The following is a 57,671-nucleotide window of genomic DNA, read 5'->3' as shown; positions in this document are numbered from 1 at the left end:
TCGAGACCTGGCGGACCTTGCCGCCGCCGCCCAAGGATGCCGCGGCTGTGACCTCTACCTTAATGCCGAGCAGGCGGTGTTCGGCGCCGGTTCGCCGTCCGCTCAGGTCATGCTCGTCGGTGAGCAGCCCGGCGACCAGGAGGACCGCGCGGGCCTGCCGTTCGTCGGGCCCGCGGGCAAGCTGCTCGACAAAGCGTTGATCGCTGCTGGCATCGACCGCCAGCGCGTGTACGTCACCAACGCCGTCAAGCACTTCAAATTCACCCAGGCCGAGCGGGGCAAGCGGCGTATCCACAAGACGCCCAGCCGCACAGAAGTCGTCGCGTGCCGCCCATGGCTGATTGCCGAGATGACAGCTGTGCGGCCTGACCTGGTGGTGTTGCTGGGCGCCACAGCCGCAAAAGCTCTGCTAGGCAATGACTTCCGGTTGACAGCCCACCGCAGTGAGGTGCTACGCCTGCCCACAGATGACACCGCCATCCATCTGGACCTCGATCCGCACGTGGTCGCGACGGTGCACCCGTCGTCGGTGCTGCGCGGACCCCCCGAAGATCGTGACAAGGCGTTCGACGCGCTGGTCGCCGACCTTCGGTTCGCGGCGGCCCTGCTTTCCTGAGCCCAACGGCGAAACGGTGCCGTCGGGCGAACCGAGGCATTGCGAGCGAGTGGCGGGATTCGAACCCGCGTAAACGGCTTTGCAGGCCGGTGCCTAGCCACTCAGCCACACCCGCAACGCGACGTGACGATGCCAGCCAACCCGGCACCTTTTCCAGCGTTTCCCTCACACTGATTCAGATGTGCGGGCGTAAGCGGTGTTCGCCTAGCCCTAGTCCAGCCGGCCGGCACATGACCTGTACGACGCCAGCACACCGACCACCACCAGCACCGCAAAGACACCGAAAAGCCAACGCGCAGTGGCAACTTCGCCGCCTGTCGCGGTGTTGACCACTACCCCGGCAAGGCCCGCTCCGAAGGCGCCGGAAATCAACTGCACGGTGTTGATCGCGGCCGCGGCCGCACCGCCGTCGACCGGGTCGTCCACCGCGCCCATGATCCACGCCGACAGGTGAGGCCACGCGATGCCGACGCCTGTGCCCGTGAGGAACAGCGCCGCGACCCAGACGGCCAGCCGCGGCCAGGCGGGCTCGTCGTCGACACAACATGCCGCGAGCGCAAGGCCTGTGGCCATGACGACGGGCGCTAGCGCCACCATGCGCACGACAGCCCGTGTCCGGTTCACCGACGCGCTGGCGATCTCGGAGAAGGTCCAGCCGATCGCCAGGACCGCACCGAGGAATCCGGCGACCACCGGCGCCATGCCGGCAAGGTGCTGCCCGAACAGCGGCACATACATGTCGACCATCGTCGCCGCCATCAGCACGCCGACACTGACGTACATCCACTTCAACGGTCCGGGACCAAATGCGGCGCGCGGCAACACCGCCGCTCGCCCCCTGCTGTCGACAACCAGGAAGGCGGCGACCAAAGCGACACCCAGCCCGAGCAGTCCCGCAGTGGCGGCAATGTTGTGCGGCACACCGGCAAGGCTGATCGCCAGCGCCGCCGCACCAAGCATCAGCAGCGACCACACCGGCATCCGCGCGAGCTCCGCCGGCGCCGGTGCGCTTCGCTCCTGAGCCGGCAGGGCGCCCGGCACCAGCGCCGCCATTGCGACCGTCGCGATCGCCAATGCGCCGAACGCCCAACGCCAGACACCGAATTGGGCGAACACCCCGCCCATCGCAGGACCGACGACCACGCTGACCCCCCACATGGCCGATACCAGCGCCGACGCGCGGGTCCACAGGTGCTGCGGCAGGGCGGCGTTGATCACGGCGTACCCGAGGCCGGCCAGAATTCCGCCGGCCGCGCCCTGTGCGGTGCGCGCGACGAGCAACAGTTCCATGCTCGGGGCGACTGCGCAGCCCACGGTGCCAACGGCGAAGAGCACGAGGGTCAGCAGGTATGACATCCGCGGCCCGCACCGCACGAGCAGCGGGTTGACCGCCGTCGCCGCCATCACCGAGCCGACCAGATACACCGTGACCACCCACGCGTAGAACCGCTGGCCGCCGATGTCGGCGACCGTGCTGGGCAGCAGGCTGATCGTGAGGAACTCGTTGGTCGCATACAGGGCCACGCCGCCGGCCAGCAGCGCAGACGTCCGGAATCGCTCCCGGCCCAGCAGCTGCCGCCACGTACCCGTTGCGACGGTCACTTCGCTCACTCGAGCCACGCTAAGGCCTCAACCGCGGTTCAGATCAAGCAGTGCCATGGCGGCCACCGAGCGTGACGTTTCGCAGGCAGTCACTCGAGGTTCTTCTGCGAAACGTTGCTGTCGGTGCCTATTTCAGCCCGGCGGCGTCCATCCCCCGCAGTTCCTTTTTCAGGTCTGCGATCTCGTCGCGGATCCGGGCCGCCAGCTCGAACTGGAGGTCACGCGCTGCGGCCATCATCTGCGCGGTGAGGTCTTTGATGAGATCGGCTAGCTCGGCGCGCGGCATGTTCGACGTGTCGCGGCCCTCGACGATCCCGGCGCTAACGGCGCGTCCCGGCTCGCCTTGCGCTCTGCGGCCTCGCGACATGGCCCGGCCGGAGCCGATCTCCACGGTGTCGGTGTCGTCGGCCTCGCGGTACACCTGGTCGAGGATGTCGGCGATCTTCTTGCGCAGGGGCTTTGGGTCGATGCCGTGTTCCTTGTTGTAGGCGATCTGCTTGGCCCGGCGCCGCTCGGTCTCGTCGATGGCTTCCTTCATCGACTCGGTGATGTTGTCGGCGTACATATGGACTTCGCCGGACACGTTGCGAGCGGCGCGGCCGATGGTCTGGATCAGGCTTCGGGTCGAGCGCAGGAAGCCTTCCTTGTCGGCGTCGAGGATCGACACCAGTGACACTTCCGGCAGGTCGAGGCCTTCGCGCAGCAGGTTGATGCCGACGAGCACGTCGTACTCCCCCAGCCGCAGCTGCCGAAGCAACTCCACGCGGCGCAGGGTGTCGACCTCCGAGTGCAGGTAGCGAACGCGAATCCCCATCTCGAGCAGGTAGTCGGTGAGGTCTTCGGCCATCTTCTTGGTCAACGTCGTCACCAGAACCCGCTCGTCGGCGTCGGCACGCTTGCGAATTTCGCCGATCAGGTCGTCGATCTGGCCCTTGGTGGGCTTGACCACCACCTTGGGGTCGACCAGCCCGGTCGGGCGGATCACCTGCTCGACGAATTCGCCGCCTGTCTGGCTGAGTTCGTATGGGCCCGGCGTCGCCGACAGGTAGACCGTCTGCCCGATCCGCTCGGCGAACTCCTCCCAGGTGAGGGGTCGGTTGTCGATAGCGGACGGCAACCGGAACCCGTACTCGACGAGGTTGCGTTTACGCGAGATGTCGCCCTCGTACATCCCGCCGATTTGCGGAACAGTGACATGCGACTCGTCGATGACCAGCAGGAAGTCCTCGGGGAAGTAGTCGAGCAGCGTGGCCGGCGCCGAACCGGGTGGCCGGCCGTCGATGTGCCGCGAGTAGTTCTCGATACCCGAGCAAAAGCCGACCTGCCGCATCATTTCGATGTCGTAGTTGGTACGCATCCGCAGCCGCTGTGCTTCCAGCAGCTTGCCCTGGCGTTCGAGTTCGGCCAGCCGCTCCGCCAGCTCCTCCTCGATGGTCGAGATCGCCTGCGCCATCCGTTCCGGGCCGGCCACGTAGTGCGTGGCGGGGAAGATCCGCAGCGAATCGACCTGTCGGATCACGTCGCCGGTGAGCGGGTGCAGGTAGTACAGCGCTTCGACCTCGCCGCCGAAGAACTCGATGCGCACAGCGAGCTCCTCATACGACGGAATGATTTCGACGGTGTCGCCGCGCACCCGGAACGAACCGCGGGTGAAGGCCAGGTCGTTGCGGGTGTACTGGACGTCGACCAGCAGCCGCAGCAGCGCGTCGCGCGGAACCTCCATGCCGACCTGCACCTCGACGGACCGGTCGAGGTAGGACTGCGGGGTGCCGAGGCCGTAGATGCAAGAGACCGACGCCACGACGACGACGTCCCGCCGCGACAGCAGACTGGAGGTGGCCGAGTGCCGCAGCCGCTCGACGTCGTCGTTGATCGAGCTGTCTTTTTCGATGTAGGTGTCGGTCTGCGCGATGTACGCCTCAGGCTGGTAGTAGTCGTAGTACGACACGAAGTACTCGACGGCGTTGTGCGGCAACATCTCTCGCAGCTCGTTGGCCATCTGAGCAGCCAGCGTCTTGTTCGGTTCCATCACCAGGGTGGGCCGTTGCAAGCGTTCGATCAGCCACGCGGTGGTAGCTGACTTCCCGGTGCCCGTCGCCCCGAGCAGCACCACGTCACGCTCGCCGGCCTTGATCCGGCGTTCGAGCTCGTCGATCGCTGCGGGCTGGTCTCCTGCCGGCTCATACGGACTGACCACCTCGAAGCGACGGCCGGTGCGCACCAGCCCCTTGACGGCCTCTGCGGCTGGGCGGTACTCCGAGTGGGCAAGCACAGGGTGCTCGGTCGCGAATGCCATGCAGTCTCCCCTTCACGCGGCACTCAGCCGCGTTCACCAGCGTAGAACCAGCCACCGACAGGTTCTCTTCCCGCACGTAAGCTGGGCCCATTCATCCGCCGAAACGTGAAACGTTCGACCTCGTCGCGCGCACCAACACCGACCCGAAAGGCATCGTGCGCGCCGTCGACGTCTACACCGTCACGCCGTGGGGTTTGTACATGGCCCGGCCGACGCCCGGCCGCGTCCAGTTCCATTACCTGCAATCCTGGCTGTTGCCTGCGCTAGGGTTGCGGGTCAACGTCTTCCACTTCAATCCCGGCCACGAACGCGAGCAGGACTTCTACCTCGACATCGGCGACATCGTTGCGGGCGACTCGGTCTGGCGCACCGAGGACCACTACCTCGATTTGGTCACCCACGCCGGTCGCTGCACTGAGCTGCTCGATGTCGACGAACTCTTGGCCGCCCACCACCATGGGCTCGTGACATCCCGGAAAGCCGAGCAGGCCCTCCATCGAGCCGTCCGGGCGATCACAGGCCTCGCTCAGCACGGACATGACCTGAACCGGTGGCTGTCCACCGAAGGCATCGAGCTGACGTGGCGCAGGTAATCTCCTCTTCATGATTACCGCCATCCGCATTGCCGTGGGCGTCGCCTGCGTGGTTGCCGCGGCGGCCGGCGGTCAAGTGATCGCGCCCCACGCCGCAGCTGACAATGTCGACTTGCACAACGTCACCTATCGCGTCCGGATCGATGGTGCGTCGCGTGGCGCGTTGATCAGCTACGCCGCCCAGAACAACCAGACCGAAACCGCGACCCCGACGATGCTTCCCGGACGGGTATTCGAAGCCAACACCGTGCTGCCCGCGACCCAAGAGGCCAAGCTTCGGGTTTCCATCGAATGGCCGTACTCCGCGAATCTGCATTGCGAGATCTTGGTCGACGACGCGGTGGCCGCCCAAGCCGACGATTTCATCGCCCCACGGGCGCTGCCGGTCCGAGACGACCCAGATTACTGGGCCTTGACATGTCAAGCACCGGTGACCGGCGCTCCGATCAACGGTTCTGCCGACACGCCCCCCGCATCGGCGGATGCCGGCTTGTCACCGGCCGGCTGAGGTGGTCAGGGCCGCCAGCCCGTCGCGTCAGCCCACTCCCATGCCCGTCGGTAGGCGTCGAGCAACCATGGCTCTTTCGCATCGGCGCATTCCGGTGCACCCTGCGCAGCACGCTTGGCGGCGAGGTAATCGGCCTGCACGTCTGGATGTGCCCGCAGCCACTCGGTGAACAGCAGCGCGAACTGCTGGTTCGGCCAGCCGTTCACACGCACATGCACGTGCGTGGGCCGCCCCGGATCCGCCGAGGCGTGAAACCGCTTCTCCCACAAGGCCGGATCGTCGGCGTGGTCGAATTCGCCCACGGTACTGCGAGCGTCGGGCTTGGCGACGTCTGCGGTGATCGCGTCGATGCGGGGGTACCCGGCCTGAGCGAGCGCGTCGGCGATCTCGTCGGCGACCGCCAGCGACGCGACGGTCACTTGCACGTCGATCACGTCCTTGGCGTCCATCCCGGGTACGGCTGTCGACCCGATGTGGTCGATGCGGACGGCGTTGTGCCCGCACGCGGTCTTCAGCCGCTCGACGATCCGGCGAGCCTGCGCAGGCCATGTCGGATCGGCGGGCACCAACACCGCGGGCGCCGCGGCGACCCGGCCCGTCCGAAGGTTGTGCGCGAACGGCACGATGCGCTGGTGCCACAGCTGCCGAGCGCGCTGCACGAGGTCGTCCTCGGATCCGGAATTGTCCAACCACACGTCGGCGACGGCCCGCCGTTGCTCCTCGGTGGCCTGCGCGGCGATGCGGGCGCGCGCGTCGTCCTCGGCCATGCCGCGTTTGATCAGCCGCCTCACGCGCTCTTCGACCTCGGCGTGCACGATGACAACGAGCGGGAACAACGGCGCCATGCCGCTTTCCACCAGCAGCGGGATGTCCTCGACCACCACGTCGTCGTCTGAGACCGCGGCAATGATCTCGGCGCGCCGTCGCCCCACCAGCGGATGCACGATCCCGTTCAGCGTTGCGCGCGCTTTCTCGTCGCGAAAAGCCTTTGCTGCCAACGCTGGACGATCCAGTGCGCCGTCGGGAAGCAGGATGTCGTCACCGAACGCCTCGACGAGTTTGGCCAACCCTTCGGTGCGGGGTTCGACGACTTCCCGCGCGATCACGTCGCCGTCGACGATGATGCCGCCGCATTCTGCGAAAACCGCTGAAACCGTGGACTTTCCGGCGCCGATGCCGCCGGTCAGCCCGATCCGAAGCATTGAGCGCTAGGCGTTGCCGGCGAGTTTCTCCCGCAGCGCGGCCAACTGCTCGTCGCTGGCCAGCGAACCGCCGGACTGCGACTCGTCGGACCGCCCGGAACCGTTGCCGGCCGGCCTTTCGGCAGCGGCCGCCTCGGCAGCGGCGAACTTCTCCATCTGCGCGGTGTGCATCTTGTGCCGGCGCTCCGCCTCGGCGTAGCGGGCCTCCCACTCGGCGCGCTGCTTCTCGAAGCCTTCGAGCCATTCGTTGGTCTCGGGGTCGAAGCCCTCGGGGAAGATGTAGTTGCCCTGCTCGTCGTAGCTGTCGGCCATCCCGTACTTGCTCGGGTCGAACTCTTCGGTGTAGTCCTCGTTGGCCTGCTTGAGGGAAAGCGAGATGCGGCGGCGCTCCAGGTCGATGTCGATGACCTTCACCATCGCGTCGTCGCCGACCTGAACCACCTGGTCGGGCACCTCGACGTGACGCTCGGCCAGCTCGGAGATGTGCACCAGGCCCTCGATGCCCTCTTCGACGCGGACGAACGCACCGAACGGCACCAGCTTGGTGACCTTGCCGGGGACGATCTGGCCGATCGCGTGGGTACGGGCGAAGTGACGCCACGGGTCTTCTTGAGTTGCCTTGAGCGACAACGAAACCCGCTCGCGATCCATATCGACGTCGAGGACCTCGACGGTCACCTCGTCGCCCACCTGAACCACCTCGGACGGGTGGTCGATGTGCTTCCAGGACAGCTCGGAGACGTGCACCAGACCGTCGACGCCGCCAAGGTCGACGAACGCGCCGAAGTTGACGATCGAGCTGACGACGCCCTTGCGGATCGCGCCCTTCTGAAGCTGGTTGAGGAACTCGCTGCGCACCTCGGACTGGGTCTGCTCCAGCCAGGCGCGGCGGGAGAGCACCACGTTGTTGCGGTTCTTGTCCAGCTCGATGATCTTGGCCTCGAGCTCCTTGCCGATGTAGGGCTGCAGGTCACGGACGCGCCGCATCTCGACCAGTGAAGCGGGCAGGAAGCCGCGCAATCCGATGTCGAGGATCAGGCCACCTTTGACCACCTCGATGACGGTGCCCTTGACGGCCTCGTCCTTCTCCTTGAGCGCTTCGATCGTGCCCCAGGCGCGCTCGTACTGTGCGCGCTTCTTGGACAGGATGAGCCGGCCTTCCTTGTCCTCCTTGGTGAGAACAAGAGCCTCGACCTTGTCGCCGACCTTGACGACCTCATTGGGGTCGACGTCGTGCTTGATGGACAGCTCGCGGGACGGGATGACACCTTCGGTCTTGTAGCCGATGTCGAGCAGGACTTCGTCACGGTCAACCTTGACGATCGTCCCTTCCACGATGTCGCCATCGTTGAAGTATTTGATTGTTTTGTCGATGGCGGCGAGAAAGTCCTCGCTCGAGCCGATGTCGTTGACGGCTACTTGGGGCGAGGCGACGGAGGGACTTGGCATGTTGTTGGGTTGCTCCGGACAGGTTCGGTCGTAGGGACAGTTCGATGACCCGGCGCGCGCCGGTGTCGTTATGCGCTCGCGAACAGGCCGCGAGCCATCTGCCGAGGTTACTCGACTGTGCACATCCTGGACAAACTGCAATGAGCGCTCGCGCTCAAGAGCCGACAGACTTCGTCGGCCGTGGCCGCTACCCTGCTGTCGTGTCGCAACCCGAGATGCCGCACCGGCCGCCGACCGTGGGTCCGCCCCCGGCTCCACCGTTTCAGCGGCGCATCCGCAAGGTCGGCGCGCCGCTCGGGCTGCTCATCGCGCTGGGCACCGTCGCCGGGTTGATCGTCATTCTGCTGACTGCGCTCAATCCTGCCGGGACCGCGATCGGCTTTGTGCTCTCCACGCTGGCCATGGCCGGCGTCGTGCTCGCCTACCTGTGGCTGGACCGGTGGGAGCCGGAGCCGCCGAGGCTGCTCGTGTTCGCCTTCGTCTGGGGCGCGTCGATCGCCGTCGTCTTGTCGGTCGTGCTGGAGCTGTACTTCGACTCCCTGGTCCATCGCGGTGAAGATGTCAGCGCCGCATCCGTCGCAATTGGCGGCCCGCTGATCGAGGAGGCGGCGAAGGGCCTGTTTCTACTGCTGATGATGACCGGCGTGCGGCGCAACGAGCTCAACTCGTTGACCGATTGCCTGGTGTACGCGGGGCTCACCGCGGCCGGTTTCGCGTGGCTCGAGGACATCCTCTATATCGCGAACGGTGAATCGCTTGCCGGCACACTGACGACGGCAGCGATGCGCTTGGTCATGGGCCCGTTCGCCCATCCGCTGTTCACGTCGTTCTTAGCGCTCGGGCTGTATTTCGCGCTCCAGCAGCGCAGCGCAGCAGCCAAGGCCGGGTCGCTGCTGCTCGGCTACATCGGTGCCGTGGTCATGCACGGCATGTGGAACGGGTCCGCGCTGCTGAGCGCGCAGGCGTACTTCGGCGTCTACCTCTTGTGGATGATGCCCATCTTCGTGTTCGCGGTGGCGCTGGCAGTTGCCAGCCGGCGCCGCGAGCAGCGTGTGGTAGCCGCCAAGCTGCCCGGGATGGTGTCGGCGGGTCTGGTGACGCCGAACGAGGCCACCTGGCTGGGTTCGATTCGCAGTCGCAAATTGGCGATCGCGGAGGCGACCCGGCTGGGCGGACCGAACGCCGGAAAAGCGGTCAAGAACTTCGCGGCACAAGTGGTCGAGCTGGCGTTCGTCCGAGACCGCATCGAGCGAGGCTACGGCGACCCGAGGGTGTTCGCGCTGCAGACCGAAGAGGCGTACGGCGTCTACGCGGCCCGGGCCGCCGCGCCGATCCTGCAGCGGCTGGCCGGCTACCGGGTGCCGACCGGTTAGCCCGGCATCGCGCCGAGCGTCGCCGTTTCCGGCGCCGAGCGTGCGGTAAGCGCGAAGAAATGGCCGCCGAATTTCCGCCGTAGTTTCACGCTCGGCACGCAAAAGACACGATTTCGATCGTCCGGCGAGGCTACGCTCAGCACCGTGCCGGAAACGGCCTACGCACAATGCGGCGATCTCAGCCTGGCGTATCAGGTGTTCGGCGACGGGCCTGCCGAACTGGTGTACGCCGGGTCGTTCGTGAGTCACGTCGAGCTGTTCTGGACGATGCCCGAATTCGAATCGTTCATGGAGCGGCTCTCCACGTTCTGCCGCATTGTCTTGTTCGACAAGGCAGGCGTTGGCCTTTCGGACCCCGTCCCGCGAGTCCGCACGCTCGATGACCGAGCCGCCGAGATCGAGGCCGTGATGGACGCTGCCGGCTTCGAGAAGGCGATCCTCTTCGGCATCAGCGAGGGTGGCCCGGCGAGCATCTTGTTTGCGGCCACGCGACCCGAACGCACGCAAGCGTTGATCCTCACTGGCACAACGTCATTCATCGGTTTCTTCGACGAGTGGAACGACGTCGAACGCGACCCAGCCGAGATACGGCCCCGCTTGGTTCGCGAACTGGGCGAAAAGTACACGCCGTCGACAGACCAGATAGCGAAGTGGCTTGATTTCGCCCGTGCCGCACGCTCACAGTGGGGTACAGGCGCGGCCCTGCAGGTTCTGGTTCCGTCGGTCGCCTCGCAGCGTCAACTCGCAATGCTGGAACGGATGAGCGCGAGCCCGGGAATGGCGCGCGCGACGGTGGAAGCGGTATGCCGGATGGACGTGCGATCGATTCTGCCCACGATCAGCGCACCGACGCTCGTGATTCATGCCACCGGCGATTTCGTCCCGGTTCAGGGCGGCCGCTATATCGCCGACCACATTCCTGGTGCACGATTACTCGAGGTGGACGGCACGGATCACGTGCCATGGCTGAGCCACCCCGACCTGATCGCAACCGAGATCGAAGAATTCGTCACCGGTACCCATGCGGCGCCCCCGCAATCCCAACGGGCGCTGCGCACCGTGCTCTTCACCGACATCGTCGCATCGACGCAGCACGCCGCGGCCACCGGTGACGAACGGTGGCGCGCGGTGCTGCACCGCTTCGGCGAGATCACTGCCCAACTGACGCAACGGTTCAACGGAATGGTGGTGAAGAGTACCGGCGACGGTCACCTAGCCACCTTCGACGGCCCCACGCAAGCCATCCGCTGTGCCGAGGCATTGCGGGCCGACGCCGAAACTTTGGGCATCCAGATCCGCGCCGGCATTCATACCGGTGAATGCGAACTTCTCGACGGTGACATCGGCGGGATCGCAGTCCACATCGCAGCGCGGATTCTCGGGCACGCCGGCGCCGGCGAAGTACTCGTGTCCCGAACCGTACGTGACCTGGTTGTTGGCTCGGGCACGAGTTTCCAGGAGCGTGGCAGTGTCGAACTCCGTGGGGTGCCCGGCATCTGGGAGCTTCTTGCGGTGAACAAGGAAGGCTCGCACGCGGGATCCGTCGAGGCGAAACTTGCTTCGACACCAACTCCCGGGCCACGAACCACCATGCGTCGGTCAGACCGCGCCCTGGAACTGATGGCGAGGCGGACGCCGTGGATCATGCGCGGGATGGCCCGCCTCCGGCAGCGGGCGGGCGTGAACAGTTAGTGCGCCGCCGCGTCCCAGCTGCGGCCATATCCCACGGACACTTCCAGCGGCACATCGAGCGGATAAGCACTGCCCATCTTCTCGCGCACCAACTTCTCGAGCGCCTCACGCTCCCCGGGCGCGACCTCGAGCAGCAGTTCGTCGTGCACCTGCAACAGCATTCTCGACTTGAGGCCGGCGTCTTTGAGGGCCGTATCGACGTTGATCATGGCGACCTTGATGATGTCGGCGGCGCTGCCCTGGATCGGGGCGTTCAGCGCCGCCCGCTCCGCCGCCTCCCGGACCTGGCGATTGCTGCTGTCCAGTTCGGGTAGATAGCGACGACGACCCAGCACCGTCGAGGTGTAACCGTCCTTCCGAGCCTGATCGACCACCTCGTGCAGGTAGTCGCGCACGCCGCCGAAGCGAGCGAAGTACTGCTCCATCTGCTCCTTGGCTTCTTCGGTGGAGATCTTGAGCTGCTGTGCGAGCCCGTAGGCACTCAACCCGTACGCCAGCCCGTACGACATCGCCTTCACGCGGCGCCGTAAGTCGGCGGTGACCTCGTCGATCGGCACGCCGAACGCGCGCGAGGCCACGAACGAGTGCAGGTCTTCACCCGTTCGGAACGCCTCGATCAGGCCCTCATCGTGCGACAGGTGCGCCATGATCCGCATTTCGATCTGGCTGTAGTCGGCCGTCATCAGCTCGTCATAGCCTCGGCCGACCACGAATGCGTCGCGGATCTGCCGGCCCGCGTCGGTGCGGATGGGGATGTTCTGCAGGTTGGGCTCCGTCGACGAGAGCCGGCCGGTGGCCGCGATGGTCTGGTTGAAGGTGGTGTGAATTCGCCCGTCGGCGGCGACCGAATTCAGCAGCCCGTCGACGGTGACCTTGAGCCGCGTCACGTCGCGGTGCGCCAACAGATGCTGCAGGAACGGGTGCCCCGTCTTCTCGTAGAGAGACTGCAGCGCGTCGGCATCCGTGGTGTAGCCCGTCTTGGTGCGCTTGGTCTTCGGCATCTGCAGCTCGTCGAACAGCACCACCTGCAGCTGTTTGGGCGAACCTAGGTTGATCTGCTTGCCGATCACCGCATACGCGGCCTCCGCCGCATCGCGAATCTGGTCGGCGAACTGCCGCTGCAGGTCGGTCAGCTGGTCGAGGTCGACCGCGATACCCGCCTTTTCCATCTCGGCGAGCACGCGTTGCACGGGCAATTCCATGTCGCCGAGAAGCGACGAGCACTCCATGCGCTCCAGCTCCGCGTCGAGAGCCTCGGCAAGGTCCACCACCGCCCTGGCCCGCAGTATTTGCGCCTGCACTGCCTGGTCGTCGACGCCGTCGCTGTCGTCGAGCAGTGACAGCTGCGCTTGCTCCGGGTTGTCGGCCCGCAGTTCACGGCGCAGGTACCGCAGCGACAGGTCCTCGAGGGTGAAGCTGCGCTGCCCCGGCCGCACCAGATACGCCGCAAGCGCGGTATCAGACGTGACACCGCGCAGATCCCAGCCGCGGGCGGCGAGGTCGTGCATCGCCCACTTGGCCTCATGCAGGGCCTTCGGCTGGCTCTCGTCGGCCAGCCACCGACCCAGTGCGTTTTCGTCGTCCGCGGTCATCGTCGCGGTGTCGATGTAGCCGGAGTCACCGTCGGGTGCCGCGATGGCCACCGACGTGGCGTCACCGTCACACACGACGTGCGGACCGACCACGGACACGCCTGCGCGGCGGCCATCGGACGCGTGCTCGGCCAGCCACTCGGCAACCTCACCGGGTGCCAGGGCGCCGCCACGAACGTCGAACCCCTCGTCGACTTCCGGCTCGACTGCGGCGAGCGTGTCGAACAGCCTGTCGCGCAGGACCCGGAATTCGAGGTCGTCGAACAGCCGGTGGATGTGGTCGCGGTCCCACGGCTGCATGCGCAGCATGTCGGGCGTCTGCGCCAGCGGCACGTCCTTCACCAGGTCGGTGAGTTCGCGATTGAGTACGACATGAGATAGGTTGGCGCGCAAAGCATCTCCGACCTTGCCGCGTACCGAGTCGACGTTGTCGACGAGTGCCTGCAGGGAACCGTATTCGGCGATCCACTTCGCGGCCGTCTTCTCCCCCACGCCGGGGATACCGGGCAGGTTGTCGCTGGGATCGCCGCGCAGGGCCGCGTAGTCGGGATACTGCTGGGGAGTGAGCCCGTACTTCTCGACCACTGCTTCGGGCGTGAAGCGGGTGAGTTCGCTGACGCCTTTCCTGGGATAGAGCACGGTCACGTTGTCACTGACGAGTTGCAAGGAATCGCGATCCCCGGTAACCACCAGCACCCGGAAGCCGGCTTCCTCGGCCTGGGTGGCCAACGTGGCGATGACGTCGTCGGCCTCGTACCCCGGTTCCGCGAGCACCGTGATGCCGAGTGCGTTGAGCACCTCCTTTGTGATCTCGATCTGACCGCGGAACTCGTCAGGCGTGGACGTCCGATTGGCTTTGTATTCCGGGAACTTGTCGGCGCGGAACGTCTGCCGGGACACGTCGAACGCGGCGGCGACATGGGTGGGCGTCTCGTCGCGCAACAGGTTGATCAACATCGCGGTGAACCCATACACCGCGTTCGTGGTCAGTCCGCCCTGGGTCTTGAAGTTCTCCGCCGGTAGCGCATAGAACGCGCGAAACGCCAGCGAATTGCCGTCCAACAGCATCAATGTGGGCTTGGCCGCGGTATCGGCTCCGGCAGGCGGGGCGGAAGGGGACGCTGACTTGGCGGGGCTCACGGAATCACTCTAGGCAGCCGCGCCGACACACAACCGCTGTGGCATAAAGAGGCCATGTCCACCTTCGTGTTGATCCCCGGTGCGTGCCACGGCGCTTGGTGCTTCGACGATCTCGCGGCAAGGCTGCGCTCCCGGGGTCACCGGGTCTTGGCGTACACGTTGACCGGTGTCTCCGAACGCGCGCACCTGCTGCATTCCGGCGTGAACCTGGACACCCATATCCGCGACGTGGTGTCGGCGCTCGTCGTTGAGCAAGTGCGCGATGCCGTCCTTGTGGGGCACAGCTACGGCGGAATGGTGATGACCGGCGTCGCCGATCAGCTGCCACAGATCGTTGATTCGCTGGTTTACATCGACGCATTCGTTCCCCGCCATGGCGATTCGTGCTGGACATTGACCACCGACGAGCAGCGCGAGTGGTACATCGGAGTGGACGAGACGGGGTACGGCGTTCCGCCGCTGCCATTCTTCGACGAGCGGGCGACGGCGCACCCGCTGGCCTCTCTTCTCCAGCCGATCGTGCTGCGCGGCGACCTGAACAGGTTCCGGCGGCGCGATTACGTGTTCGCACAGGGGTGGGAAGGCGAGTCACCGTTCCGCGCGACCTACGAGCAGGTGCGCAGCGATCCGCGGTGGAACACTCACCCCCTCGACGGGGGCCACAACCTCATGCGCGATTGTCCCGACGAGCTGGAGCGGATTCTCATCGGAGCCGGTGACGCTAGCTGATGAGCTCCTCGAAGCGCGCTAGCGCGGCGTCGAGGTCCTCTTCGTCGTACAGCTCGCAGCGGTTGAGGCGAGCGGCTTCTAGTCTGACAAGGTCTATTCCGCGCCATTCGGCGTCGAAGCCATCCTTCGAAGTGCCCTGCGCCACCCGTGTGACGACCGCTCCCTGGTCGCCCAAGCGATGCACGGCCTCGATGTAGACTCCGGTTCGCGGCGAGTCGTCCCATGTCGCGCGAAGATGCGCAGGTAGGCCCCCTTCCTCCATCGTGACAAGTCGCCTGTGGTCGATATTGACCCAGTCGCGGGTACGCGGAGGCAGTTCTCGACGGCTCAAGGCCGAGTACTGATTTGCGACGACGCGCCACGTCTCCGCATGGACGGCCGCTTCGCCCGCCAGATACCTCGCGTCGAGTTCTTCGATAGCTGCGACGAAGTCGTCGGCGTCGAAGGCAATGTGTGCCGCTAACTGGTTCTCGGAGTTCACCTCGACCACGGCGAGCAGGTCGATGTCGAATTCCCCTTGTCGCGTGTTGCAGTTCGTCGATGAAAGACGAGCGAGGGCCAGGAGTTCGCCGCGTGTCGCGATAACGGTCAAGCTCATGGCGGCCTCGACCTCAAAGGCTTGCATGTTGGTCACCACGTCACCGCGACCGCTCCAGCGTCCTGCGTTCACCACCCGTCGGAGATCGTCGAATGAACATGCGTCGGCAAGAGTCGAACCCATCGCATTCCAGTCCCGAGCCGAATAACATGCGTAAAAGCGCTGGGCCGCTTGGCTTGCCGCATTCTCCACTCGTGGCGTCGGACGGCTGAGCTCGTCGAAGCGGGCCGAAGCCGCCTCGAGGTCTGCTTCGCTGAAAAGTTCACTCCGACTGAGCAGATCGCCGTCGAACATGACTAGGCCGACCTCGCGGAATTCGACCTCCAGGCCGTCGTGTGAAGTTCCGTGCGCTACGTGTGTGACGACGGCTCCTCGGCGGTTCAGCCGATTAACCACTGCGACGTAGTTGTGGACCTCACGGGCAAGGTCCCAGCCCGCACGCAGGTATGGGATCAGATCACCTGGCGCGAAGGCGGCCACTCGACGGTGATCGAGGCTTACCCAATTCGGAGTCGTCGGGGGCAGTTTGCGGCGATTGAGTGCGTATTCGGCGCTTACCACGAGCGACCATGTGTGCGCGTAGGGTGCCGCTTCCCCTGCGATGTAACGGGCATCGAGTTCCGCAATGGCGGCCTCAAGGTCATCGACGTCGAATACCACCCCGGCGATGATGCGTTCGTCTGCATCGATTTCGACGACCTCGAGAGTGACTGTGTGGTACGGCTCAGCGTGTCGGCTCCGGCCGGAGGCACGCGTGCGACTGAGTAGCAGACGCTGACCGCGGGTAGCGACAATGTCGGAAGTGAACTTCTCGACGCCGACTTCGGCGATGCCTTTCAAATCCCCGATCACAGTTTCGCGGCCTTGCCTTAGACCGATGTTGACCACCCGACGCCGGTCGATGTAGGACAGGCTCGGGGACATGAGTTCGGCCATGCCGGTCCAGTCGCGCGCCTCGAAGCACCTGCGTTGTTCCGCATATACCCGGCTTACCGGAGTCTCCACTTGTGCTGTCTGGCTGCGTAATTCGTCGAAGCGGGTGAGTGCAGCGTCGAGATCCTCTTCGTCGAAGAGCTCGGCGCGATCGATAATTCCCTGTTTCGCGGTCATCAGTTGGACGCCCCGCCACTCGGCGGTGAAACCGTATTGCGAGCTTCCGATCCCTACCCACGTACACACCGCGCCGAGTTCGCTTATTCGATGCACGCTTTCGACGTAGACACTTACGCGTTGCCCGAGCTCCCAACCGGCGCGAATATATTCGATACCTTCACCGGGCGCAAACGCTGCCACACGGCGGTGATCGATACTCACGACGTCCGGTGCCGCCGGTGCAAATTCGCGCCGATTGTGCGCGGTGTACGCGCCGGCAATTGCCGACCATGTTCGGGCGTACGGCGCAGCCTCGCCGGCGACATAGCGGGCGTCGAGCGCCGCGAAGGCAGCGTCGAAGTCATTGGGGTCGAACCAGATACGGGCAATGATGCGATTGTCGCCGTTGACCTCGACGATACTGATCGCCTCTGTATGGAAGACGTCGGGCCGCTGATCCGCGGCCGACCAGCGGGTGCGGCTGAGGACCAGGCGGTCACCCCGGGTTGCGATGGGCTGTGGTGGCTCGAACCTGATCCTGGCGTCGCCCGCGGTCTTCATCAATTCGATGACAACGTCCCGATTCTGCGGGCGTCCAACGTTCACCACGTGACGACGATCATCGCTGTGATAGTCGTCGGCCAGGATCTCGGTAATCGCGTCGAAGTCGCTGGCTTCGAAGTAAGCGTGGATGCGCTCGTTGGCTCGGCTTGCCGCATTCTCGAGTCGCGGTCCTGGCCGACTGAGGTCGTCGAATCTTGCGAGAGCGGCATCGAGGTCTGGCTCGTCGAACAGTTCGCAACGGTTGACCAAGTTGGCTTCGATGGTCATCAGTGTGATCACCCGCCACTGGGCCTCGAATCCCTCTTTCGTCGTTCCGTACGCCTCCTGCATGACGACCGCTCCAAGGTCGGTCAACTGGTGTACCGCCTCGACATAGGTCTTGAGGTTTGCCATGAGGTCCGACGTGGCGCGGGAGTATTCATCTAGAGTGCTGGCCGCGGTCGTTGCGCGGAGCCGGTGATCGACGACCGAAGCATCTTTTGTCATCGGCCATTCCAGGTTGCGATTATTCGCCTTGATGGCTCCCACAATGACCGACCACGCGCGCGCATGCGGCGCCGCCTCCCCGGCAAGGTACCGCGCGTCGAGTTCTTCCATAGCGGCGTCGATGTCCTCTAGGTCGAAAACGACAACCGCCGCGATCCGTCCATCGGCGTCGATCTCAACAAGGTTATGGGCATCGTTCTGAATGGTTCGAGCATCGGGACCCGAGACGCGAACGTGCATCAGCGCAAGGCGCTCGCCGCGAATCGCTATGACACCCAACGTATTAATCATGAAACCGACACCGACGGTTGCGCGCAGATCGTCCATATTGGCGTCGCGGCCGCGTAGGATTCCGGCATTGACCACCCGGCGGCGATCCTCGACGACGACGTTGTCGGCCGCGATGTCAGCCACGGCATCCCAGTCGCTTGCCTCGATATACCCCTGCAGCCGCGCGTGAGCTCGGGTCGCCGCGTTCTCCAGTCGCGCTTCCGGCCGGGTGAGCTGTTCGAACTTCGCGAGCGCTGTATCGAGGTCCGCCTCGTCGAAAACCTCGCAGCGGTCGATCATCTGCCCCTTTACGGTCAGGAGTGCGACCCCTCGCCACTCGGCATCGAAACCCTGTTGAGAGGTCTCATGAGCCGTGTAGGTGAGCACCGCTCCACGGTCATTCAGCTGGTGTACGGCTTCGATGTATGTCGCCGTGCTTTGTCCGGCATCCCGTCCGGCGCGGAGGTAGCCATTCAGCTCATCGACTCCGAACGCGCTTTCGCCTCGATGGTCGATGGTGACGCAATCCGGCGTCAACGGCGGCATTTCGAGTCGGTTGACTGCCGCGTAGGCCTGCGCGATGACCGACCACGTGTCTGCGTGTGCGGCGGCCTCGCCGGCGAGGTACCGCGTATCCAGTTCGGCGATGGCCGCGTCAAAATCGTTGAGGTCGAGCACTATGGACGCGATAACCTGTTCTGCGGCATCGATTTCAACTATGGCGAGTATCTCCATGAGGAGTTCCTCACCATGCTGTTTCCATCCCGAGATTCGGACGTGGACGAGCGCGAGGCGCTCACCCCTTGTGGCAGTGACCGTCGTTGAAATTCCAGTGACACCGACCCCGGCGATAGCATGCGTGTCTGCGATGGCCGCAGATCTGCCATGTCTTACCCCGGCGTTCACAACTCGCCGGCGATCGTCAGCGTAATAGTCCTCGGCCACTCGCGCTGCCATGGCCTCCAAGTCACCTGCTGCAAAGTGGGACCAGATCTGTTCGATCACTCGGCTTGCCGCGTTTTCCAATCGCGGTGCTGGACGGTTCAGTTCGTCGAATCGCTCGAGCGCGGCATCAAGGTCTTCCTCGTCGAAGAGCTCGGTGCGCTTGATCTTCTCGCCTTCGACGAGCAGCAGGGCGACGCCACACCATTCGGCTTCGAAGCCTTCTCGCGAGGTACCACGCGCGGCATAGGTGATGACTGCCGCGAGGTCGCTCAGCCGATGCACGGCCTGGTTGTATGCCAGCGCGCGTTGATTTCCAGTCCTACCGGAGTCAACGTACGCAAATAGCTCTGCGGCCCCGAACGCTGTTTCCCTTCGGTGGTCGATCTGCACCCAATCCGGCGTAGTCGGGTACGGCTCGAGCCGGTTGACCGCGGCGTAGGACTGCGAGATCACCGACCACGTGTGTGCATACGGTGCCGCCTCACCGGCGATGTACCGACGGTCGAGTTCCGCAATCGCAGACTCGATGTCGTCAGCGTCGAATACGACGACGGCAGCGATCACGTTGTCGCCGTTGAGCTCTATGATGTGGAGGGCCTCAACACTGAACGCATTGAGTTCCCGACTCGGATAGCGAGCGCGTGTGAGGGCCAGACGCTCGCCGCGGGTCGCAATCACGCTCCAATCCACGCCGGCGAACCCGAGAGAGACTCCGGTCCTGAATTGTTCGATGATGGTGTCGGAGCCTTGTTGGACGCCGGCGTTCGCGGCTGTGCGGCGATCATCCGTGCAAAGGTCGTCGGCTAGGACCTCCGCCATCGCTTCCCAGTCACCGGCGTTGAAGGACTGAAAGAATCGGGCTGCAACGCGTATTGCGGTGTTCTGCAACCGCTGTGCCGGCTGAACGAGTTCCTCGAACTTCGCCAGCGCAGTCTCGAGGTCTGCCTCGTCAAAAATCTCACTGCGGTTGATCAGATCACCGTCAAGGGTGATGACGCAGATCGCCGTCCACTCGGCGATGAGACCCTCTTGGGAGTTTTCACTCGAGGACGAATGGACCACGGCTCCAACCTCGTTCAGGCGGTATACCACCTCGATAAACGCGCTGACGTCTCGTGTGTCATTCCAGTTAGCGGGTAACGCAGGCAACGCACCAGGCTCGAAGGATGGACCACGCCGATGGTCGACGGTGACCCAATCCCGTGTTGTGGCCGGCGGTTCGCGCCGGTTGAGCGTGGCCATAGCCCGTGTAATCGTTGACCACGTGTGCGCGTATGGCGCCGCTTCTCCGGCCATGTAGCGCGTATCGAGCTCGGCAACGGCGGAATCGACGTCGTGGGGTTCGAACACAATGTGTGCCGACAGCTGGTTCTGGGTGCTGATCTCAACGACGCCGAGTAGGTCAGTGATGAACGGTGCGGGTCCTCGGTCTCCCGTAAAGCGAAGACGGCGCAGCGCCAGGTGCTCTCCACGTGTCGCAATGACAGTCGAAATCGCGCTCCTGGCCCCGACTTCGGCCATGACTTTCACGTTCTCGATTTCGACGTCGCGTCCCTGTCGGATGCCGGCGTTCACCGCCTGTCGACGATCGTGGAGCAGAAAGTCGTCGGTCAGATGCCCGGCCATGGCATCCCAGTCATGGGCCGCAAAGCAATTCCAGAAGCGTTGGTCCACTCGGCTTGCCGCATTTTGTAGCTGGCCCGCATCTGGTTGCTCTGCGTCAAGCCGAGCATGCCTGGCGTCGAGCTCGGCCAAGGCAGCGTCTACGTCCTCGACGTCGAACCAGACCTGCAGTGCAATACGGCCCTCTTCGTCCAGGCTTATGAGGTGGAGTAGCTCATCTCGCGGCGCATCAGGTCGACCGCCTTTTGTTCCGATCTCCACTCTGGTGAGGGCAAGACGCTCGCCCCGTATTGCGAGAACAACACGGCGATTCAGCACCATGCCCTCATCTGAGAGTTGCCTGCTTTGCGCCGCCACCTCCTCAGGCTTGAATAGCCGTTGGGGAAAACCGACGATCTTGCGCCGACTTTCGATGGTGAAGTTCGGTGCAAGCGCTTGGCTCAATGTGGCCCAGGCTCCGCTAATGATGGCCTCGTCGGATTCGCGGATCGCTTGCACGCACGCGTTGTCCAGCTCGACGGCCGGTTCATCCGGTAGTGGTGCCCTCGGCGCCGGAACGCGCTCATCAAGAATGCTGTGCGCCCTTTCGACAAGTGCCGCTGCGCCTTTCCGCTCATACAAGTCAGCAGCCCGCTGGGCCGCGGCTCGCGCGCCCGCTGCATCGCCGGCTACACCCAGCACCATTGCCAGACAAAGACACGCGTCGCCGTGGTGAGCTAACAGGTCGGTGCGCTCGGCCAGACTCACGGCGGCTTCCGCCACGCGCCGAGCCTCGCCATGCTCACCCTGGCCGGACAACAGTTGCGACCGCAACGTGCGCCAGGCGATCGACGCCTGCAACGCATGGCCTGCTAACCGCTCGCTCTCCGAACACAACTCATCAGCCTCGGCGCTTCGGCCCAACGCAAGACAAGCCCGACCCAGCAGCGCGGCCGTCTCCGCGGTGTCAGCATCCAGACCCATCCGGCGAAAACCGTTGTAAGCCTGACGAAGATGTGGCTCTGCCGCCGCGGGATCATCGACCACCAACTCGACGATGCCCGCGAACTGCTCGACTTCGAGCAACGCATGCCGCAGGCCGAGTTCGGTGACCGTGCGCCGTGCCGAGTCGATCATCCGCCGAGCCGCTGCTGCCCGGCCGCGAAATGCTTCCAACACTGCTTGACAGCGTGTCGACGTCGCCTCGACCGCCGGCGAGTCCGTCGTAATCCGCAGCAGCCGCACCACGTCAAGGCAGCGCCCACCCGCACGCGGCACCGGGTTCGGCCCCCACAACGCCGCGAGCGGTGCACCGGCCAACACCGCGTTCACCCGGCGGTGATCACGCGCCCGCCGTGCCGCAGTGAGCGCATTGTCCAGCGCCACCTCGCAATCGGCGATCCGCCCAAGCCGAGCCAGGCACCCAGCGCGCACGGTATGCGCCTTGGCTTCCCCTGCAGCGTCGTCCAACGCCGCCAACTTGTCGGCGGCCGCACCCAGCGCGGCTTCGACATCGTCCAACCGCTCGGGGTGGATCAAGATGGACAGCTGGCCGTCGAAGCATGTCGCCCACGCGGCGAGCCGCTCCGAATCCCGCGTTGCCTCTTGCAGTTTTCCGACGGCACCGGCTGCCGAAGCCACGTCGCCTGCGGCCAGCAGCGCCTCACAGCGCGCAACCAAGAGGTCTGCCGTCTGCTCGTCACGATCGGGTAGTTCTTCGTCGATCTCTTCCAGTGTATGCAGGGCGCGGTCGTACAGATCGGCGGCACCTTCATACGCCAACCGCGTCATCGCCTGATCCGCCGCGCGCCGGCAGTACTCGACGGCCTTGCCCGCGTTGCCCGCCCACGCGCATTCGAAATAGTGGTGCGCCAGTTCGGCGAGCAGCTCGTCGCTGGCACCGGGCTGTGCTTCCAGAGTCGTGGCGATCCGTTGGTGCAGCCGCATGCGCCGCACGGACGGCAACTCGGCGAGCAGTGACTGACGCACCAGAGCGTGGTTGAACCGGTAATGCCCGCCGGGCTCTTCGATGACGATGCCGGCCTTGCATGCCTCGTCGAACGCATCGACAAGATCCTGGTCGGTGACTCGCTCGACGAGTTCGACGGCGAATCGGCTGCCGACGACAGCGGCTGCCGCCAGCGCCTTGTTCGTCTCCGCAGGCAGCCGAGAAAGCCTGCGGCTCACCGCTTCCCGAACGCCCTGCGGCAACGTGCTCTGATCCCACACCCTGTCACTTTCATCGACGTGGCGCAGAGCCTCGATGAGGAAGAACGGGTTGCCGCCGGTGACGGAGGCCAGCGCCCGCGCCAGCTCTTCGTCGTCGTAGCCCGCCTCCGCGACATAGGCGGTCACGTCGTCCTCGTCGAGACCGCCGAGGGTGATGCGGGTGGCGGTGCCGTCGCGGTGAAGGTCGGCGAGCATCGCCGCCAGCGGATGCGACCGATCCAAGTCGGTGCTTCGGTAGGTACCGACGATCTGCACGCGGGCGTGCTCGCCGAATCGCAATACATGCCGCAACAGCAGCAGCGTGGGCTTGGCCGCCCAGTGCAGGTCATCGAGGATCAGCACCACAGGCATGTTCGTCGACGCGGCGTCAAGCAGCGCCACGACGGCGTCGAACAGCGCGTAGCGTTCCGTGTCGGGATCGCCACGCGTCGGCGCCGACATATCCGGCAGCAGGTCTGTAAGCGTCGGCACGAGTGGCACCAGCGCTTCTACGCCGCGCAGACCCCGCAACCGACTGGCAGCAAGACATGGGACCAGCGCGCGCAGAGCCTCGGCGAACGGCTGGTACGGCGCGCCGAGATCCTCGTCGCAACGGCCGTAGAGAACAACGGCGCCTTGCTCGTAGGCCTGCCGGGACCATTCGCCGGCCAGACGCGTCTTGCCCACCCCGGGTTCGCCCGCAATCAAAACTGCCCGCATACCGCCGGCCAGCGCCGTCTGCCAGGTGGTCCAGAGCCGTGCGAGCTCCGAGCCGCGCCCGACGAACGGCCCCGGGCCGGCGAGGACCGACGGCAGCCCGGGACGCTCGATGGGGGCATCGGCTGGCTCAGGCTGGGCTGTGACGGCCTCGACGCAAAGTTCGAAAACATGCTCGGGTCGTGCCAGGTTCTTCAACTGGCGCACACCCAAGTCGGCGAGCACGACGTCGTCGGGCAGCGAGTCGATGACGAGCTCGGCGGTCGCCCCTGAGCAGAGGATCTGTCCGCCCGTGGCCAGCGACCGCAGCCGGGCAGCACGGTTGACCGCGCGGCCGAAGTAGTCGCCGTCGCGAAGCTCCGCCTCGCCGGTGTGCAGCGCAATGCGGATGCGCATCGGCTGCCGGAGCGCCCACGGCTCGCGGCTGATGGCGTCTTGCAGCTCGATGGCGGCGGCGGCAGCAGCCGACGGCCGCTCGAAGACCGAGAACGTCGCGTCGCCTTCGCCGCGGGTCTTGATCAGCCGTCCGCCGCGTGCCGTGACGATGTGTTCGACGAGCTCGTCGTGACGGGCGAGCGCCACGGCCATCGCCTCCGCGTCGGCCTCCCATGCGGCGGTCGAGCCTTCGATATCGGTGAGCAAGAATGTCACCGCGCGTGTCACCGTCGAAACGTCCTGCGCGGCAGGCGCTTCCAGCGCTGCATCTTGCGCGACGATGGCGGCCTGCAGACGTCGAAGCTCGGGCCCCGGGTCCACTCCCAGCTCCTCGGCCAGCAGCGATCTCGCCCGCTGGTACGCGCCCAACGCTTCGCCCTGCCGGCCGGCGCGGTACAGCGCCAGGATCAGCTGACCCCAACGTCTTTCGCGCAGCGGCGCGTCAGCCACCGCCGCTTCCAGCTCGCCGATGATCTCCGCCGCCCGCCCCGTCGCAAGCAAGGCATCGGCGCGGTCCTCGACAAGGGCAGCGTGACTCTCGATCCAGCGGGTCTTTTCCGAGGAGCCGCGCGGTGTATCGGGGAGCTCGGGAATGCCTCGCCACAGCGTCAGCGCCTCGTCGAATGACACCACCGCACCGCTCGCATCGCCGGCGCCCGCCGCATCACGACCGTGCCGAGCGGCCCGTTTGTAATGCAAGGTGTCCACGTCTGCGCCTGCCAGCGTCCACCCTGCCCCCTCAGTCACCACGACTCGGTCGCCGAGCGCGCGCCGCAGCGACGAAATGTGCGTCTGCAGGGCCTTGGCAGCAGTCCGGGGCGGATCGGCGCCCCACAGCAATTCGACGAGAGTGTCTGCTGGGACCACGGAACCCACATGGAGGCCGAGCATCGTCAGGACGGCGCGCGGTTTGGTGCCCGGAATCGAGGCCGGCGCGCCATCGGTCCGGACCTGGAGAGGACCCAAAACCCCCAGCTCCACCGCTAAAAGCGTAGTCACCGGACCATCGTCTTGTGGGTGAATCAACATGCGGTCAAGGACCAGTAAAGGCCTGCCTTCGGCGGCCCAAACTGGAACACGTTTCAGTTTTGGGGTCGTGGTCGGTACGCTAACCGACGTGTCGACATCCACCCAACCGGCGATCGACGGCTGGTTCGCCACCGATGGATCAGGTGCGCCGTACCTGATCGGTTCGAAGTGCCACCAGTGCGGCACCTACGTCTTTCCGCCGCGTGCCAACAACTGCCCCAATCCCGGCTGTGACGGCGACGAGCTCGCGCAGGTTCCTCTGTCCCGCCGCGGCACATTGTGGAGCTACACCGAAAACCGGTACCCACCGCCGGCGCCCTACCCGGCGCCAGATCCGTTCGAGCCGTTCGCCATTGCCGCAGTGGAGCTCGCCGACGAGGGAATGATCGTCCTGGCGAAGGTCGTCGAGGGCACGTTGGCCGCTGACTTGAAAGTCGGCATGGAGATGGAACTGACCACCATGCCCCTGTTCGTCGACGACGACGGCGTCGAGCGCGTGGTGCACGCGTGGAGGATTGCGCAATGAGCCCAGAACCGCTTTACATACTCGGCGCCGGCATGCACCCGTGGGGCAAATGGGGCCGCGACTTCACCGAGTACGGCGTCGTCGCTGCGCGTTCGGCGTTGGCCGAGGCGGGTCTGGATTGGCGGCAGATCCAATTCGTCGCAGGCGCCGACACCATCCGCAACGGCTACCCCGGCTTCATCGCCGGCTCGACGTTCGCGCAGAAGCTCGGCTGGAACGGCGTGCCCGTGAGTTCGAACTACGCCGCCTGCGCTAGCGGTTCGCAAGCCCTCCAGAGTGCTCGCGCGCAGATTCTCGCGGGTTTCTGCGATGTCGCGCTGGTTGTCGGTGCAGACACCACGCCCAAGGGCGCGTTCGCGCCGGTCGGCGGGGAGCGCAGAAACGACCCGGACTGGCAGCGCTTCCACCTCATCGGGGCGATGAACCCCGTGTACTTCGCCTTGCTCGCTCGCAGGCGAATGGACCTCTACGGCGCCACCTCCGAGGACTTCGCTCAGGTCAAGGTCAAGAACGCCAGGCACGGCGTGCAAAACCCGTACGCCCGCTACCGCAAGGAGACGTCGGTGGACGACGTGCTCGCCAGTCCGGTCGTCGCAGATCCGTTGCGGCAGCTGGATATTTGCGCGACATCCGACGGCGCCGCCGCGCTGGTGGTGGCCAGCGCCGAGTTCGCCCGCAAGCATCTCGGCTCGCTGGAGGGAGTGCCGTCGGTGCGGGCGGTCAGCACCGTCACCCCGCGGTATCCGCAGCATCTGCCCGAATTGCCCGACATTGCAACGGATTCCACCGCGGTCGTGCCTGCTCCGGATCGGGTGTTCAAGGACCAGATCATCGACGCGGCGTACGAGGAGGCGGGCATCGGGCCAGAGGACGTCAGCTTGGCCGAGGTCTACGATCTCTCGACCGCCTTGGAACTTGACTGGTACGAACACCTGGGACTGTGCGAGAAGGGGGAGGCCGAGTCGCTGCTGCGCACCGGGGCGACGACGATCGGCGGCCGCGTGCCGGTGAATCCATCCGGCGGACTGGCGTGCTTCGGAGAAGCCATACCAGCGCAGGCCATTGCCCAAGTGTGCGAATTGAATTGGCAACTGCGCGGGCAGGCTACAGGGCGTCAAGTCGAGAATGCAGCCGTCGGCATCACGGCCAATCAAGGCCTGTTCGGTCACGGGTCGTCGGTGATCGTCGCGCGCTGACCGCTCCTATAGAGCTTGGTCGATCTCGTCGCGCTGCGACGTTTGTACCGCTGTCGCTCGGGTAGAACCGGTGTGGATCGCTCACCGCTTCTCGAAAAGGACGACCATGACAGCTATAGCCAGGCTGCGCGAGGCGCAGCGCCGCGTGTTCAAGGCTCAGCGACGACTTTGGCTGCTCGAAGCGGCGTTCTGGCCCACGCTGGTCGTGGTTGCGGCGGCCGCGCTGGCCGGCTTGGGATGGTGGCTGCGGCGCCGGTCAACCGCCGGCCGGTCTGTTGCCCCACCGAGTCAGCCGACCACGGCCGGCTCGACGCTGTGACGGTGCGGCCGTTGCGGCTGCGGCTCGCAACGCGCCTTATCGTCCTGCGCGCATCGCACGTCAGGCAACGCCGAGGTAGGCGGCCCGGATGCTGTCGTCGTTGAGGAGCTGCTGCGCCTGCCCTTCGCGCGTGATGGTCCCGGTCTCGAGGATGTAGGCGCGGTCCGAACGGCTCAAGGCTTGCTGGGCATTCTGCTCGACCAGCAGCACCGTGGTGCCTTGGGAGTTGATCTCGGAAATGATCCGGAAGATCTGCTGAATCATCATGGGCGCCAGGCCCATCGACGGTTCGTCCAACAGCAGCACCTTTGGCCTGGCCATCAGAGCTCGCGCGATGGCGAGCATCTGCTGTTCGCCGCCGGACAGTGTGCCGCCCACCTGCTGACGCCGTTCCGCCAACCGGGGGAACGTCTCGAAGATCCACTCGAGTTTCGCCCGGTGCTCGGCTCGTGACCGGAAAGTCCTTCCGTAGCAGCCCATTTCGAGGTTCTCGACGATGGACATCCCCGGGAACACACCGCGGCCCTCGGGCGCCTGGATCAGCCCGTCGACGACCCGCTGATGGGCCTTCACCCGGGAGATGTCGCGGCCTTCGAACCAGATGGAGCCGCGAGTCAGCGGCCGCAGACCGGAGATCGCTCGCATGGTGGTGGTCTTGCCGGCGCCATTGGAACCCAAGAGCGTGACCAGCTCACCCTCCCGCACCTGTAACGACACGCCGTGCAGCGCCTCGATCCGGCCGTAATGCACGACGACGTCGCGCAATTCGAGCAACGCCGCGCTGTTATCGGATGTCGTCATCCGGCACTCCCAGATAGGCGGCAATCACCGCCGGGTCGTCACGGATCGCCGATGGAACGCCCTCGGCGATTTTGCGGCCGAACTCCAGCACCACGATCCGGTCGGTGACACCCATCACCAGTCGCATGTCGTGCTCGATGAGCAGCACGGTATATCCGTCGTCGCGAATCTTGTTGATCAACTCGATCAGTGCCGCCTTCTCGGCGGGGTTGAATCCGGCTGCCGGCTCGTCGAGGCACAGCAGCTTCGGTTCGGTGGCCAGCGCCCGGGCAATTTCTAGCCGCCGTTGGTCGCCATAGGGCAGATTTTCTGCCTTTTCCTCGCCGCGCGACGCGATTCCGACGAATTTCAAAAGCGCGGCGGCGCGTTCGATCGCATCGCTCTCCTCGCGGCGATGGCGTGGGCCACGAAAAACCGCACCGGGCACCGAGGTCTTGTGACGTGCATCAGTGCCCACGACGACGTTCTCCAGGGCCGTCATCTCGCCCCAGAGCCTGATGTTCTGGAACGTACGGGCGATGCCGCGGCGAGTGATCTGGTGGCGTTTGATGCGACCCAGCGGCGCGCCGTCGAAGATCACCGTGCCCGCGCTGGGCCGATACACGCCGGTGATCGCGTTGAAGCACGTCGTCTTGCCGGCACCGTTTGGCCCGATGAGCCCGAGGATCTCGCCGCGCCGGATGCTGAAGCTCACCGCGTCGAGCGCCACCAGACCACCGAAGCGGACCGTGAGATCTCGTGTCTCCAGGAGAGTTTCGCCCTCAGCCGCATGCACCTCACGGTGCAGCCCGGCGACCTCATCGACGCTCATACGGGGGACTCACTGCGCCGCAGCAACTCGCGCGCTGACTTGCCGTATGCCAACAGCTGCTGACGCACCGGGAAGAGGCCCTGCGGGCGGAAGATCATCAGCACCACCAGTGCGAGCCCGAAGAACAAGTACTTCAGGTCACCGAGATTGATGCCGAGGAAGTGCACGCCGAGCAATCGGTTGGGCAGGTAGACGATCACGAACGCGCCGAATATGACGCCCAGTTTGTTGCCTTGACCGCCGAGCACGACCGCGCACAGAAAGAGCATCGAGTTGATGATGTTGAAGTTGGTGGGTGCCACGTACTGCACCTGGCCGGCGTAGAGCGCACCGGACAGCCCGCCGATGCCGGCGCCGATGACGAACGCCCACAGCTTGAAGCGAAAGGTGTTGACGCCCATCACCTCTGCGGCATCCTCGTCCTCGCGGATTGCCACCCACGCCCGTCCCACCCTGCTTCGCTCCAGATTGCCGACGAGGATCAACACGGCTGCCACCAACACCAGCCCCAGCCAGAACCACCAGGTTCCGTAGTTGGCGTCCCCGCCCGAATTACCGCTGGAGAACACGCCTTGCGGCAAGTTGTCCCGCTCCCCCAACCGCGGGTAGGCGATCTGATTGAGGCCACGTGATCCGTTGGTGATGTCCTGCAAATTGTCGGCCAGCAGCCGGATGATCTCGCCGAAGCCGAGAGTGACGATCGCCAGATAGTCTCCGCGCAAGCGCAGGGTCGGCGTGCCCAGGACCAGGCCCGCGAACGCGGTGACGCAGATCGCGATCGGCACACATGACAGCCACGCCCAGTCGGTGCTGAAGAAGCCAGTGGGCCCCATCTTGTTCCATGGGCTGTCCGGACTGGTGAGCAGAGCGACGGTGTAGGCACCGACGGCGTAGAACCCGACGTAGCCAAGATCGAGCAGACCCGCCTGACCCACCACCACGTTGAGTCCGATCGCGATCAGCGCCACCATCGCGAACTGCGCCATCACACCGCCGAAGCTGATGCCCGGGGTATCCAGAAAGCCCGGTGTATGCAGCGGCAGCAACGCAACCAGCGCGAAACACACAATGCCCACAACCCATTTCGCTTGTCGACTCAGCTGGTTCCACCATTGGCGGAGCGCGTCACCGGGGCGGGCGAGCATCTGGCTTCGGCTCATACCCGTGCCTTTCCGAGGCTTTCACCCAGTATCCCCGTCGGGCGGACCAGCAGCACCAGCACCAGCAAGACGAACGCGACAACATCGCGCCACTGGGTTCCGAAAACGGCCTGCCCGTAGTTCTCCATCACGCCGAGCAACAGTCCACCGAGCAGCGCGCCGCGCAGGTTGCCGATGCCACCGAGGACCGCAGCGGAGAACGCCTTGATACCGAGCAGGAAGCCGCCCGAGTAGATGATTCCCTGCGGCACCTTCAGCGTGTACAGCAGCGCCGCTGCGCCGGCCAGCAGGCCACCGATGAGGAAGGTCGTCATGATGGTGCGTTCTCGCGACACGCCCATCAGAGTGGCCGTCGTGGGATCTTGGGCCACCGCGCGGATGCCACGACCGAATTTCGTCCGATTGATCGCCACGTCGGTAAGCGCCGCAAAGATCAGCGCGGCGGCAATGACCACCAGAGTGATGTTCGAGATGTCGGCCCCGAACACCCTGAACTGAATCTTGGGCACCACCAAGATGATCGGCTGCTGGGCGTTGCTGCCGCCGTAGCCCTTCAGCAACTGCGGCAGCACGAAGTGCACGAATTCCTGCAGCACGAACGACATACCGATCGCGGTGATCAGGAAGGTGAGCGGGCGGGCGTTTCGCCGGCGCAGCGGCCGGTATGCTACTGCTTCCAAACCGATTGCAGCCGAACCGGATACGGCCATCGCGACAATCATCGCAATCCCGAGATACAGCACCGTCAGCCCGATTCCCTTGCCGTATGCGTTGCCGCTCGGGGCGAAGCCGAGAATCATGTCGAGCGCGAAGTAGGAGCCGAACATGCCGAGCATGAAGATCTCGGAATGCGCGAAGTTGATCAGCCGCAGCACACCGAACACCAGCGTGTAGCCGACCGCCACCAATGCATAGATTGCGCCCCAGGCCAGGCCGTCAATTGTCAACTGCCCGAAGCCGTGCCGCAGACCGTCCAGATTGAACGTGATGTTGGCGGCGTACACGGCGCACTGGCCGAGGCAATCGTCGATCATCCGGTGGCGGCTCCTCGATTACGAGAACGCGTCCGAGTCGCCGTTGTCGGGTCTCGGACGCGCATCTCGCCCTGTGCGGCTACTGAACCTTGTAGATCCAGATCAGTGTGTTGGTCAGTTCACCTGTCGGATCCCACTGGTATTGGCGCGCGACGCCGGGGCCGTTGTACGTGCGGACGTAATCGAGCAGCTGCGGACGCGTGACGGCGCCCGAGTCGATGCCCTTGAGCAGGATGGTGGCCAGGTCGTATCCCTCGGTGCTGTACGTGCCGGGCGCCTGGTTGAACTTCTTGGTGTACTCGTCGGCGAAGGCAGGCGGGGCGGGGCTGCAGGGGCATGACAGGATCGCATCCTTCGATGCGCTGCCGGCCTGCTTGACGAACTCCGGATCCTTTGTGCCGTCGGCGGATACGAACGTTGCGGCGACGCCGCCGTCGCGCAATTGCTGCACGAACGGAGCGGCTTCGGCGTAGTAGCCGCTGTAGAACAGCGCATCCGGGCTGGCGTTCTTCACCTGGGTGACCGCGGCGGAAAAGTCCTTGTCGCCCTTCTTCACCGAGATGTTGCAGGCGCTGTCGGCGACCGGCCCGAGGGTCTGCCGCACCACATTGGCCAGGCCGACGCCGTAATCGGTGCTGTCGTCGACGACACACACCTTCTTGTTGTTGAGCGTGTTCTTCAGATAGTTGGCGACTGCGCGGCCCTGCGCGCCGTCGTTGCCCAGGCCACGGAAGAACGTCTTCCAGCCGTTCTGGGACAGCGTGACGTTGGTCGCCGACGCGGTCGCGGCCACCAGGCCGGCCTGGTTGAAGACACCGCCCGTGGCTTTGGTCTCACCGGAGAAGGCCGGGCCGATCAACCCGATGATGCTCGCGTCGTCGACGATCTGCGGAGCGATCGCGGTCGCTTTCTGCGGATCGCCTTCGGTGTCGAACGGCTTGAGCTGAACCTGGCAGCCGGGGTTGGCAGCGTTGTGCTTGTCGACGGCCAGCTGCACACCGTCTCTGATGTTGATGCCGAGCGCGGCGTCGGGGCCGTTGAGCGCTCCTGCCATCGCGATGCTGACCGTCGGGCAGGTGGCCTTACCGGTGCCGGCGGGATCCGCAGCGGCGGAGGTGTCCGGCGGCTTGATCTGCTTACCGTTGTCGTCGATAGGCACCTGCTCGACGATCTTGAGGTTCGTGCCGCTGCTCTCGTCTTTCGACTGGGTACAGCCGGCCATGCCGACGACCAGCAGCCCGACAGCACCGATCACCCAAGCACTCCGCGTCGCGCGACCGCGCACGTGTCACCTCCAGGTCAGCATGCGATGGCTAGAACGTCTAGAACGTTGGGATAGAACCATAGCCAACACCTTGCTGCCGTGCGCGGTGTTGTCCGAGCCGTCAGCTGGCCGACGAGGCGTCCTTCGATTTCGGTGGGGGCTCGCCGAGCGTCTCCAGCACCACTTCGGCCACCCGCTTCATCGTGGTCCGGCGGTCCATCGCGGCCCGCTGGATCCAGCGGAACGCCTCCGGCTCGGTCATCCCCTGCTTGCTCTGTAGCAGGCCTTTGGCACGTTCGACGAGTTTGCGGGTTTCCAATCGATCCGAGAGGCTCGCCACCTCCCGCTCCAGCTCGGCGATTTCGTTGAACCGGCTGACTGCGACCTCGATGGCCGGAACGAGGTCGGTCGCCGAGAACGGCTTGACCAGGTAGGCCATCGCGCCGGCGTCCCGAGCACGCTCGACGAGCTCTCGCTGGCTGAACGCCGTCAGCACCACGATCGGTGCAATCCGCTTCTGCGCGATTTCCCGGGCCGCGTCGATGCCGTCGCGGCGGGGCATCTTGACGTCCATGATCACCAGGTCGGGCCGCAGCGAATCGGCAAGCTCCACCGCTTCTTGCCCGTCGCCGGCTTGCCCGACGACCTCATAGCCCTCTTCCTTGAGCATCTCGGCCAAGTCGAGCCGGATGAGGGCCTCGTCTTCGGCCACGAGTACGCGGCGCGGCGTTGTGTTCGTCGCTCGTGGCTCCGACGATGACCCGGTCATGGATGCCATTGTGTCGTGGCACACGCGGCGCGGCGACCGGGGGGTTGTGACATGCAACGTGGGTACGATCCGCTGTGTGAATGCCCGGTTGCTGCGGTCAGCTGCGCAGCCCTGGGTCGTCGTCGCGGCGGCGCTGATGGCAGTGGCGGCAACGTGGATCTACGAGCGAATCCGTGACGTCTACCCGGTGGACTGGGCTGTCTACCGCTATGGCTCGGCAGCGGCATGGCGGGGTGTCGACCTGTACGCCGGCAACCTGCACGGCCAGCACATCGCCGACGAGGGCCTGCCGTTCACGTACACGCCGTTCGGCGCGCTGGTGCTGTGGCCCACGAACCTCGGCAGCCAAGAAGTCGGGCTGTGGGCGTGGAGCATCGCGTCGATGCTGGCGCTGGTGGCGGTGATCGCGATGGTGACGCCGTCGCAGCTGCGGTACCGCTGGATCGCCGTGTTCGGCATCGCATCGGCCGCGTGCGCCACGATCATGGTGTACGCGCACTTCTTCTTCGGCCAGATCAATATCCTCTTGATGCTGCTGGTGGTCGCCGATCTCACCCGACGCGACGACACCGCGCTCGGACGCCTCATACCCCGAGGAGTGCTGATCGGACTGGCCGCTGCGATCAAGCTGACGCCGGGGCTGTTCATCATCTATCTCGCCGCGGCCAGGCGGTGGCGGATGTTCTGGTGGAGCCTGGCCAGCTGCGCGGGCGCCTTCGTCCTGGCGTTCCTTGCCCGGCCCTCGCTGAGCATCGCGTTCTTCACCCACGGCCTGTGGCACCTGACGGATAAGGTGGCGCTGGGCACCAAGTTCGCCACGTCGGGCAACAACTCGATCCAGGGCCTGCTCGCGGCCGTGGGTGACTGGACGCGGCCGCTGGCGCTGATCCTGACGGCCGTCGCCGCCGTGGGTGGGCTGCTGTTGGCCCGACGAGCCACGGCTCATTCGGGCCTGCTGGCCGGCGGCCTGGTCATCGGCATGACAGCGACGCTGATCTCTCCGATCAGCTGGGTGCACCACTGGGTGTACCTCGTACCGGCCGCCGTGTTCATCTGGTTCCACCGCGGCTGGTGCGCCCGTGCGGTGGTCATCGGCGGCACGCTGGTGACGGTCTTCGCCACCCCCGAAGTCGGGCAGGACTGGCTGGTCGACCCCTCGCTCATCGAGGCGGTCGTCGGCTGGCTGCTGCGCGAAATGCTGATGCTGCTCGGCGTCCTCGCGATCGGGATCATTGCCTACGGCAGCCGACGTCCGTCACCGTCGGCGTCAGTCGAGGCGGGCACCGAAGTGGAGGAGCCTGTGCGAGCATCGCTATCGTGAGGTGCTGCGCCCTCGTATCCCAACTGGCAGAGGAACTGGACTCAAAACCCAGACAGTGTGGGTTCGAATCCCACCGAGGGCACTCCCGGCGCAGCATCGCCGCTCGAGGGTTGCACTGATTTCTCGTGCGCTGTTGCGAATTCGATTGACTCTCAACGCCTTTCGCATGGCCCACGCTGGTTGCGCACGGCCAGAGGACAATTCGCGCGGAGCCTGGCCGCACTTGCTTACCCGACAATTTCGCCAAAGTCGTCAGATCGCGATCCCGTTGACCTCAAGATGGACAGCAATCACGAAGGGATTGCACATGAACACCAAAGCAGCGACGATCGCCTCGGCCGCCTTCGGCGGTATTGCACTGGCGATTACGCTCGCCGTCGCACCAGCCGCCGGGGCAAGCCCCGCGATCACCGACACTTCGGCACGTCACCTCGGCGTGTTCGTCAACGAACCCGTCGACCCGGTCGACTGTGTCGAGGCCACCTCCAGTGAATGCAATCCCGGCGACCCCGCCGGCAGCACCGGGCTGTCGACCGGCCCGCAAACCGAACCTGACGTCGCCAGCGGGCCCGGCATGGGCCAGCCTGCGGGCAGCACGGGTCTGGATTCCGGCCCGACGATGCCGGTGGACGTCGACACCGACCCTGGCCTGCAGGACGGCGGTGAACCCGCCGGCGCCATCGGATAGCCGTCGATCTCTGCGGAGACCCGCCGTCGCGGGCGTCGCCCGATAAGCTGTCAGGATGGCCGCCGAGGTCGACGACGCGGCAGCAGGCCCCACCCGGACCTTCTGCGGTCCCCCGATGCACCTTCGGCCCCAAGCCACGGCGCGTAGCCGGCACTATGCCGACCGCGAAGCGCGCAGCCGCAAAGTCATCAACATCACCACCACCATCGCAGCGGTCGTCACCATCGGCTTCGCGGTGGTTCAGCTTGTGACCGAGAACGGGATCTGGCGCGTGGCGATGATCAACGTCGTGGCCGGGGTCATCTTCCTCGCGATCCCGCTGCTGCATCGATACGGCCTGGTGGTATCGCAGCTCACGCTGACCCTGACGTCGTACGTGGTGCTCTCGGTGCTGATCTGGAATGTCGGCACGGGTGCCGGCTTGCAGTTCTACTTCCTCGTCGCGGCCACCGTCGCGGTGCTGGTGCTCGGAATCGAGCACATCGTGCTCGCATGCGTCATCGTCGCGATCGGCGCGGGCATCGTGATCGCGCTGCAGTTCACCGTCCCCGCCGACACGGGACTGCAAGCACCCTGGGCCCTGCCGGCGGCCTTCGTCACCTCGGTGGTGTCCGCGTGCGTGATGGCTGTCGCCACAGTCTGGTACGCGCTGCGTGAGATCGGGCGCGCTGAAGCAGCGATGGAAGAAGAATACGAACGCTCGGAACAATTGCTGGCCAACATCCTGCCCGAGAGCATCGCGACGCGGCTGAAGAACCCGGCCACCACGATCATCGCCGACAAGTACGACGACGCCTCGGTCCTGTTCGCCGACATCGCCGGCTACACAGAGCGGGCCAGCCGGTCGACCCCCGCGGACCTGGTCGAATTCCTCAACGTGCTCTACACCGAATTCGACCGTCTGGTCGAGCAGCACGGGCTCGAGAAGATCAAGACCAGCGGCGACTGCTACATGGTGGTCAGCGGGGTGCCCGAACCGCGGCCTGACCACCTCGAAGCGCTGGCATGCCTGGCGCTGAAAATCGCCGGCACCATCGCCGATCTCAAAGACGAAGCAGGACAATCCGTTCCGATGCGGATCGGCATGGGCGTCGGTCCGGTGGTGGCCGGCGTGGTGGGGACCCGCCGATTCTTCTACGACGTGTGGGGCGACGCGGTGAATGTCGCATCGCGGATGGAGTCCACCGGCGTCCTGGGCCGTATCCAAGTGCCGCAAGAGGTTTACGAGCGTCTCAAAGACACGTTCGTGTTCGAGCCGCGCGGCGAGGTGCAGGTCAAAGGCAAAGGCGTCATGCGGACGTGGTTCCTCGTGGCCGAACGTGACGGTCCCCCAGAGAGCGAAATTTACTCCGCCACAAAGGAAGCCGTGATCCGATAGTGCTCTGTGATCAGCCGCCGGGCGGTGGAGCCGATGGCGGCGCAGGCTCAGGAGCAGGCGGTGGCTCGGGCCAGTTCAGCCCCAATGGAATGTTGGTCCCCGGGGGCGGTGCGGTGCCGGGAAGCGGCTCGCCTAGCTGAGACGGGTCGAGCTTGCCCATCGGATAGTGGAAGAGGCCGCGCGCTCCCCTGATGTTGTCGAGAAGACCACCGGGCGGCGCGTCGGGCGCGGCGGGCGTATAGCTGTAGAGCGATTCCTGCCCCTGTCCGGTCAGCCCGAAGTTGATGGGCCGCAGCGCTTGAATTGCGTTCTGGTCCACTAGAAGTGGCTGCGCAGGCTGGTCGGGTGTACCGCTGGCGACCGTGGGGACGGGCGCCTGGCCGAGCAGGAAGTCATAGCCCGACCCGGGTGCCATCGCACCGTTCGGTAGAAACCCTTGGAGCACTCCTGGTGGCGGCAGCAGGCCGACCGGTGCGGCGTTGGGCGCGGGCGGCGGCTCAGCCGGTGCGGGTGGCGGCGGCGGTGGTGGATCGGCAGCGGCGGTAGCCGACGACGCGACCGCACCGCCTACGGCGAGCAGACTCACCGCCGCAAGAGCCGCCGACCTGGTGCATCGTCTTGTCCGGGCCATCTCGCCTCAGAAGACCTTGGCGACGCCGTAGTACGCGACCACGTCGTCGGTGTCACCGTTGGAGCTGGTCAATATCGCATAAGAGCGCAGCGATGACGCTCCAACGCAGTTGTCGATCTTGATGTGGACATCCCTCACCGTGACTCGGGTCGAGTTGCCCTTGAATTCCTTTTTGTCCACGGGAACGCTCGTCACGGTGCCGGGCCTGGGCTCGATTTCGATCTGACCCTGAATGGGGAAGTTGATTCCCGAAGTCAGACCACTGGTGGCGAGTGAGTTACTGCCGCCGATGCCGATGCTGCCGTTCAGCTTCACCTTGTCCATTTCGATGGCGCAACCGATCTGGTAGCCGACCTCGAGCGTGCCGCCTTTCGCTGAGCCCATTCCTGTCCCGGTGAAGGTGGCGCCCACCAGCCAGTCACGTGATGCCAACGACGTCGTCAGGGGCGCCACCGGCAGCTGCGTCTCGTCTTTCGCGACCACGGTCAACGTGCGCCCGTCGGTTGTGTGAGCGATGCCTGGAGGCCCCGACGGCACGGCTCCGGTGTCAGGCGGTGGTCCTGCGTCGGCGACCGGCTCCGCCGGCGGAGGCGGCGGCGGGTCCGCCAGAGCGAACGGAGCGACGCTCAGCGGGACCAGGGTGCAAGCAGCGGCCACCATGGCAAAACGATTCAACATGTCGTGTCGGCGCCTCTCATATCTCGAATCCCGTGGGATCTGTCCGTGGAATCTTCAATGGACCGGGTGTCCAAACGGTAAACGGCGCGCCAACAGTTCGCACCCGATTGCCGACCACTGCGAAGCTCGAAAAGCGCTGGAAATCATCCGAATTCGATGCGGGTATAGCACACCGGCAAACTTGTTGCATCCGGAAGGGCTGCGTTCTGCGCCACACATCGAGTGGCGTCCCCGCGAACAGCCGCATGCCCCCCGCCGTGGGCGAGGGGCATGCGACCCGAGGGGCGATTGCGACCGCTGTCAGACCATCTTGGTGACGCCGGTGTAGGTGACGACGTCATCGGTGTCGTCGGTGGAGCTGGTCAGCGTCGCGTAGGACCGAATGAACGACGCACCTGCGCATTGATCGAACTTGACACGCAAACCGGTGATATTGATCACCGGCGACGTGCCTTTGAACTTCTTTTTGTCGATCGGGACGATGTTCACCGTGCCGGGCTTGAGGTCGATCTTCATCTGGTACGACAGCGAGGGGTTGATGGTGACCGGGAAGATCGGCAACACACTGCTCGGACTGAGAAGCGATATGCCCGGTTGGATACCCGCCGAGACAATGCTCTCGATATCGTCCTGCGCAATGCCGCAGCCGATTTGGTATCCGGCTTCCAGCGTCCCGCCGGCGAGCTTCGGTCCACCCGAACCCGTCACCGATCCGGTGAACGTTCCGTCGACGAGGTACTCGCGAGAGGTCGGCGCGCCGGTCAGCGGCGCCACCGGCTCCATCGACTCGTTCTTGCCGACGACCGTCAGGGTGTAGCCGTCAGGGGTTTTCAGCACTCCGGGTGGAGCAGACGGCACGGGACCGGCAGGGCCCGGGCCGCCGGGCTCGCCGGGCGGTGGAGCGGTGTCGGCGGCCGGCACAACGGGTGCGGGGGGTGGGTCGGCAAGAGCGAGTGGAGCCGTCCCGACCGGGACCAGCAGGCTAACGGCAGCCAGCGTGGCAAATCGATTCAACATGTCGTGGTGGCGCCTCTCATCATCTGAATCCCCATGGAATCTGTCCCGGGAATCTTCGATGGGCCGGGTGTCCAAACGGTAAACGGTGCGTCAACAGTTCGCGCCCGGTTACCAACTACTGAGCATGCAAGATACGCCACGTCGGCTGGCGTGAAATGCCCGGAAATCGCAGCGCTCAGCAAGGCTCGCGGGATAAGGCCGCGGCGCCCTGTCTGCACTCGCTCACCCCCGGCCATCCGCTGTTTGATTTCTGTTCACGATGCGGACAGTTGGCGCCCGCACCATTTCACCTCGACCTAGCCTTGAGACGTTCGAGTCTCTGGAAGGAAATGATGAAGTCATCACGAGTACGCGGACAGGGATTGGCCGCTACCCTCTTGGCGCTCGGTGTCGGCCTATCGGTCGCACCCTGCGCCGTTGCAGACCCAGCCGCGGCCGACGAGCCCCACCCCACGTTGCCGGGTTCGACGATCGCCGCCCCGGCTGCCACCCCTCCGATCGCCGACGGTGCCGATGCGGCCGCCGCGGACGCCTGCCGGCAGTTCTCGACTGCGTGGAACTACGCCGCGGTCAACTACGAAGACTTCGCGTACGCCACCGCAGGCAATGGCAACCTGGTGAATTACCAGGATCCCGAGGTCTCGGACTCCAATGTCGTCGGCCGGACGGCATTGCGGCAAGCCGCCGCGGTGGCGCTAAACGCTTCGGCCACACCGGGATTGGCGCCGGAGATCGCAGACCCGATGCGAAAGTGGTCGCTGAACGCCGCGCGGCTGGTCCTCACCATGGGGCTGCGCGGCGGCGGCGACGCGCTCAACTCGGCCGCGTCCAGCCTCAACAACGACGCTCATGAGGTCCAGCTGGCGTGCGCGGCGGCCGGTGCCCGCGCCTGATCCAGTATCTCTACGGGACAGCATCACAACAGCTTGGACAAAAACGCTTGTGTGCGTTGATGTTTAGGTGATGCGAGCACCTCGCGTGGGTTGCCGCTCTCCACGATCACGCCTTCGTCCATGAACACCAGTTGATCGGCGACCTCACGTGCGAAGCCCATCTCGTGGGTAACCACCAGCATCGTCATGCCGCCACGCGCGAGGTCTCGCATCACAGAAAGCACCTCGCCCACGAGCTCGGGGTCCAGCGCCGACGTCGGCTCGTCGAACAGCATCAACTTCGGGTCCATGGCCAGTGCCCGGGCGATCGCGACGCGCTGCTGCTGTCCACCCGACAGCTGCGCCGGATAGGCGTCGGCTTTGTCGGAAAGCCCGACCCGGTCCAGCAACTCGCGCGCCCGGTTCACCGCGACGTCCTTCTTCACCTTCTTGACGTGGATGGGCGCCTCGACGATGTTCTGCAGCGCGGTGCGGTGCGGGAAAAGGTTGAAGTGCTGGAATACCATTCCGACGTCGCGGCGTTGCTTGGCCGCCTCACGCGGCGGCAACTCGTGCAGCTTGCCGCCCTTCTCGCGATACCCCACCAGCTGACCGTCCACGTAGAGCCGGCCCGCGGTGATGTTCTCGAGGTGGTTGATGCAGCGCAGAAATGTCGACTTGCCCGAGCCGGACGGACCGACGATGCACAACACCTGCCCGCGCTCGACCGTCAGCGTCACACCCTTGAGCACCTCGAGCGCACCGAAGCTCTTACACACCTGCTCGGCGACCACCATCGCCGTCATACGTGCTCCTCGAATGCGCGCTTGGCCTGCGCGAGCGCCTCGAGTTGCTTGGACGTGAGCTTGCGTGACGCCCCCCGCGAGAAGTACCGCTCCAGGTAGTACTGCCCCACCATCAGCACGCTGGTAATGGCCAGGTACCACGTGGCCGCCACGAGCAGCAGCGGAATCGGTTGAAACAGCGCCAAGCCGATGTCATGGGCGCGGCCATACAACTCGAGGGTGTACGGCACGGCGATCACCAGCGACGTGGTCTTCAGCATGCTGATGACCTCGTTTCCCGTAGGCGGGATGATCACGCGCATGGCCTGGGGAAGCACGGTGCGGCGCATCGTCATCCACCACGACATGCCCAACGCGATCGACGCCTCCGTTTGGCCTTCGGGCACCGAATTGATGCCGGCCCGGATGATTTCGGCCATATAGGCCGCCTCGTTGAGCCCCAGCCCGATGACCGCCATCACGAAGTAGAACGAGAAGTTCTGCAATGTGAAGTGGAAGAACGTCGGCCCCCACGGGATACCAACTTGGATGTTCTTGTACAGCACCGGAAAAAGGCCCCAAAACACCAATTGGACGTACACCGGGGTGCCGCGGAAGATCCAGATGTACACCCAGGACACCGACCGCAGCACCGGGTTGGGCGACAACCGCATCACGGCCAGGGTCACGCCCAGTACTACGGCCAACACCATCGACAGGATCGTCAGCTGGATCGTGTTCCACGCTGCAATCGAAATCCGTTGATCGAAAAGGTATTTCGCGTACGTGGACCAGTAATAGGCCGGGTTGGTGGCGGCTCCCCACAAGAACAGCGCCACCAGCACGGCGATGACGATGGCTGTCACCCACCGCCACGGATGCCGCAGCGGCACGGCATCGATGGCAGGCGGTGGCGATGCCTCAGCGGCCACGATCAGCCGACTGCGCCGTTGATCACCGGCTTGTCGATCGCGCCGGTGTGGGCGCCCCAATTGTCCAGGATCTTCTTGTAATCACCGGTCTGGATCACGTGCTCGAGTGCCCTCAACAGCGCCTGTCCCAGCGGCGAGCCCTTCGGCACCGCCCAGCCGTACGGGGCTGACTGGAACAGCTCACCGGCTGCCTCCAGCTTGCCTCCGCTCTGCTTGATCGCCCACGCGGTGACCGGGGAATCGGCTGTCATGGCGTCGGTTTGGCCCAACATCACTGCATTGGTCGCCGCGTCCTGGCCGTCGAACTTCAGCACGTTGATCGGCGGCTGACCCTTCTTGAGGCAGTCAGCGTTCTTGGCCGGCAGCTCTTCGGTGTCTTGCACGGTGCCGGTCTGCACCGCCACCTTCTTCCCGCACGCGTTGTTGGGGTCGATCGGCGCGCCGGGACGTTGCGCCCAAAGCGATCCGGCGCGGAAGTAGTCGACGAAGTCGACCTGCTGCTCGCGTTCCTTGTTGTCCGTGAACGACGACATCCCCATGTCATAGGTGCCGCCCTGGATCGACGGAATGATCTTGTCGAAAGCCGATGCCCGGTACTCGGGGGTGACACCAAGCACCGCTGCGACGGCATTGAGCAGGTCGACGTCGAAGCCGATGATGTTGCCGTTGGCGTCCTTGAACTCGTTGGGCGCGTAAGTGGGATCGGTGCCGACGACGATCTTGCCCGCGTTCTTGATCTTGTCCGGCAACAGGTTGGCGATCTCGTCGACCTTGGCCGGCTTCACCGACGTGGTCGATCCGCCCGGCCCGGAGCTTTCCGTGTTGCTGGTACAGCCGGTGAGGGCCAGGGCCGCGGAGACGACGATCGCTCCGGCCACCAGCCATGCGCGTGATCTCCTCATTGCCTCTCTTTCCGGTCGGGGCCGTCGACCACCTGACGTCGACGACGGCGGGAGCCAGTACGTGAACACTAGCGGGGTGAACGTTTTCCAGCCCACAAAGCGGGTGATGTACCGTCTTGCGCCGTGAACGGGCTGCGAGCCGTGGGCTTCATCGGTGCCGCCTCCTTGCTCCTGGTCGGTGGGCCCTCACTTCTCGCAGGCGAATCGGCCGGTCCTGCGCGTCAAGCCGCCGCCGAGCCGGTGACCGATGGCACTTACACCATCGGCAAGGACATTCCCGCCGGAAGGTGGCACACCGACGGGCCGCGAAGCGTCAACGCCGTGGGTATGGCGGCGACGGTGCGGTGCGGATGGCGGATCGGGTGGCCTCAGCTCGACCACGGAGTGCAGACAATGGCCGCGATCATCCACCGAAGCAATTCGGGCGCCACGGACGTTGTGTTAGGTCCCGACGGGGCAGTGTTCGAAACGAAGGGTTGCAAGGCCTGGCGTCCGCGCTAAATGCCGTTCGGCCATGCCGAGCAACGCATTCGATGCGTGCCATTGACTCGACGTGTTGACCGCGACGGCGAAATGCTCACCGGCCGACTGGGCCTGTGGAACACTTCACGCATGACTGCTCCCCAACGCCCCAAGCTGCTCAAACATCTCTGGTGGACGACGCTGATCTCCGGCATCGCGTCGCTGATTGTCGGTGTTCTCGTCCTCTGGTGGCCCGGCAAGACGATCCTCGTAGCCGCGATTCTGTTGGGTGCCTATTTGCTTGTCAGCGGTATCTTCCAAGTGTTCTTCGCACTCACCCTGCATATTTCAGCGGGCGGCAGGGTCTTACTGTTCATCAGCGGTGCGGCCGCTCTCATTCTCGGCATTCTGGCTTTCCGTCATTTCGGTACAGACGAAGCGAGTGCTGTTCTGCTGCTGGCCATCTGGATCGCGGTGGGTTTCATCTTCCGTGGTGTCGCGACAACAACCTCGGCGATCAGCGATCCGGGCATGCCCGGCCGCGGCTGGGAGATCTTCTTCGGCATCGTCAGCATCATCGCGGGCATCGTCGTGATGGCTTCTCCGTTCCGCTCGCTCGTCATCTTGGCTCTGGTGACCGGCATTTGGCTCATCGTGATGGGTGTGTTCGAGATCGTGTCAGCCTTCGGAATCCGTAAGGCCTCGAAGAGGGTCGACGAATTCGTCGAACGACGTGTCACCGCGGAAGGAACGAACGCATGACGGAGCCGAACCAGCCGGAAACACCGCCCCCGGGACAGTACGGCGGATATCCGCAACAGGGACAGTACGGCGAGTATCCGCCGCCGCCGCCGATGCCCTACGCCGGTCAGGCCCCGCCGCCTGTCCCGCCCCGAAACGGGCTCGGCACTTCGGCGTTGGTGCTGGCGATCATCGGCTTGCTGTCGTGCTGGAGCGTCGTCGGGGGCGTCATCCTCGGCATCATCGCCGTGATCCTGGGGTTCGTCGGGCGCGGCCGCGTCAACCGCGGGGAAGCGAACAACGGGGGCGTCGCGCTGGCCGGCATCATCCTGGGATTCCTGTCGATCGTGGCCGCGCTGGCATTCCTTGCCATCTACGCGGTCGTCGGCGTCGCGATCTTCAAAGAGGGTGGCGGCAAGGACTTCATGGACTGCATGAACAAGGCAGGCAACGATACGAGCGCACAGCAGCAGTGCGAGGACCAGTTCCGCGAGAGCCTGGAGACCAAGTACAGCGTCACGCTGACGAACACGCCGTGAGCTCGAGCCGACGCCTGCGCGGCATGAACTCCAACGACAACAGCACCACAGCCGCCGGCAGCACGTGCCGCAGTGACAGCAGCACGAATCGCCGCTGTCCGAGCGCGTGGAACTTGCGCAGATACCGGTACAGCGACTCCAGCGCGATCAGCGAATCCAGCAGGTGGATCGCCTGGTAGACGACGTCTTGGAGCCAGTTGCGGTTCTTGTTGTCGAAGACTTCCGGGAATGCTGCGAAGGCGAGCGAAACCCGTTGTGCCTCAAGGGCTTTACCTTGCAGCACCATGTCGACGCTGAGCCGTTCGTCGATGCCGTTGGGCGCTCCTGGACGACGCCACGGCACATCGAGGGTGATGTCTCTGCCGCCGCCGGCCGTCGCGTAGCGGTGGAAACCCTGCACCTGCCCGTCACGGTCACGGGCGACGATCAACTGGATGCCGGGATACCGGCGCTCGAGTGCGCCGTCGAGAATCATCGAGAAGCCCCGCTCGGTACGCGCACCGCTGTGCGAAGCGATCAACACCTCTGCCAGCTCCGCTTGCAGCGCGTCGTCGAGATCCTGCTCGGCGACAACTTCGGTGGTGATGCCGAAGTTGTGAGTACGCTGCACGGCTTGGCGCAGATTCCGGTACTTGCGTCCCACCATGTCGAAGTTCTGCACGTCGATGACGACATCGCGCCCGATCGGCACACTGCGCATCCGTTGGCCCACCACCGCGTCATTGCGCCACAGCGGCAACCGCCGCTCGCTGCAGCCGAGCACGATGATCCGCCAGCCCCTGGTGTGGCACATCGCGACGAAGTCGGCGATCAGCTGGGGAAATTGGCTTTCGTCGCCGAGCGGATCCCCGCTGACCGTAGCGAATCCGATGCGGGTGCGGTACGCGATCGCCGCCGTGCCGTCGACGTTGAAGAAGTAGCTCTTCTGGGTCTGCATCGCGAAAGGTGCGAGCGGGTCGCCTTCGGTGGCGTTGATCAGCCGCCACACGTGGGGAAGGTCGTCCGGCTGCGGTCGCGACGCCGTGGGCCACATGAGGACCCAGCCGGCGCCGGCGACCAGCACATTGCCCAGCACGCCGAACGACAGCAGATGCGCACCGAAGCCGACGAGCAGCACCACCATTGCGGCTGTTGCGTGCGCTGTAGTCACGGGGCGGCCCAGGAAGATGCCGCGCGCGATCAGCGCGACAGTGGTCAAGATCACCAACGACCACGCCAGGCGGCCGGATGCCGCCCAGTCGGCGTGGTGGTAGTCATGAGCGAGTAACACCACGAGCCAGCAGAACAAGCTGAGAACAGCCAGCGCGCCGATCCACCGCGCCGCCGGCCTGTCGACACTGACGACAACGCGTTCGCGGGCGCGTACTTTCGCGACTTTGACCAGCTGTGTCACCACCAGAAGATTACCCGCTGTCAGCGCCGTGATCCGGGGAAATACTTCACGATGCCCTCCTGCACGACGGTGGCGAGCACCGTACCACCGCGGTTGAAGAAGTGGCCGGTGCCCAGGCCGCGTGAATCCGCCGCGACGGGGGAAGTCGTCGAATACAACACCCAGTCGTCGAAGTTGACTTGGCGGTGGAACCACACCGAGTGGTTGACGGTGACTGCGAAGATGCGGTCGTATCCCCACGACAATCCATGGGTGGTGATGATCGAGTCTAAAATCGTGGTGTCCGAGGCGTACACCATGGCCGCCGCATGCAGTGTCGGATCTTCGGGCAGCTTGCCGTGGGCTTTCATCCAGACGCGGTTGTGCGGCAGCCGGCCCTTCTTCCTGCGCATCACCCATGCCGGGTCGTTGGCGTAACGCCACTCGATCGGTCGCAATGCGTTGACGAATCCCGGGACGGTGTCCTCGTAGCCGCGCAGGTATTCCTCGATGGGCGGCAACGTGTTCGGGTCCGGCACCTGCGGAGGCTCGACGCCATGCTCCAGCCCCCGACCACCGGATAGATACGAAAGCATCACGGAGGCAAGCAGATTGCCGTTCTGCGTGGCATCGACGCGCCGATTGGCGAATCGGCGTTCGTCGCGCAGGTTGACTACCCGGTACTCGATGTCGGCAGTCGGGTCGCCGCCGTTGATGAAGGTAGCGGTCAGCGCCGCGAGCGGCAGATGCGATGTGACGGTGCCGGTGCCGGCGATCAGGGATTGCGCCATCATCTGACCGCCGAACGTGCGGACTGGGGTCTTGCTGGGGTGGGAGCCGCGGAAAGTATGGTCGTCGACGCGCGTCAGATCGAGCGTGGCCAGGAGCTGGTCGAAATCGCTGCGGCGCTCGTCTGCTGAGCTAATGGTCGTCCTCTCCGATCCGGTGGACGTGGATGAGGTTGGTGGAGCCCACCGTGCCCGGTGGGGCGCCTGCAACGATCACCACAAGATCGCCTCGCTTGTAGCGGCCCAACTCGAGCAGCGACTTGTCCACCACGCGGATCATGTCGTCGGTGGTGTGCATGTGCGGCACGATGAATGTCTCTGTGCCCCAGGTGAGCGCAAGCTGGCTGCGCACTTCCGGGCGATCGGTGAAGGCCAGCAACGGCAGTGGTGTGTGCAGGCGGGCTAGCCGACGCACCGTGTCTCCGGACTGGGTGAATGCCACCAGCGCTTTGGCGTCGAGGCGTTCGCCGATGTCGCGGGCGGCGTAGGAGATGACGCCGCGTTTGGTGCGCGGTACATGGGTCAGCGGAGGCGCGGCCGTCGAATTCTGTTCGACCGCAGTGATGATTCGCGCCATCGTCTTGACGGCCTCCACCGGGTGCTTGCCCACCGACGTCTCCCCCGACATCATCAGCGCGTCGGCTCCGTCGAGCACGGCGTTGGCGACGTCGGACGCCTCGGCGCGGGTGGGCCGCAGGTTTTCCACCATCGACTCGAGCATCTGGGTCGCGACGATCACGGGTTTGGCGTTCTCCCTTGCCATTTGGATCGCCCGCTTCTGCACCAGCGGCACTTCCTCGAGCGGCAGTTCCACACCGAGATCGCCACGAGCGACCATCACCGCGTCGAAAGCCAGCACGATCGCTTCGAGATTGTCGATGGCTTCGGGCTTTTCGAGCTTGGCGATCACCGGCACCCGTCGGCCGACACGGTCCATCACGTCGTGGACGAGTTCGATGTCGGCGGGCGACCGCACGAACGACAGCGCCACCAGATCGACACCGAGCTCCAACGCGAATTCGAGGTCGTCGACGTCCTTGTCGGACAGTGCGGGCACCGACACGTTCATGCCCGGAAGCGACAGGCCTTTGTTGTTGGATACCGGGCCGCCCTCAGTGACGGTGCACACCACGTCGTTGCCGTCGATGCGTTCGACGACGAGCACCACCTTGCCGTCGTCGACCAGCAGCCGGTCCCCCGGCGCGGCGTCGTGGGCGAGCTGCTTGTACGTCGTCGACACCCGGTCGTGGGTGCCGTCACATTCCTCGACGGTGATCCGCACCGTGTCACCGCTTTGCCAGAACGCGTGGCCCGCGGCGAAGCGGCCCAACCGAATCTTCGGTCCCTGTAGGTCGGCCAGCACTCCCACGGCTCGGCCAGTGACGTCTGAAGCGGCTCGGACGCGGTCGTAGACGGCCTTGTGGTCGGCATGGTCGCCGTGACTGAAATTCATGCGGGCAACGTCCATGCCGGCCTCGACCAGAGCTCGCACCACCTCGTCGGAACTGCTGGCGGGGCCAAGTGTGCAGACGATCTTCCCGCGTCTATTCACGAATTCCGAGCATAGTCCTTGGCCCCGTTAGCCGACGGGAAGCAGAACGGTTGACCCCCGCGCCGGCGTGAGCGGGTGCTATGCGCGGTAGATCGTCGGGACCAGCGGGAAGCCGGGTACGTTGCGGATCAGGGTCCAGGACAATACAAGGGCGGTGAGGACCGCGATGACTGTGACCGTCATCGCTGGTCTTCCAGTGCGGCGGCGCCACAGGAACCACGCAAGAAGCGCCGGGATGCCGACGAGCAGAAAGACGTTGTCGACGACGGCTGCCGACAGGTCCGCGTGGAGCAGGTCGTGCGTCATGCGCAGGCCGCCACAAGCCGGGCAGTTCCATCCGGTGAGAAGTTTGAACGGGCATGGCGGGAACAGCGAGCCGGCGCGGTGCGGGTCGTTGAGACCGGTATAGACCATCGCCGCGGTGAACGCGGCGCCCGCCGCGATTGCTGCCGAGGCCCGGCCTATGGAGATCTGCTTAGAGCTAGGTGCCATCGCGCAGTGGCCGGCCCTGCGGATCGCGGACGTTGTCGGTGAGGATCAGGATCGCGTCGATGATGCCCCAGATCCACGCACCCACACCGAGGGTCACGAGACCGACGATCAACTGCACGACGCCGAGGCCGACCTGGCCGAGGTACATGCGGCCGATGCCTGCGACGCCGATGATGCCGAGTAGCTGCAGCAGCCCTGCGGTGAGCTTCGACTTGTCGGAGTAGGGCTCACCTGTGACGGGATGGCGGCCGTAAGGCGCGGCGGGGTCTACACCGGGATATGGCGGCGGATAGGGGTATCCGGCGGGCGGCGGAGTCGCTTGCTCGCTGCGGCCGAACTGCGGATCGGTCATGGGCCCAGCATGCCACTCGGTGCTCTTGCCGTGGTGCGTGTTTGGCGTGAGGTTCGACGTTTAGACACCGGCGTCGGCCGCATCAGTCACATAGGCACCAGTCCAGAGCCTGTCTGGGCGACCCATGAGAGGGCGCTATCTGGTGCGGCTCCTGAATCTGGGCAGTCGCCACCGCCGTGCTCGACCGGCTGCAGGCTCACGAGCAGGCTTTCCGTCCGCGGCACTTAGCTCAGGCTCTGCGCCCTCCGAAGGCTCGGAAAGTTTCCCCGTATCAAGCACTTTCGAGTCTGTACCGTCCGGTTCGTCGGATTCGGCTGACGTGTCACTGGGTTCTTCGACAGCTTGCTCTGGTTGCTCGGGCACAGCAGGCTCGGCCACCTCGTCGGCGGCCTCTTCGTCAGCGACAGCCGGTTCGACGTCCGTGTGCTCAACGGCGCCCGCTTCTTCGACGGGCTCTTCAGCCGCGACCTCGTCGGCGTTCTCTTCATCAGCGACGACCTCAGGCTCAGCCGGTTCGACGTCCGATTGCTCAACGGCGCCCGCTTCTTCGACGGGCTCTTCAGCCGCGGCCTCGTCGGCGTCCTCTTCATCAGCGACAGCCGGTTCGACGTCCGTGTGCTCAACGGCGCCCGCTTCTTCGACGGGCTCTTCAGCCGCGGCCTCACCCACAGGCTCCGACGCGCTGTCGACGGCCTCTTCATCAGCGGCGACCTCAGGCTCAGCCGCTTCGACGTCCGATTGCTCAACCGCGCCTACCTCTTCGACGGGCTCTTCAGCCGCGGCCTCGTCGGCGTCCTCTTCATCAGCGACAGCCGGTTCGACGTCCGTGTGCTCAACGGCGCCCGCTTCTTCGACGGGCTCTCCAGCCGCGGCCTCACCCACAGCCTCCGGCTCTGCCGCGGTTTCCTGTTCCTGCACAACAGGCTCGGCCACCTCGTCGGTATCCTCTTCATCAGCGGCGACCTCAGGCTCAGCCGATTCGACGTCCGACTGCTCAACGGCGCCCGCTTCTTCGACGGGCTCTTCAGCCGCGGCCTCAATTCCCTCTGGCTCCACCGCACCTTCAGTAGCGTCTTCATCAGCGAGAACCTCGGGCTCAGCCGATTCAACGTCCGACTGCTCAACCGCGCCTGCCTCTTCGACGGGCTCTCCAGCCGCGGCCTCACCCACAGGCTCCGCCGCGCTGTCGACGGCCTCCTTATCAGCGACGATCTCTGGCTCGGCCAGGTCCTCGACCGGCTCTTCGTCCTCGGCGGCGGCCTGAGGCTTTGCAGGCGCCTCCTCGATAGCCGGCTCAGAAGTGGCATCCGTGGTGGACTCCCGAGCAGCTGGAGCGCCGTCGGCCTGCTCATCCTCGCGGGCCCGGTCCGAGTCTTCGTCCTCAGCCGCGACGATCGTGCCCGCCACCACACCGGTCGTCGCGGCCGCAGCCGCAAGCTCTTTGGTCCACTCGACCAACGCCGAATCCTCCGACGACGCCGGAACTTCGGTCGCTTCCTCTTCGGCCTCGACCGGCGGCTTTTGCTGCTCTTCACGCGGCTTGCCAGAAAGAGCCGCCGGGTCCTCGCGGCCCTTCGGGGCAGCCATGATGTACACCACCGCGCCGATGAACACGAACGTCGACGTGAACAAGTTGATCCGGATTCCGGCGATCAGCGTGGCCGTGTCGTCACGCAGCAACTCGACCCCGAACCGGCCGACGCAGTAGGCCGCCACATACAGCGCGAACAAGCGTCCGTGTCCGAGCTTGAACCGCCGGTCCGCGACGATCAGCAGCCCGAAAACCAAGACGTTCCAGATCAACTCGTAGAGGAACGTCGGTTGCACCACCTTCTCGACGAGGCCGGTCGACACGCCGTTGAGGTAATCCACCGCACCCGACGCGTCGCGGCGCTCGTAGATCCGCAATCCCCACGGCAACGTGGTCTCGCGTCCGTACAGCTCCTGATTGAAGTAGTTGCCCAACCGGCCGATCGCCTGGGCCAGGATGATCCCCGGCGCAATCGCGTCGCCGAAGGCGGGCAACGGAATCCCGCGCCGTCGGCAACCAATCCACGCACCCACTGCGCCTAGCGCAACCGCACCCCAAATGCCCAGGCCGCCGTCCCAAATACGGAGCGCCGCAACAAATCCCAAACCTTCGTCGCCGAAATAGGTGCGCCAATCTGTCATCACGTGATACAGCCGGCCACCGACCAGCCCGAACGGCACCGCCCATAAGGCGATGTCGTAAACGACGCCCGGTTCTCCTCCGCGTGCCACCCAGCGACGATCACCGATGACCAGCGCGACGACGATGCCGACGATGATGAACAACGCGTAGGCACGAATAGGAAGCGGACCCAGATGCCACACACCTTGCGGTGGGCTCGGGAACGAAGCCAGATAACTCGTCACGCGGAAATCCTCTGTCGCACGCCGTCTGCCAATTCCTCTGTGAGTTCACGGACCTTCGCGATTCCACCGTCACCCAGCGCGGACACCAGCGCAGATCCCACGATCACTCCGTCGGCGTAAGAGGCGATCTCGGCCGCTTGCTCGCGGGAGCGCACGCCGAGTCCGACGCCGACGGGGATGTCGGACACTTCCTTCACTCGGCGCACCAACTCCGGGGCGGTGTTCGACACGACGTCTCGCGCCCCGGTGACACCCATCGTCGACGCGGCGTAGACAAACCCCCGGGACGCCTGAACCGTCGCGGCCAGCCGCTGCGGCGTCGACGACGGCGCCACCAAGAAGATGCGATCCAACCGGTGCTCATCGGATGCGGCCAGCCACTGTGCCGCTTCGTCGGGGATCAAATCAGGTGTGATCATCCCGAACCCGCCCGCCCCGGCCAAGTCCCGGGCGAACGCGTCGACACCGTAGCGCAGCACCGGGTTCCAGTACGTCATCACCACCGCGCGGCCACCGGCATCGCTGACCGCTTCGACGGCGCGCAGCGAGTCCCGCACTCGCACCCCTTTCCGCAGCGCAACCTCCGTCGCCTTCGCAATCGTCGGGCCGTCCATGCCCGGATCCGAATAGGGCACCCCGACTTCGACGATGTCGCAACCACTTTCAACTAGTGCCCGGATGGCGTCCAGCGACGTCGGCACGTCGGGGTAGCCCGTCGGCAGGTATCCGATCAGTGCCGCCCGGTCATGCTGCCGACACGAGTCGAACAGTTCGGTCAGCCGGGCTTGCTCAGCCACGGACGCCGCCCTCGTCGTCGAGCAGCCCGAACCATTTCGCGGCAGTGGCGACGTCTTTGTCGCCGCGCCCGGATAGGTTCACGACGACGATTCCACCGCGGCCAATCTCGGCCGCCAATGGAAGCGTTCCCGCCACCGCATGTGCCGACTCGATCGCCGGGATGATGCCTTCTGCGCGGCACAGCAGCCGGAACGCGTCCATGGCCTCGGTGTCGGTGATCGGGCGGTATTCGGCCCGGCCGATGTCCTTCAACAATGCGTGCTCCGGACCTACCCCGGGGTAGTCCAAACCCGCTGAAATCGAATGGCTTTCGATGGTCTGCCCATCGTCGTCCTGCAGCAGATACGAGTAGGAGCCTTGGAAGGCACCCGGTGAGCCACCAGTGAAAGTGGCTGCATGCCTTCCGGTTTCGACACCATCACCGGCGGCTTCGAAGCCGAGCAGCCGCACGCCCGGGTCGTCGATGAACGCGTGGAATATGCCGATCGCGTTCGAGCCACCGCCCACGCAGGCCGTGACGGCGTCGGGTAAGCGGCCGGCCTGAGCCAGGATCTGCGCGCGGGTCTCCAATCCGATCACCCGCTGAAAGTCGCGGACCATCATAGGAAACGGGTGCGGTCCAGCTGCCGTACCGAAGCAGTAGTAGGTGCGCTCAGCATTGGTCACCCAGTCGCGGAACGCCTCGTTGATCGCGTCCTTCAACGTCTGCGAACCGGACGTCACGGACACCACCTCAGCGCCCAGAAGCCGCATCCGCGCAACGTTCAAAGCCTGTCGGGCCGTGTCGACGGCACCCATGTAGATCACGCACTCCAGCCCAAGCAGTGCGCAGGCCGTCGCGGTGGCGACCCCGTGCTGACCCGCACCGGTCTCGGCGATCACCCGTGTCTTGCCCATTTGCTGTGCCAGCAGCGCTTGACCCAGCACGTTGTTGATCTTGTGAGAACCGGTGTGATTCAGGTCTTCTCGCTTGAGATAGATTGTCGCGCCGCCGGCATGCTCGCTGAGCCGACGGGCTTCGTACAGAGGCGACGGCCGCCCGCTGTAGTGGGTTTGCAGACGGTCTAAGGTGTCGAGGAATTCCTGGTCGGTGCGTGCTTTTTCGTACGCGGCGGTGACCTCTTCGATCACCGCCATCAGCGCCTCAGGCACGAATCGGCCGCCGTAGACACCGAAATGGCCGCGCGCGTCTGGGTCGTGGGCAGTCGGCTCTGCGACGGCCGCACTGGACCGAGGTAGTTCCGGGCTGCTCACCGAGCCGATTTCGGGCACGACGGGTGGGTGCCGGCCGTCACGAGATCCGCTACCGCGCTTCGCGGATCACCACTGGTCACCAACCCTTCGCCGACGAGCACAGCGTCTGCACCCGCGCCGGCGTAGGCCAGCAGGTCGGCGGTGCCGCGGACGCCCGACTCGGCGATGCGAATAACGTTCGACGGCAGGCCGGGCGCGATCCGCGCAAAGCAATCCCGATCGACCTTGAGAGTCTTGAGATCTCGCGCGTTGACGCCGATCACCTTGGCGCCTGCCTGCAGCGCCCGGTCGGCCTCTTCTTCGGTGTGCACCTCGACCAGAGCAGTCATGCCCAGCGATTCGGTGCGGTCGAGCATCGCCGCCAATGCGGGCTGATCCAGCGCCGCGACGATTAGCAGCAGCATGTCGGCGCCGTGTGCGCGTGCCTCATGGATCTGGTAGGGACGAACAATAAAGTCCTTGCGCAGCACCGGAATTGACACCGCAGCGCGTACCGCGTCGAGGTCCTCCAGCGAGCCGTGAAACCGGCGCTGCTCGGTGAGCACGCTGACGATGCGTGCGCCACCTTCCTCGTATGCACGGGCCAGCTTCGCCGGATCGGCGATCGAAGCCAATTCGCCACGTGACGGACTGGCGCGCTTGACTTCGGCGATCACACCGATGCCGGGCTCACGCAGCGCTGCCATCACGTCGAGCGGCGGCGGCGCATCCTTGGCTTTGGCCTTTACTTCGGCCAGCGGGACGACGGCTTCACGAGCGGCAACATCGGCGCGAACTCCCTCCAGAATGGAGTCGAGCACCGTCGCCGAACTCATGGCCCTGTCGACTCCCTCCTGCGCTACAGCCGACGTGCGATCAACATCGAAAGGGTAGCCGCCACGGGCGTGCGGCCCCTCACCGACCCTCGCTAGGCGAGTCCCGGGTCGGGTCGCCGGTCGGATCAGCGCCTTCGTCCAACGCATCCCACAACTTCCGTTCTGACATCGTCGCCGACGAGTCTCCCTGGACGGTCACGGCACGCCGTTGCGACGGCGAGGCGTATTTGTCCGCCCGAGCCGAGCCTTTCACCGCGACCCGCATCAACAACACCGCGGCCGCCAGCGTCACCACCGCCGCGACCATCGTGATCACCGCGCCCGGATACTGCCGGGAACTGCCCACCAACGAGGTGACCGGAAGATCAACCAGCCGTACGGCAGGCACCGCGACGTCGCGAATGGTCCACAGCGTGAGCGCCAGATAGGCCGCGCCCGCGCTGACCAGCGCAATCAGCACCGCCAGGATGCGCAGCGGCCATCCCCGCACCGCCAGTGCCGCGACCGCCGCTGCCAGCAACAGCACCGCGAGCGGCACCAGCGCCGGGGCCCAGGCACCGCCCGACAGCGTCGTCGTGCGGGGCTGGCCCAGCCCGTCGGACGACCTCAGCACAACCCACGGCAGACGCGAGGCAACCCAAAGGCCCGCGGCGCCAAGCACCAGGAGAAATTGCGCGAATCGGATCACGGCGACCGCAGCGTCTCGGCAGCGGCGATCGCACTCAGCACGGCCTTGGCCTTGTTTGCCGCCTCGGTGTACTCGTAGGGGCCGTTGGAGTCTGCGACGACACCTCCGCCCGCCTGCACGTACGCGGTGCCGTCGCGCATCAGCGCGGTGCGGATCGCGATCGCGAAGTCGGCGTTGCCCGCGAAGTCGAGGTAGCCGACCACGCCGCCGTAGAGCCCGCGCCGGGTCTTCTCCACCTCTTCGATCAACTCCATCGCCCGAACCTTCGGCGCGCCCGACAGCGTGCCCGCCGGAAAGCAGGCGGTGACGGCGTCCAGCGCCGTCTTGTCCCCGGCGAGTTGGCCGGTGACCGTCGACACCAGGTGCATGACGTGGCTGTACCGCTCGATGTGGCTGTAGTCGTCGACGCGAACGGTGCCGGGCACGCACACGCGACCGAGGTCGTTACGGCCGAGATCGACCAGCATCAGATGTTCGGCGCGTTCCTTCTCGTCGCTCAGCAGCTCTTTCTCGAGTAGCAGATCCTCTTCTTCGGTATGGCCACGCCAGCGCGTGCCCGCGATGGGATGCGTGCTCGCCCATCCGTCCTGGACGGTGACCAGCGCCTCAGGACTGGAGCCGACGATCGAAAAGTCAAGACTGCCATCGGCTTTGGGGATATGCAGCAGATACATGTACGGGCTGGGATTGGACACGCGCAACATGCGGTACACGTCGATCGGCTCGGCACTGGTGTCCATCTCGAATCGCTGCGACGGCACGACCTGGAAGGCCTCGCCCGCCTCGATCTCGCCGACCAACCGCTCGACGATCGCGCAGTACTCCTCGACCGTGCGCTGGGAGCGGTGCAGCGGCTGCGGGCGGTCGAACGTCGCAACCGTCGAGGGCAGCGGCTGGCTCAGCGCCTGCGTCATCACGTCGAGCCGCTTGACGGCGTCGTCGTAGGCCCAGTCCACCCGCTCGTCGGTGCCGTTCCAGTTCACCGCGTTGGCGATCAGGGTGATCGTGCCCTCGTGGTGATCGACCGCAGCCATGTCGGTGGCCAGCAGCAACACCATGTCCGGCAACTTCAGGTCATCCTCCGTCAGCGACGGCAGCCGCTCGAGCCGGCGCACCATGTCGTAGGCGAAGAACCCCACCAGGCCGCCCGACAGCGGCGGCAAGCCGGGCAACGGCTCGCTGGCAAGCAGGTTCATCGTCGCGCGCAGCGCCTGCAACGGGTCGCCGCCGCGGGGGGCGTCCTGCGGTGTGGCCCCGATCCAGGCCGCCTCGCCGTCGTGCACGGTCAGCGCCGACGGCGCGCCCGCACCGATGAACGACCACCGCGACCACGACCGGCCGTTCTCGGCGGACTCGAGCAGGAAGGTGCCGGGCCGGTTGGCACCGAGCTTGCGATACGCGGACAGCGGCGTCTCGCTGTCGGCGAGCACCTTGCGGGTGACCGGCACGAACCGATGCTCAGCCGCCAGCGCCCGGAACTGCTCGCGCGTGGTGGTCGGCGATGAGCCGCTTGCGCGAAGAGCAGAAGACAGCGATGAGCCGCTTGCGCGAAGAGCAGAAGCTCCGGTGAGATCGGCGGTCGAGGTCACGGGTGTATCTTCCCACTTTCCGGCGGCGTGCCCGGGCGGGCGTAGCCTGTGCACTTATGAAACGTGGTGACCTGGTCGACGAGTTCGAACTGCCAGATCAGACCGGCAAGGTGCGCCAGTTCAGCGAGTTTCTGGCCGACGGCCCCGTGGTGCTGTTCTTTTATCCGGCCGCCGGAACCCCGGGCTGCACCCGTGAGGCCTGTCACTTCCGCGATCTGGCAAAGGAATTCGCCGACGTCGGTGCGTCGCGGGTGGGCATCAGCACCGATCCGGTGGACAAGCAGGCGAAATTCTCCGACAACCACCACTTCGACTTTCCGGTGCTGTCCGACGCCGACGGGACCGTCGCCGCCGAATTCGGCGTCAAGCGGGGCCTTTTGGGCAAGTTCCTGCCCGTGAAGCGGACAACGTTCGTCATCGACACCGACCGCAAAGTGCTTGACGTCATCTCGAGTGAGGTCAACATGAACACCCACGCCGATAAGGCGCTGGAGGTCTTGCGCGCGCGGAAGCGTTAGCCCGCGTCGTCGGCCAGCAAGACGTCCGCGTCGAAGCAGCTGTGGTCGCCGGTGTGGCAGGCGCCGCCGACCTGGTCGACCTCCAGCAGGACGGTGTCGCCGTCACAGTCCAGTCGCACCGAGTGCACGTGCTGGGTGTGGCCAGAGGTGGCGCCCTTGACCCAATGCTGCTGGCGCGACCGGGAGTAGTAGGTCGCCTCACGTGTCTCGAGCGTGCGGGCCAGTGCCATGTCGTCCATCCAGGCGACCATCAGCACCTTGCCGGTGCCCCGCTCCTGCGCAACGGCGGTGATCAGCCCGTTGGCGTCGCGCTTGAGCCGCGAGGCAATCGCGGCGTCCAATGCGCTCATCACCGCACCGTGATCCCTTCTGCCGCCATCGCCGCCTTGACCTCCTTGATCGAGAGCTCGCGGAAATGGAACACGCTCGCGGCGAGCACCGCGTCCGCGCCCGCCATGACCGCAGGCGCGAAATGCTCGACAGCGCCCGCTCCGCCGCTGGCGATCACTGGCACCGTGACCGCCGCGCGCACCGCGCGCAGCATCGGCAGGTCGAACCCAGCCTTGGTGCCGTCGAAGTCCATGGAGTTGAGCAATATTTCACCCACGCCGAGTTCGGCTCCGCGCACGGCCCATTCGACGGCGTCGATGCCGGTGCCGCGCCGTCCCCCGTGCGTGGTGACCTCCCATCCCGATGGCGTCGGCGGGGACCCCGCTGGCACGGTACGCGCGTCCACCGACAGCACGATGCATTGCGAGCCGAACCGCCGCGACAACTCCTCGAGCAACTCCGGGCGTGCGATCGCGGCGGTGTTCACCGACACTTTGTCGGCGCCCGCACGCAGCAGCATGTCGACGTCGGCCACCGATCGCACTCCCCCGCCGACGGTCAGCGGGATGAACACCTGCTCGGCGGTGCGCCGGACCACGTCGAGCATCGTCGCCCGCCCCGACGACGATGCGGTGACGTCGAGGAACGTCAGCTCGTCGGCGCCTTCGGCGTCGTACACCGCGGCCAGCTCGACCGGATCGCCGGCGTCACGCAGGTTGGCGAAATTCACGCCCTTGACCACCCTGCCGCCGTCGACGTCGAGGCACGGGATGACGCGAACCGCGACGTCTCCCATCAGTAGTCCTTCGGGTCGCCGACGTCACGCAGGATCTCCAGGATCTGCTGATGACAACGCGGCACACCCGACAGCGCCGCCTGCGATTGGATGGTCCAGTCATTGCCGGCCAGATCGGTGACGATGCCGCCGGCCGCTCGCACCAGCGCTACTCCGGCCGCGTGGTCCCAAAGGTGATCTCCGAAACTGATTGCGCCGCCGAGGATTCCGGCTGCGGTGTACGCCAGGTCGATGCCCGTGGCGCCATGGATGCGCAGCCGTGACGACACCCGGCTCAGGCTTTCCAGCACCGCCAGCCGATACCGTCCCGGGAACCGGCCACGCCAGTCCACGTTGAACGTGCCGACACCGACGACAGCGTCTTCG

48 protein-coding genes, 2 tRNA genes and 1 pseudogene (2 of these 51 only partly in view) are annotated in these 57,671 nt (G+C 65.4%); 18 read left to right on the top strand and 33 right to left on the bottom strand.

Translation table 11 applies throughout. The features are described from left to right. A protein-coding gene (locus AC5Y4N_RS17065) for a UdgX family uracil-DNA binding protein (protein WP_499910044.1) crosses the window boundary here: on the top strand, positions 1–616 show its 3' portion. It extends 44 nt beyond the left edge of the window; 616 of the gene's 660 nt are visible here — the last part of the coding sequence; the start codon falls outside the window, past its left edge; its stop codon occupies positions 614–616. A gap of 44 nt (positions 617–660) precedes the next feature. Here AC5Y4N_RS17065 and AC5Y4N_RS17060 read toward each other — a convergent pair. The 3 genes from AC5Y4N_RS17060 to uvrB all read right to left on the bottom strand — a co-directional run bounded on the left by AC5Y4N_RS17060 (position 661) and on the right by uvrB (position 4,514). Next, positions 661–731 (bottom strand) — tRNA-Cys (locus AC5Y4N_RS17060). Between the two features lie 95 nt (positions 732–826). Then, a complete protein-coding gene (locus AC5Y4N_RS17055) occupies positions 827–2,227 on the bottom strand; it encodes an MFS transporter (protein ID WP_499910042.1) in 1,401 nt (466 codons plus the stop codon). Between the two features lie 118 nt (positions 2,228–2,345). Continuing rightward, positions 2,346–4,514 (bottom strand): excinuclease ABC subunit UvrB, encoded by a 2,169-nt coding sequence (gene uvrB, locus AC5Y4N_RS17050; RefSeq protein WP_499910040.1) that lies wholly within the window; start codon positions 4,512–4,514, stop codon positions 2,346–2,348. An 89-nt stretch (positions 4,515–4,603) separates the two neighbouring features. Between uvrB and AC5Y4N_RS17045 the strand changes: the two genes are divergently transcribed. Both AC5Y4N_RS17045 and AC5Y4N_RS17040 read left to right on the top strand, forming a co-directional pair. Next, a complete protein-coding gene (locus tag AC5Y4N_RS17045; protein WP_499910127.1) occupies positions 4,604–5,107 on the top strand; it encodes a ribonuclease FAU-1 family protein in 504 nt (167 codons plus the stop codon). A 10-nt stretch (positions 5,108–5,117) separates the two neighbouring features. Further along, positions 5,118–5,615 (top strand): hypothetical protein, encoded by a 498-nt coding sequence (locus AC5Y4N_RS17040; RefSeq protein ID WP_499910038.1) that lies wholly within the window; start codon positions 5,118–5,120, stop codon positions 5,613–5,615. A 5-nt stretch (positions 5,616–5,620) separates the two neighbouring features. Here AC5Y4N_RS17040 and coaE read toward each other — a convergent pair whose 3' ends face one another. Then, the gene (gene coaE / locus AC5Y4N_RS17035) at positions 5,621–6,817 is read right to left on the bottom strand and encodes a dephospho-CoA kinase (RefSeq protein WP_499910035.1); all 1,197 of its coding nucleotides are present in this window, start codon (positions 6,815–6,817) and stop codon (positions 5,621–5,623) included. 6 nt (positions 6,818–6,823) lie between these two features. Beyond that, positions 6,824–8,266, bottom strand: coding sequence for a 30S ribosomal protein S1 (rpsA, locus tag AC5Y4N_RS17030; protein WP_499910034.1), 1,443 nt, complete (start codon positions 8,264–8,266; stop codon positions 6,824–6,826). 215 nt (positions 8,267–8,481) lie between these two features. Here rpsA and AC5Y4N_RS17025 point away from each other — a divergent pair, with 215 nt between their 5' ends. Both AC5Y4N_RS17025 and AC5Y4N_RS17020 read left to right on the top strand, forming a co-directional pair. Then, positions 8,482–9,639, top strand: a complete 1,158-nt coding sequence (locus tag AC5Y4N_RS17025; RefSeq protein WP_499910125.1) for a PrsW family intramembrane metalloprotease — start codon at positions 8,482–8,484, stop codon at positions 9,637–9,639. Positions 9,640–9,783: 144 nt separating this feature from the next. Then, positions 9,784–11,331, top strand: coding sequence for an adenylate/guanylate cyclase domain-containing protein (locus AC5Y4N_RS17020; RefSeq protein ID WP_499910032.1), 1,548 nt, complete (start codon positions 9,784–9,786; stop codon positions 11,329–11,331). Here the strand turns inward: AC5Y4N_RS17020 and polA are convergent. Beyond that, positions 11,328–13,991, bottom strand: a complete 2,664-nt coding sequence (gene polA / locus AC5Y4N_RS17015; RefSeq protein ID WP_499910123.1) for a DNA polymerase I — start codon at positions 13,989–13,991, stop codon at positions 11,328–11,330. The two genes, AC5Y4N_RS17020 and polA, sit on opposite strands and share 4 nt — an antisense overlap. A gap of 126 nt (positions 13,992–14,117) precedes the next feature. Between polA and AC5Y4N_RS17010 the strand changes: the two genes are divergently transcribed. Beyond that, entirely contained in the window at positions 14,118–14,792 is a 675-nt protein-coding gene (locus tag AC5Y4N_RS17010; protein WP_499910030.1) for an alpha/beta fold hydrolase, read from the top strand. Here AC5Y4N_RS17010 and AC5Y4N_RS17005 read toward each other — a convergent pair. Then, on the bottom strand, positions 14,785–24,690 hold the full coding sequence (locus AC5Y4N_RS17005; protein WP_499910121.1) for an ATP-binding protein: 9,906 nt from the start codon (positions 24,688–24,690) through the stop codon (positions 14,785–14,787). The genes AC5Y4N_RS17010 and AC5Y4N_RS17005 overlap by 8 nt on opposite strands. 136 nt (positions 24,691–24,826) lie before the next feature. Between AC5Y4N_RS17005 and AC5Y4N_RS17000 the strand changes: the two genes are divergently transcribed. The 3 genes from AC5Y4N_RS17000 (at position 24,827) to AC5Y4N_RS16990 (ending at position 26,779) form a co-directional block, all read left to right on the top strand. Continuing rightward, entirely contained in the window at positions 24,827–25,264 is a 438-nt protein-coding gene (locus AC5Y4N_RS17000; RefSeq protein WP_499910028.1) for a Zn-ribbon domain-containing OB-fold protein, read from the top strand. Next, positions 25,261–26,460 (top strand): lipid-transfer protein, encoded by a 1,200-nt coding sequence (locus AC5Y4N_RS16995; RefSeq protein WP_499910026.1) that lies wholly within the window; start codon positions 25,261–25,263, stop codon positions 26,458–26,460. The genes AC5Y4N_RS17000 and AC5Y4N_RS16995 overlap by 4 nt, the downstream gene beginning before the upstream one ends. A 106-nt stretch (positions 26,461–26,566) precedes the next feature. Continuing rightward, a complete protein-coding gene (locus AC5Y4N_RS16990) occupies positions 26,567–26,779 on the top strand; it encodes a hypothetical protein (RefSeq protein WP_499910024.1) in 213 nt (70 codons plus the stop codon). Between the two features lie 60 nt (positions 26,780–26,839). Here the strand turns inward: AC5Y4N_RS16990 and AC5Y4N_RS16985 are convergent, their stop codons facing one another. The 6 genes from AC5Y4N_RS16985 to AC5Y4N_RS16960 all read right to left on the bottom strand — a co-directional run bounded on the left by AC5Y4N_RS16985 (position 26,840) and on the right by AC5Y4N_RS16960 (position 32,618). Beyond that, complete coding sequence (locus AC5Y4N_RS16985) at positions 26,840–27,580, bottom strand: ABC transporter ATP-binding protein (RefSeq protein ID WP_499910022.1); 741 nt, start codon at positions 27,578–27,580, stop codon at positions 26,840–26,842. Beyond that, the gene (locus tag AC5Y4N_RS16980; protein WP_499910020.1) at positions 27,564–28,391 is read right to left on the bottom strand and encodes an ABC transporter ATP-binding protein; all 828 of its coding nucleotides are present in this window, start codon (positions 28,389–28,391) and stop codon (positions 27,564–27,566) included. The genes AC5Y4N_RS16985 and AC5Y4N_RS16980 overlap by 17 nt, the downstream gene beginning before the upstream one ends. Continuing rightward, positions 28,388–29,551 (bottom strand): branched-chain amino acid ABC transporter permease, encoded by a 1,164-nt coding sequence (locus tag AC5Y4N_RS16975; protein WP_499910018.1) that lies wholly within the window; start codon positions 29,549–29,551, stop codon positions 28,388–28,390. The genes AC5Y4N_RS16980 and AC5Y4N_RS16975 overlap by 4 nt, the downstream gene beginning before the upstream one ends. Beyond that, positions 29,548–30,585, bottom strand: a complete 1,038-nt coding sequence (locus AC5Y4N_RS16970) for a branched-chain amino acid ABC transporter permease (protein WP_499910017.1) — start codon at positions 30,583–30,585, stop codon at positions 29,548–29,550. Before AC5Y4N_RS16970 ends, AC5Y4N_RS16975 begins: the two co-directional genes overlap by 4 nt. A gap of 79 nt (positions 30,586–30,664) precedes the next feature. Continuing rightward, positions 30,665–31,870: a branched-chain amino acid ABC transporter substrate-binding protein gene (locus AC5Y4N_RS16965; protein WP_499910015.1), complete on the bottom strand. Its 1,206-nt coding sequence runs from the start codon at positions 31,868–31,870 to the stop codon at positions 30,665–30,667. Between the two features lie 100 nt (positions 31,871–31,970). Then, positions 31,971–32,618 (bottom strand): ANTAR domain-containing response regulator, encoded by a 648-nt coding sequence (locus tag AC5Y4N_RS16960; RefSeq protein ID WP_499910012.1) that lies wholly within the window; start codon positions 32,616–32,618, stop codon positions 31,971–31,973. A gap of 76 nt (positions 32,619–32,694) precedes the next feature. Here AC5Y4N_RS16960 and AC5Y4N_RS16955 point away from each other — a divergent pair, with 76 nt between their 5' ends. The 4 genes from AC5Y4N_RS16955 to AC5Y4N_RS16940 all read left to right on the top strand — a co-directional run bounded on the left by AC5Y4N_RS16955 (position 32,695) and on the right by AC5Y4N_RS16940 (position 36,005). Next, complete coding sequence (locus tag AC5Y4N_RS16955) at positions 32,695–33,939, top strand: glycosyltransferase family 87 protein (protein ID WP_499910010.1); 1,245 nt, start codon at positions 32,695–32,697, stop codon at positions 33,937–33,939. A gap of 8 nt (positions 33,940–33,947) precedes the next feature. Then, positions 33,948–34,021, top strand: a tRNA-Leu gene (locus tag AC5Y4N_RS16950). A gap of 225 nt (positions 34,022–34,246) precedes the next feature. After that, the gene (locus AC5Y4N_RS16945; protein ID WP_499910007.1) at positions 34,247–34,627 is read left to right on the top strand and encodes a hypothetical protein; all 381 of its coding nucleotides are present in this window, start codon (positions 34,247–34,249) and stop codon (positions 34,625–34,627) included. A 55-nt stretch (positions 34,628–34,682) separates the two neighbouring features. Further along, a complete protein-coding gene (locus AC5Y4N_RS16940; RefSeq protein ID WP_499910005.1) occupies positions 34,683–36,005 on the top strand; it encodes an adenylate/guanylate cyclase domain-containing protein in 1,323 nt (440 codons plus the stop codon). Positions 36,006–36,015: 10 nt separating this feature from the next. Here AC5Y4N_RS16940 and AC5Y4N_RS16935 read toward each other — a convergent pair whose 3' ends face one another. The 3 genes from AC5Y4N_RS16935 to AC5Y4N_RS16925 all read right to left on the bottom strand — a co-directional run bounded on the left by AC5Y4N_RS16935 (position 36,016) and on the right by AC5Y4N_RS16925 (position 38,331). Then, positions 36,016–36,591: a hypothetical protein gene (locus tag AC5Y4N_RS16935; protein ID WP_499910003.1), complete on the bottom strand. Its 576-nt coding sequence runs from the start codon at positions 36,589–36,591 to the stop codon at positions 36,016–36,018. A 51-nt stretch (positions 36,592–36,642) separates the two neighbouring features. Next, positions 36,643–37,314, bottom strand: a complete 672-nt coding sequence (locus AC5Y4N_RS16930) for an MspA family porin (protein ID WP_499910001.1) — start codon at positions 37,312–37,314, stop codon at positions 36,643–36,645. A gap of 300 nt (positions 37,315–37,614) precedes the next feature. Then, positions 37,615–38,331 carry an MspA family porin gene (locus tag AC5Y4N_RS16925; protein ID WP_499910000.1) on the bottom strand — a complete coding sequence of 239 codons (717 nt, stop codon included), beginning with the start codon at positions 38,329–38,331 and terminating at the stop codon, positions 37,615–37,617. A 332-nt stretch (positions 38,332–38,663) separates the two neighbouring features. On the opposite strand from AC5Y4N_RS16925, the gene AC5Y4N_RS16920 reads away from it, so the two are divergent. Further along, positions 38,664–39,224 carry an Rv2240c family protein gene (locus AC5Y4N_RS16920; protein WP_499909998.1) on the top strand — a complete coding sequence of 187 codons (561 nt, stop codon included), beginning with the start codon at positions 38,664–38,666 and terminating at the stop codon, positions 39,222–39,224. A gap of 23 nt (positions 39,225–39,247) precedes the next feature. Here AC5Y4N_RS16920 and AC5Y4N_RS16915 read toward each other — a convergent pair whose 3' ends face one another. Genes AC5Y4N_RS16915 through AC5Y4N_RS16905 form a run of 3 tightly spaced genes read right to left on the bottom strand, consistent with a single transcriptional unit; the run spans position 39,248 to position 41,822 of the window. Beyond that, positions 39,248–40,000, bottom strand: a complete 753-nt coding sequence (locus AC5Y4N_RS16915) for an amino acid ABC transporter ATP-binding protein (protein ID WP_499910118.1) — start codon at positions 39,998–40,000, stop codon at positions 39,248–39,250. Between the two features lie 5 nt (positions 40,001–40,005). Then, positions 40,006–40,920, bottom strand: coding sequence for an amino acid ABC transporter permease (locus AC5Y4N_RS16910; RefSeq protein ID WP_499909996.1), 915 nt, complete (start codon positions 40,918–40,920; stop codon positions 40,006–40,008). A 2-nt stretch (positions 40,921–40,922) separates the two neighbouring features. Further along, positions 40,923–41,822 carry an ABC transporter substrate-binding protein gene (locus tag AC5Y4N_RS16905; protein WP_499909994.1) on the bottom strand — a complete coding sequence of 300 codons (900 nt, stop codon included), beginning with the start codon at positions 41,820–41,822 and terminating at the stop codon, positions 40,923–40,925. Positions 41,823–41,945: 123 nt separating this feature from the next. Between AC5Y4N_RS16905 and AC5Y4N_RS16900 the strand changes: the two genes are divergently transcribed. The 3 genes from AC5Y4N_RS16900 (at position 41,946) to AC5Y4N_RS16890 (ending at position 43,564) form a co-directional block, all read left to right on the top strand. After that, on the top strand, positions 41,946–42,323 hold the full coding sequence (locus AC5Y4N_RS16900) for an Rv1352/Rv1906c domain-containing protein (protein WP_499909992.1): 378 nt from the start codon (positions 41,946–41,948) through the stop codon (positions 42,321–42,323). Positions 42,324–42,434: 111 nt separating this feature from the next. Next, entirely contained in the window at positions 42,435–43,046 is a 612-nt protein-coding gene (locus AC5Y4N_RS16895; RefSeq protein WP_499909990.1) for an HdeD family acid-resistance protein, read from the top strand. Next, entirely contained in the window at positions 43,043–43,564 is a 522-nt protein-coding gene (locus AC5Y4N_RS16890) for a DUF4190 domain-containing protein (protein ID WP_499909988.1), read from the top strand. The genes AC5Y4N_RS16895 and AC5Y4N_RS16890 overlap by 4 nt, the downstream gene beginning before the upstream one ends. Here AC5Y4N_RS16890 and AC5Y4N_RS16885 read toward each other — a convergent pair. The 11 genes and pseudogenes from AC5Y4N_RS16885 to AC5Y4N_RS16835 all read right to left on the bottom strand — a co-directional run bounded on the left by AC5Y4N_RS16885 (position 43,542) and on the right by AC5Y4N_RS16835 (position 55,604). After that, positions 43,542–44,963 (bottom strand): bifunctional lysylphosphatidylglycerol flippase/synthetase MprF, encoded by a 1,422-nt coding sequence (locus tag AC5Y4N_RS16885; RefSeq protein WP_499910116.1) that lies wholly within the window; start codon positions 44,961–44,963, stop codon positions 43,542–43,544. The genes AC5Y4N_RS16890 and AC5Y4N_RS16885 overlap by 23 nt on opposite strands. 14 nt (positions 44,964–44,977) lie before the next feature. Continuing rightward, a complete protein-coding gene (locus tag AC5Y4N_RS16880; RefSeq protein WP_499910114.1) occupies positions 44,978–45,862 on the bottom strand; it encodes an acyl-CoA thioesterase II in 885 nt (294 codons plus the stop codon). Next, positions 45,858–47,276 (bottom strand): pyruvate kinase, encoded by a 1,419-nt coding sequence (pyk, locus tag AC5Y4N_RS16875; protein WP_499909986.1) that lies wholly within the window; start codon positions 47,274–47,276, stop codon positions 45,858–45,860. Before pyk ends, AC5Y4N_RS16880 begins: the two co-directional genes overlap by 5 nt. Before the next feature lie 78 nt (positions 47,277–47,354). Next, positions 47,355–47,768 (bottom strand): DUF2752 domain-containing protein, encoded by a 414-nt coding sequence (locus AC5Y4N_RS16870; protein ID WP_499909984.1) that lies wholly within the window; start codon positions 47,766–47,768, stop codon positions 47,355–47,357. After that, positions 47,758–48,120 carry a TM2 domain-containing protein gene (locus AC5Y4N_RS16865; protein WP_499909983.1) on the bottom strand — a complete coding sequence of 121 codons (363 nt, stop codon included), beginning with the start codon at positions 48,118–48,120 and terminating at the stop codon, positions 47,758–47,760. The genes AC5Y4N_RS16870 and AC5Y4N_RS16865 overlap by 11 nt, the downstream gene beginning before the upstream one ends. A 1,541-nt stretch (positions 48,121–49,661) precedes the next feature. After that, positions 49,662–50,517 (bottom strand): annotated as a pseudogene (gene lgt / locus AC5Y4N_RS16860) (prolipoprotein diacylglyceryl transferase); the annotation flags it as partial. Then, positions 50,514–51,314: a tryptophan synthase subunit alpha gene (trpA, locus tag AC5Y4N_RS16855; RefSeq protein WP_499909979.1), complete on the bottom strand. Its 801-nt coding sequence runs from the start codon at positions 51,312–51,314 to the stop codon at positions 50,514–50,516. The pseudogene lgt and the gene trpA, both read right to left, overlap by 4 nt. Beyond that, positions 51,307–52,578: a tryptophan synthase subunit beta gene (trpB, locus tag AC5Y4N_RS16850; protein WP_499910112.1), complete on the bottom strand. Its 1,272-nt coding sequence runs from the start codon at positions 52,576–52,578 to the stop codon at positions 51,307–51,309. Before trpB ends, trpA begins: the two co-directional genes overlap by 8 nt. Further along, the gene (trpC, locus tag AC5Y4N_RS16845; protein ID WP_499909977.1) at positions 52,566–53,384 is read right to left on the bottom strand and encodes an indole-3-glycerol phosphate synthase TrpC; all 819 of its coding nucleotides are present in this window, start codon (positions 53,382–53,384) and stop codon (positions 52,566–52,568) included. The genes trpB and trpC overlap by 13 nt, the downstream gene beginning before the upstream one ends. Before the next feature lie 79 nt (positions 53,385–53,463). Further along, positions 53,464–54,072 carry a TIGR02234 family membrane protein gene (locus AC5Y4N_RS16840; protein WP_499909975.1) on the bottom strand — a complete coding sequence of 203 codons (609 nt, stop codon included), beginning with the start codon at positions 54,070–54,072 and terminating at the stop codon, positions 53,464–53,466. Continuing rightward, positions 54,069–55,604, bottom strand: coding sequence for an anthranilate synthase component I (locus tag AC5Y4N_RS16835; RefSeq protein WP_499910110.1), 1,536 nt, complete (start codon positions 55,602–55,604; stop codon positions 54,069–54,071). Before AC5Y4N_RS16835 ends, AC5Y4N_RS16840 begins: the two co-directional genes overlap by 4 nt. Before the next feature lie 113 nt (positions 55,605–55,717). Between AC5Y4N_RS16835 and AC5Y4N_RS16830 the strand changes: the two genes are divergently transcribed. Next, the gene (locus AC5Y4N_RS16830) at positions 55,718–56,179 is read left to right on the top strand and encodes a peroxiredoxin (RefSeq protein ID WP_499909973.1); all 462 of its coding nucleotides are present in this window, start codon (positions 55,718–55,720) and stop codon (positions 56,177–56,179) included. On the opposite strand, the gene hisI is transcribed toward AC5Y4N_RS16830, so the two are convergent. The 3 genes in view from hisI to AC5Y4N_RS16815 are tightly spaced (each overlapping or abutting the next) and all read right to left on the bottom strand, a layout consistent with a single transcriptional unit that may run on beyond the window. Further along, complete coding sequence (hisI, locus tag AC5Y4N_RS16825) at positions 56,176–56,529, bottom strand: phosphoribosyl-AMP cyclohydrolase (protein ID WP_499909971.1); 354 nt, start codon at positions 56,527–56,529, stop codon at positions 56,176–56,178. The two genes, AC5Y4N_RS16830 and hisI, sit on opposite strands and share 4 nt — an antisense overlap. Beyond that, positions 56,529–57,305, bottom strand: coding sequence for an imidazole glycerol phosphate synthase subunit HisF (hisF, locus tag AC5Y4N_RS16820; protein WP_499909969.1), 777 nt, complete (start codon positions 57,303–57,305; stop codon positions 56,529–56,531). The genes hisI and hisF overlap by 1 nt, the downstream gene beginning before the upstream one ends. After that, on the bottom strand, positions 57,305–57,671 hold the end of the coding sequence (locus tag AC5Y4N_RS16815) for an inositol monophosphatase family protein (protein ID WP_499909967.1). 443 nt of this gene lie beyond the right edge of the window; 367 of the gene's 810 nt are visible here — the last part of the coding sequence; its start codon lies off the right edge, out of view; the stop codon is at positions 57,305–57,307. The genes hisF and AC5Y4N_RS16815 overlap by 1 nt, the downstream gene beginning before the upstream one ends.

This window comes from Mycobacterium sp. NGS19 (genome assembly GCF_059813155.1).
This window is presented reverse-complemented; position numbering and strand designations above follow the sequence as displayed.

Coding starts and splice junctions, on each gene's coding strand:
- uvrB (WP_499910040.1), bottom strand. CDS start 4,514: ATGGCATTCGCGACCGAGCACCCTGTGCTTGCCCACTCGGAGTACCGC.
- AC5Y4N_RS17040 (WP_499910038.1), top strand. CDS start 5,118: ATGATTACCGCCATCCGCATTGCCGTGGGCGTCGCCTGCGTGGTTGCC.
- coaE (WP_499910035.1), bottom strand. CDS start 6,817: ATGCTTCGGATCGGGCTGACCGGCGGCATCGGCGCCGGAAAGTCCACG.
- rpsA (WP_499910034.1), bottom strand. CDS start 8,266: ATGCCAAGTCCCTCCGTCGCCTCGCCCCAAGTAGCCGTCAACGACATC.
- AC5Y4N_RS17025 (WP_499910125.1), top strand. CDS start 8,482: ATGCCGCACCGGCCGCCGACCGTGGGTCCGCCCCCGGCTCCACCGTTT.
- polA (WP_499910123.1), bottom strand. CDS start 13,991: ATGCTGTTGGACGGCAATTCGCTGGCGTTTCGCGCGTTCTATGCGCTA.
- AC5Y4N_RS17010 (WP_499910030.1), top strand. CDS start 14,118: ATGTCCACCTTCGTGTTGATCCCCGGTGCGTGCCACGGCGCTTGGTGC.
- AC5Y4N_RS16995 (WP_499910026.1), top strand. CDS start 25,261: ATGAGCCCAGAACCGCTTTACATACTCGGCGCCGGCATGCACCCGTGG.
- AC5Y4N_RS16990 (WP_499910024.1), top strand. CDS start 26,567: ATGACAGCTATAGCCAGGCTGCGCGAGGCGCAGCGCCGCGTGTTCAAG.
- AC5Y4N_RS16985 (WP_499910022.1), bottom strand. CDS start 27,580: ATGACGACATCCGATAACAGCGCGGCGTTGCTCGAATTGCGCGACGTC.
- AC5Y4N_RS16980 (WP_499910020.1), bottom strand. CDS start 28,391: ATGAGCGTCGATGAGGTCGCCGGGCTGCACCGTGAGGTGCATGCGGCT.
- AC5Y4N_RS16975 (WP_499910018.1), bottom strand. CDS start 29,551: ATGAGCCGAAGCCAGATGCTCGCCCGCCCCGGTGACGCGCTCCGCCAA.
- AC5Y4N_RS16970 (WP_499910017.1), bottom strand. CDS start 30,585: ATGATCGACGATTGCCTCGGCCAGTGCGCCGTGTACGCCGCCAACATC.
- AC5Y4N_RS16960 (WP_499910012.1), bottom strand. CDS start 32,618: ATGACCGGGTCATCGTCGGAGCCACGAGCGACGAACACAACGCCGCGC.
- AC5Y4N_RS16945 (WP_499910007.1), top strand. CDS start 34,247: ATGAACACCAAAGCAGCGACGATCGCCTCGGCCGCCTTCGGCGGTATT.
- AC5Y4N_RS16940 (WP_499910005.1), top strand. CDS start 34,683: ATGGCCGCCGAGGTCGACGACGCGGCAGCAGGCCCCACCCGGACCTTC.
- AC5Y4N_RS16930 (WP_499910001.1), bottom strand. CDS start 37,314: ATGTTGAATCGTTTTGCCATGGTGGCCGCTGCTTGCACCCTGGTCCCG.
- AC5Y4N_RS16925 (WP_499910000.1), bottom strand. CDS start 38,331: ATGTTGAATCGATTTGCCACGCTGGCTGCCGTTAGCCTGCTGGTCCCG.
- AC5Y4N_RS16920 (WP_499909998.1), top strand. CDS start 38,664: ATGAAGTCATCACGAGTACGCGGACAGGGATTGGCCGCTACCCTCTTG.
- AC5Y4N_RS16915 (WP_499910118.1), bottom strand. CDS start 40,000: ATGGTGGTCGCCGAGCAGGTGTGTAAGAGCTTCGGTGCGCTCGAGGTG.
- AC5Y4N_RS16905 (WP_499909994.1), bottom strand. CDS start 41,822: ATGAGGAGATCACGCGCATGGCTGGTGGCCGGAGCGATCGTCGTCTCC.
- AC5Y4N_RS16895 (WP_499909990.1), top strand. CDS start 42,435: ATGACTGCTCCCCAACGCCCCAAGCTGCTCAAACATCTCTGGTGGACG.
- AC5Y4N_RS16890 (WP_499909988.1), top strand. CDS start 43,043: ATGACGGAGCCGAACCAGCCGGAAACACCGCCCCCGGGACAGTACGGC.
- AC5Y4N_RS16870 (WP_499909984.1), bottom strand. CDS start 47,768: ATGGCACCTAGCTCTAAGCAGATCTCCATAGGCCGGGCCTCGGCAGCA.
- AC5Y4N_RS16865 (WP_499909983.1), bottom strand. CDS start 48,120: ATGACCGATCCGCAGTTCGGCCGCAGCGAGCAAGCGACTCCGCCGCCC.
- trpC (WP_499909977.1), bottom strand. CDS start 53,384: ATGAGTTCGGCGACGGTGCTCGACTCCATTCTGGAGGGAGTTCGCGCC.
- AC5Y4N_RS16830 (WP_499909973.1), top strand. CDS start 55,718: ATGAAACGTGGTGACCTGGTCGACGAGTTCGAACTGCCAGATCAGACC.
- hisI (WP_499909971.1), bottom strand. CDS start 56,529: ATGAGCGCATTGGACGCCGCGATTGCCTCGCGGCTCAAGCGCGACGCC.
- hisF (WP_499909969.1), bottom strand. CDS start 57,305: ATGGGAGACGTCGCGGTTCGCGTCATCCCGTGCCTCGACGTCGACGGC.